Genomic DNA, 55924 nt, shown 5'->3' with positions numbered 1-55924 from the left:
CCCAGTTCGAACACACCCTGGTCGTCACGGACACGGGAGCGGACATCCTGACCCTGCCGTGACCCCGGCGGCCGTGGCCGTCAGCGTTCCAGCACCACCCGTCCCCCGACCTCCACCCACCCCTGCGGCTGGGGTGCCGTGAGGATCTGGGAGCCCTTGCCCTGGGTGATGTTGAGGGCGCGGCCGAGTTGGTCGGTGAGGAGGAGGGCGGCGGCGCCGGTGGCCTCGTCCTCGGTGATGCCGTCGTCGCGGCCGGGGAAGGCGCGGGCGCGGATGCGGCCGGCGGCCTCGTCCTCCCAGGCCCAGGCGTAGAGCCAGTCGCCGGGCGGGGGGACGGGGAGCGCGTCGACCTCGGCCGCCGTGCCGTACTGGCGCAGCGTGCGCGGTGGGGCCCACTCCGCGCGGGCCTCGATCCAGGTGAACTCGCCGTCCAGGCGGGTGCCGACCACCCCGGCGGGAGTGACCAGTTCGGGCACGTCGAGGAGCCAGGCCGTGCCGACGCAGGGGTGGCCGGCGAACGGCAGGCGCAGGGTGGGGGTGTAGATGTCGATGACGCCGCGCTCGGGGTCGTCCACGAACACGGTCTCGCTGAAGCCGAGTTTGGCGGCGAGTTCCTGCCGGTCGCCCCGCTCGGGGAGGTGGGAGCCCTCGCGGACGACGCCGAGTTCGTTGCCGTAGCCGCCGTCGGGGCCGCAGAAGACGCGGAGTACGTCGTAGTCAGTCACCCGGGAATTGAAACATCGCGGCCTTCGCGAGCGCGTCCCAGGCGGGGTCTCCGCCGGGGAGGGGCCACGAGGGCAGGTACGACGGCTCGTAGGCGACGTCGGCCACGGCGTTGCCGTAGGCCTCGTCCACCGCCGCGCGCTGCCGGTCGGTGGACGAGGTGGCGGGGCGGGCTGCGAGGCGTTCCATGAGGTGCCGGTGGCCCTCGGTCATGGTCTCGGCTTCCTCGCGCCATGCCTCGACGTCACTGAGGCGGGTGAGGACGAGGCAGGGCGGTGTGCCGCCCTCCGCGAGTGCGGCCACCGCGCGGTCATGCCCGTCGAGAATCAGCCAGCCGTCGAGGAAGGGCACCCACCACAGTAGTACCGGCGCGAGGGTGCCCTCGCGGGCGTGCTTGCGGTAGGCCTTCACCCGGGGGGCGCCGGGTGGGGAGAGCCGGCGCAGCGGCAGGACGCCGTGCCAGCCGCCGCCGCAGTACAGCTCCAGGCTGCCGCCGGGCCACCCGGTGACGAGGTCCTCGCTCCAGATGCCGGGCGCGAACCAGGTGCGCGTCGAGATCTGCCAGCGGCCGTCGTACAGGGGCGACTCCTCGGCCTCCTCCAGCCGGCGCGCGTAGGAGTGCGGCCGGTTACCAGCTGAGCGCATCTCCTGCGAGGTCAGGGGTGGGATGGGTGAGCGGTAGCCGTCGAGGCGGTGCAGAGCCAGGTCGTGGCAGCAGCCGTCGCCGGTGAGCCGGCCGAGCAGCACGGGGCGCGTTCCCTGCCGCAGCACTTTCAGCCGGCCCTCTCCGGCGATCTCGAAGCGCAGCTTCCCGGGACCGGGCCTGCCTCCGATCTCCAGGACCACTCGGCCCGCCCCCAACAGTTCCCTGCGCGCGTTCCCGTTCCCCATGCCGGCCACCCTCCCACCCCTTGGCGCCCCTTACCGGTTATGGGCGCTCTCTTCAAGCCGTCGACATCAAGCCGTGTCTGTGATCTTTCCGTGGAGCTGAATCCGCACCCCGGTGGGTAGCAGTGAGGTAAGCCTGGGTTAAGTTAGGGCAGCCTCACCACACCACCTCCGCAGGAGTCCGCATGCGAGCCGTCCGACTGACCGTCACCGCCGCCACCGCCGTGGCGGCCCTGACCGCCCTCTCGGCCTGCACCGCGAAGAGCGACGCCAAGGACGGCGAAGCCATCAAGGTCACGGCCGCCGACTCGACGTGCGGCACCTCCGCGAAGTCCGTGCCGGCCGGCCAGGTCACCCTGAAGATCCAGAACACGGGCTCGAAGGCGACCGAGGTCGAGATCCTCTTCCCGGACGACCGGATCGTCTCCGAGAAGGAGAACATCGGCCCCGGCACCAAGTACACGCTGACCGCCGAGGTGAAGGCGGGGTCGTACGAGATCGCCTGCCGGCCCGGCATGAAGGGCCACGGCGTCCGCCAGAAGCTCACCGTCACCGGCGGGCACGCCACCGCGGAGCGGGACCCCGCGCTGGACAAGGCCGTCGCCGCCTACCGTGAGTACGCGCAGGAGCAGGCCGACGCGACGATCCCGAAGGTGGAGACGTTCGCCAAGGCCGTCGAGGCCGGCGACCTGGACGCCGCCAAGAAGGCGTACGCCCCCTCCCGCGTCGGCTGGGAGCGCACCGAGCCGATCGCCGAGTCCTTCGGGGACATCGACCCCAAGACCGACACCCGCGCCGACGGCCTGGAGAAGGGCCAGAAGTGGACGGGCTGGCACGCGCTGGAGAAGGCGCTGTGGCAGGACAAGAAGATCGGTCCGGCGCAGAAGACGCTCGCGGCCCAGCTCGTCACCGACCTCAAGGACTGGCAGCAGCGGGTCGGCAAGGCCGAGATCACCCCCACCTCCATGGCCAACGGCGCCAAGGAGCTGCTGGACGAGGTCGCCACCGGCAAGGTCACCGGCGAGGAGGACCGCTACTCGCACACCGACCTGAGCGACTTCAAGGCCAACGTCGAGGGCGCGCAGAAGGCGTACGAGCTGCTGAAGCCCGTCGCGGCCAAGAACGACCCGGAGCTGACCAAGGAGCTGGACAAGCAGTTCAGCGCCCTGAACACCCAGCTGGACACCTACCGCACGGGCAAGTCCTCCGACGGCTTCGTCTCCTACGACAAGGTCACCGAAGCACAGCGCAAGCAGCTCTCCGACGCCGTGAACGCGCTCGCCGAGCCGCTGTCCAAGCTCGCCGCCGCGGTCGTGAAGTAAGCAAGGGGACAGGGCGATGACCGAGACGCAGGACACGCAGGAGACCGGTAACGGCGGTCCCTCGCGCCGCGCGCTGATCGGCTGGGGCGGTGCCGGGCTCGCGCTCGGTGCCGCCGTGGCCGGCGGCGCGGTGGCCGCGGCGGACGCGGGCGGCGACGCGGACCCGGCCGGCGACGGCATGGGCGCGGCGGTGGACTTCCACGGCATCCACCAGGCCGGCATCGCCACCGCGGTGCAGGACCGGCTGCACTTCGCCGCGTTCGACGTGAAGACCGACGACCGCGACGCGTTCGTGCGCATGCTGAAGGAGTGGACGGCCGCCGCCCACCGGATGACCGGTGGCAAGGCGGTCGGCGACGGCGCGTACGGCGGGCTGCCCGAGGCGCCGCCGGACGACACCGGTGAGGCGCTGGGCCTCAAGCCGTCCCGGCTGACGCTGACCATCGGTTTCGGGCCGTCGCTGTTCGAGAAGTTCGGGCTGCACGGCAAGCGGCCCGAGGCGCTCGTCGACCTGCCCCAGTTCGCCGGGGACAACCTGGACAAGTCCCGCAGCGGCGGGGATCTGTGCGTCCAGGCCTGCGCGGACGACCCGCAGGTCGCGGTGCACGCCATCCGGAACCTGGCCCGCATCGGCTTCGGCACGGTCGCCATCCGCTGGTCGCAGCTCGGCTTCGGCAAGACCTCCTCCACCACGCCGAACGCGCAGACCCCGCGCAACCTGCTGGGCTTCAAGGACGGCACCCGCAACATCGCGGGTACCGAGACCGACCGGCTGAAGAAGTACGTGTGGGTCGGCGACGGCGACGGACCGGCCTGGATGACCGGCGGGTCGTACCTGGTCGCCCGGCGGATCCGGATGAACATCGAGACCTGGGACCGCACCTCGCTCCAGGAGCAGGAGGACGTGTTCGGCCGGGACAAGCGCGAGGGCGCCCCCGTCGGCAAGGCACACGAGCACGACAAGCCGTTCCTGAAGGCGATGAAGCCCGACGCGCACGTCAGGCTCGCCCACCCCGACTCCAACCACGGCATCACGATCCTGCGCCGGGGCTACTCCTTCACCGACGGCACCGACGGCCTGGGCCGTCTCGACGCCGGCCTGTTCTTCCTGGCCTACCAGCGCGACCCCCGCGAGGGGTTCATCCCGCTCCAGCGCAAGCTGTCCGCGCACGACGCGCTCAACGAGTACATCCAGCACGTGGGTTCGGCGGTCTTCGCGATCCCGCCCGGCGTCCGGGACTCCGGCGACTGGTGGGGCCGCACGCTGTTCACCGAGGAGGCGTAGCCCGTGTTCTCCAACTACCTGATCGGCCTGCGCGAGGGCCTGGAGGCGTCCCTAGTCGTCTGCATCCTGATCGCCTATCTGGTCAAGACCGGCCGCCGGGACGCCCTGAAGCCGATCTGGCTGGGCATCGGCGCCGCCGTCCTCATCGCGATGGGCTTCGGCTGCGCGCTGGAGTTCGGCTCGCAGGAGATGACGTTCGAGGCGCAGGAGGCGCTCGGCGGCTCGCTGTCCATCGTCGCCGTCGGCCTGGTGACCTGGATGGTGTTCTGGATGCGGCGCACCGCCCGGCACCTGAAGTCCGAGCTGCACGGCAAGCTGGACGCGGCCCTCGCGCTCGGCACCGGCGCCCTCGTCGCCACCGCGTTCCTGGCCGTCGGCCGGGAGGGCCTGGAGACCGCGCTGTTCGTGTGGGCCTCGGTGCACGCGGCGAGCGACGGCACCCCGCGCCCGCTGATCGGCGTCGCGCTGGGCCTGGCCACGGCGGTGCTGCTCGGCTGGCTGTTCTACCGGGGCGCCCTGAAGATCAACCTGGCGAAGTTCTTCACCTGGACCGGCGGCATGCTGGTCGTGGTCGCGGCGGGCGTGCTGGCGTACGGCTTCCACGACCTCCAGGAGGCCAACTGGATCCCGGGCATCAACCACCTGGCGTTCGACATCAGCGACACGATCCCGCCGGACAGTTGGTACGGCACCCTCCTCAAGGGCGTCTTCAACTTCCAGCCGGACCCGACGGTCGTACAGCTGACGCTGTGGGCGGTGTACCTGGTGCCGACCCTGGGCGTCTTCCTCCTCACCCCGGAGTTCCGCGCCCGGCTGCGCGGCGGCCCGGGCAAGCAGGGCGCCCCCGTCGGGGACGGGGTCCCGGCGTCGGAGTGAGGGAACCGGCCACCCGGCCCTCTCCCCGTCCCGGTAGGGTTCGCCTCCGGGAAGGGGAAGGTGAAGGCACGTCATGAGCAGGGATCGCAGTCGACTTGGGCTTCGCGGGCGTCGGGGGCTTGGCGGGCGTCCGGGGCTTGGCAGGCGTGGCCGCGACGCACTCATAGCCGTCTCGCTGACCGCCGTGTCGCTGACGGCGAGCGGGTGCGTGGTGGTGCACGGGGAGCGCGAGGTGCTGCCGGCCGCCACCCGCGCGGAGGCGGCCAAGGCGCTCGCCGCCTTCACGGCCGCGTACAACAAGGCGGACAAGGCCTACGACACGTCCCTGGACGAGAACTACGTCACCGGGCCGCTCTCCGACATCGACTCCGCGCGACTGCGGGCCGGGCACGCCAACAGCCCGAGCGGCAACGCCTACCACACCCCGCTGAAGCTGACCGACGCCAGGTTCACGATCCCGAAGAAGGCCGGCTGGCCCCGCTGGTTCGTCGCCGACACCCGGAGCAACAAGGGCGGCAGCGCGCACTGGCTGCTGGTGTTCACCCGCGACGACCTCACCGATCCCTGGCAGGTGGCGTACCTGACGCTGGTCGCGCCCGACGCCATACCGAGGTTCAAGACGGACGCGGACGGCTGGGCGGAGGCGGTACCGGCCGGCTCGACCGGCCTCGCCGTGTCCCCCGGCAAGCTGAGCGAGTCCTACACCGGCTATCTGGAGAACGGCGGGAAGACGTTCGCGAACGGCGCGTTCACCAGCGTCGAGCGGGCGAACCGCGCCCGGGTGGCCCGCAAGCCGGGCCTGGTCACCCAGTTCATCGACAAGCCGCTGACGAACGGTGACTACGCCCCGCTGGCGCTGCGCACGGCGGACGGCGGCGCGCTGGTCTTCTTCACCACGCACCACTACCAGAAGCAGACGGCCGCCCCGGGCACCTCGGTCCCCACCCCGAACAAGAGCGTTCAGGCCCTCACCAAGGGCGAGATCAAACAGTCTCTGACGATGGAGTTCATCTCCAACGAAACAGCCCTGGACCCCGCCGGCACCGGCTCCATCTCCCTCCTGGGCCGAGTACAGGGCCTGACCGCAGCCCAGGGCGCCTGAAAACTCCTTGAGGGGAAGCGCCCCGTCAGGGGCGCGGGGCTGTGTTTGATTTGCGGCTACCGCCGCGTGGGCGCGACCAGCCACAACGCACCCGCAGCCGCGCACCGGCGTCAGAGGGCACCCTCAGTGGCCCATCGGCCAAGCCTGACCGGCAGGGTCAACGCACCGCGCACACGCGTCCGTCAGAACCTCCAGCAGACTCAGTGGATCCGGCAGCGCGAACTCCGGCCCCCTGACCCACCGCACGGCCCGCCCGTCGTCGCCGGGCAGCCGCGCGGGCGGCACCAGCACGTACGACCCACGACAGTGCCACCGCAGCCCCGGGTGCTCGTCCATCGTCTCGGGGTGGCAGTCCAGCTCGCAGGGCCACCACTCGTCCTCGTCCTCGGGGGTGCCCCGGGTGAGGGTGAAGAACAGCAGGCGGCCGTCGTCGCTCTCGGCGACCGGCCCGACCTCGACGCCGGCCTCCAGCAGCCGCTCCATCGCCTCCCGGCCGGCCTCCAGCGGTACGTCCAGGACGTCGTGCGTCATTCCGGTCGCGGTGATGAAGTTGGCCTGCGGCTGGTGCCGGGCCCAGCGTTCGATCTGGGAGCGGTCGGTGGTCGACTGGGTCTGCCAGGCGAACGACACCGGGTGCCGGGCGGGGGTGGGGCAGCCGACGCGGTCGCAGGAGCAGCCGTAGCCGGATCCGGGGTGCGCGGCGGGCGCGAGGGGCAGTCCCGCCGCGGCGGCGGCGAGCAGGAGGGCCTCACGGCCACCGTCGCCGACGGCCTCCTTGGGGCGGCGTCCGAACAGCCACTGGGAGAGTTTGCCCTGCCGACCGCTCCGACCGCCGAACGTCGCGCTCATCTATCCCCTCGCCTCGCTGGTGTGCCCACAGCATGCCCCATGGTCCCACCTTCGCGTGCTTCGGGGTGGCCGGACCGCAGATGTGGGAGGCCGTGGGGAGATGTGCCTCACATCGTGGCCTGGGCAGAGTGGTCCGCCGGGGGCGCGGTGCGGAGATCGCCTGCGGCACCGTCGTGGCTGGTCGCACCCACGCGGCAGAGCCGCATATGAGCACGGCCCCGCGCCGCTTCGGGGCGCGCCGCCCAGCTCAGTCGGCTGGGGGCCACGGATCTCCCCAAGCCGTGTCGCGGGCCGACCTGTACAGGTCGCCGTGGCGCTTGGTGACGGTGGTGCGGCTGAGCCGGCCGTCGGGCTCGCACAGGTCGAGGAGGACCTGGCCCTTGCGGATCTGCGGGCGCCGGACCACACGGGCGGGGGACGGGGTGGCGGGCAGGCGGGTGGCGGCGACGTAGCTGAACTTCTCGTCCTCGTACGGCAGTGAGCCGCCCTTGACCTGGCGGTGCAGGGAGGAGCGGCTGACGCGGGCGGAGAAGTGGCACCAGTCCGTGCCGGGGGCGATGGGGCAGGCGGCGCTGTGCGGGCAGGGCGCGGCGATCCGGAACCCGGCGCTGACCAGCCGGTCGCGGGCCTCGATCACGCGCGCGTACCCGGCGGGGGTGCCGGCCTCGACGATCACGACCGACTGCGCGGCGCCGGCGGCTGCGTCGACGAGGGCGGCGCGGTCGGTGTCGGCGAGTTCGTTGAGGACGTACGACACCGTGACCAGGTCGGTGCTGCCGAGGGTGAGCGCGGCTCCGATCCGGGCGCGCTGCCACTGGGTGCCGGCGAGGGCCGGGTTGGCGGCGGCGAGCTCCCGGCCGAGGGCGAGGGCGGGCTCCGCCCAGTCGAGCACGGTGACCGGCCGGACGCCGTCCCAGGTGGCGGTGACGGCCCAGGTCGCCGCGCCGGTGCCGCCGCCGACGTCCACGTGGCTGCCGGGCGTCCAGCCGGGCACGGCCTCGGCGAACGCCTCCAGCGCCGAGCGCACCGCCTCGAAGGTGGCCGGCATCCGGTAGGCGGCGTACGCGGCGACGTCGGCGCGGTCCCGCAGGATCGGGGCGTCGGTCGGGGTCGCGCCCCGGTAGTTGGCGATCAGCCGCTCCACCGCGCCCGCGGCCTGCCGGGGCGGCAGCCCGTCGAGCAGCGCGGACAGCGCCCTGCGCAGGGCATCGGCGGACGCTTCGGCCGACGGCACTTCGGCGGACGCTTCGGCCGACGGCACTTCGGCGGACGCTTCGGCCTGGGCAACGGGGTCGTTCACCCGGCGATTCTATGGCGGGCCCGGAGCGCCCAGGGACCGGCCGGAAGCGCGGGACCGCCCAGGAACGCTGGACCGCCCAGAGCCCCGGGCCGCCCAGAGCCCTGGGCCGGCAGGCGCCCCGGGCCGACAGGAGCGCAGGGCCGCCGGTGCGCGGGACCGCCCGAGGCCCCCCATGCCGCCGCGTGCGGTCACCGTGAAACCCACGGCCCGCGGTCGGCCGGGCTCATCCTTGGCCCGTCGGCCCCTCTCACCCCTACGGCAGCGGCCCCTCCGGCTCCCCCGTTGGCTCCCGGTCCCGGCCCGCGTCGCAAGCCGGGGAGGTGATGTGGACCGCGCGGGCCAGGTGGGTCGCGGTGGTGGACCGGGGTGTGCTGTCGGGTGGGCGGCGGCGGGGGTGGACGGTGTTGGCCAGGAGGACCAGGAAGGTGTCGGTGGCGCGGTCCAGGACCAGGGAGGTGCCGGTGAACCCGGTGTGGCCGGCCGCTCCCCGGCCCGCGAGTTCGCCCATGAACCAGGGCTGGTCGACGGCGAAGCCCAGGCCGGGCGGGGTCAGCAGGAGGTCCACGTAGTCGGGGCCGAGGATGCGCGCGGGGCCGTACGCGCCGCCGGCGAGCAGGGTGCGGCAGAACACGGCGAGGTCGCGGGCCGTGGAGAAGAGCCCGGCGTGGCCGGCGACCCCGCCGAGCGCCCAGGCGTTCTCGTCGTGCACCACGCCCCGCAGCATGCCCCGGTCCGCCTTGGCCCAGGGCCGTCGCTGGTCCTCGGTGGCGGCGGCCCCCGGGCAGGGGCCGAAGTGGGTCGCGGTCATGCCGAGCGGGCGGGTGATGCCGTCCCGGACGAGGACGTCCAGGGTCCGGCCGGTGATCCGCTCCAGCACGAGTTGCAGCAGGAGCATGTTCAGGTCGGAGTAGACGTAGGTGCCGGGTGGAGTGGTGGGTGCCTCGGCGCGCAGCAGGTCCAGGCGGGCGGTGTCGTCCGGGCAGTCGTACAGCGGGAGTTCGGGGCGCAGCCCGGAGGTGTGGGTGAGCAGTTGCCGTACGGTGACGCCGTGTTCCGCGGCGGCGGTGAACTCGGGCAGGTAGGCGCCGACTCGGGCGTCGATGCCTAGGGTGCCGCGTTCGATCTGCTGCACGGCGGCGACGGACGTGAACAGCTTGGTGAGCGAGGCCAGGTCGAAGGGTGTGCCGACGGTCATCGGGACGCGGGCGGCGGGCGGCAGTTCGACGCCGGTGTCGGTGTGCGGGTCGTAGGAGGCGTACCGCACGGCCCAGCCGGCGGCCTCGGCGACAGCGGTGACGGGGCCGCGCCCGGCGAGCACGACGGCGCCGGCCGCCCAGGGGCGGTCCCCCGTGGTGAGGCCGTGCACCTCGGCGACCAGGTGCCCGAGTCGGTCGGCGTCGAGTCCGGCCCGGTCCGGGCTGTCGACGCGCAGTCTCGGTGCGCTCAGTTCCGCTCTCCCTCCGGCGCGGCCGTCTCCCTCCAGGGACGGCACATTCCCACGAAGCAGGCCGTGGCCACCAGCGCACCCGCCAGTTGGACGATCGCCATCGGTACGGCGGTGTGCTCGCCCGCGACGCCGACGAGCGGGGAGGCGACCGCGCCGACGAGGAAGGAGGAGGTGCCGAGCAGCGCGGAGGCCGAGCCGGCGGCGTGCCGGGTGCGCAGCAGGGCGAGCGACTGGGCGTTGGGGAGGGTGATGCCCATCGCCGACATCAGGACGAACAGGGCGGCTGCGATCGGGGCCAGGCCGACGTGGCCGAGGGCGCCGGTGGACATCAGCAGCAGGGCGGTCGCGGCGAGCACGGTCACGGTGAGGCCGACGGCGAGCACCTTGTCCAGGCTGACCCGGCCGACCAGCACCTTGCCGTTGATCTGCCCGGCGACGACGAGCCCGACGGAGTTGAGTCCGAACAGCAGGCTGAAGGTCTGCGGGGAGGCGCCGTAGATCTCCTGGATGACGAACGGGGACGCCGATATGTAGGCGAACAGCGCGGCGAAGGCGAAGCCGCCGGCCAGCATGTAGCCGGTGAAGGGCAGGTCGGCGAGGAGGCCGCGCATGGCGCGCAGGGCGTCGCCGACTCCCCCGGCGTGCCGCTCGGCGGGCGGAACGGTCTCGGGCAGCCGCAGCCAGACGAGCGTGGCGAGGGCGGCGCCGACGACGGTGAGGACCACGAACACGCCCCGCCAGTCGGTCACCCGCAGGATCTGCCCGCCGATGAGCGGTGCCACGATCGGCGCGGCCCCTGAGATCAGCATCAGGGTGGAGAAGAAGCGGGCCATGGCGTCGCCGTCGTACAGGTCGCGTACGACGGCCCGCGCGATGACGATCCCGGCGGCGCCGGCGAGGCCCTGGGCCAGCCGGAAGACGACCAGGGTCTCCACGGTGGGCGCGAACGCGCACAGGGCGGTGGCGACGAGGTAGACGGCGAGGCCGGCGAGGAGGGGGCGGCGGCGCCCCCAGCGGTCGCTCATCGGGCCGACGACGAGCTGTCCGAGCGCCATGCCGAGCAGGCAGGCGGTGAGGGTGAGCTGGACGGTGGCGGCGGGCGCGTGCAGGGAGCGGGTGACTTCCGGCAGGGACGGGAGGTACATGTCCATCGCGAGCGGCGGCGTGGCGGTGAGGCCGCCGAGGACGAGGGTGACGAGCAGCCCGGTGCGGCGGGGGTCCGTGGTCGTAGGCGTGGGCATGACCTCGGCCGTGCCCTTGGCCGGGCCCGTGTCCGTGCCCTTCGTCGTGCCGCCCCCGTCCGCTGCCGCTGCCGCTGCCGGCGCGCGCTCGCGCATGTTTTCCCTCCCTGTTTCAACCAATCGGGACCTATGCTCTCAGCTCGTACAGGCTGGCGAGGCACACATGAGCGAGGGTGGGGCGGGGATGGCGGAAAAGAACGTACGGTGGGGCATCCTGGCGACCGGCGGCATCGCGGCCGCGTTCGCCGCGGACCTGGTCGATCTCCCGGACGCGGAGATCGTGGCGGTGGCCTCGCGGCGCCAGGAGTCGGCCCGTGCGTTCGCCGACCGGTTCGGGGCCCCGCGGGCGTACGGCGACTGGGAGTCCCTCGCCCGGGACGAGGACGTCGACGTCGTCTACGTCGCCACTCCGCACGCGGCGCACCGGGCGGCGGCCGGGCTGTGCCTGGAAGCGGGGCGGAACGTGCTGTGCGAGAAGGCGTTCACGCTGAACGCGCGCGAGGCGGCGGAGCTGGTGGCGCTGGCCCGGGAGCACGACCGCTTCCTGATGGAGGCCATGTGGATGTACTGCAATCCGCTGGTCCGGCGGCTGCGGGCGCTGGTGGACGACGGCGCGATCGGCGAGGTGCGCACGGTGCAGGCCGACTTCGGGCTGGCCGGTCCCTTCCCGCCGGCGCACCGGCTGCGGGACCCGGCGATGGGCGGCGGCGCGCTGCTGGACCTCGGCGTGTACCCGGTGTCGTTCGCGCACTTGCTGCTGGGCGAGCCGGACGGGGTGGCGGCGAGCGCGACGCTGTCCGAGGAGGGCGTCGACCTCCAGACGGGCGCCCTGCTCTCCTGGGACAGCGGCGCGCTGGCCTCGGTGCACTGCTCGATCACGGGCGGTACGGGGACGACCGCGTCGGTCACCGGCACGCTCGGCCGGATCGACGTCCCGGCCGGCTTCTTCCACCCGGAGCGGTTCGTCCTGCACCGCGACGGCCGTGCTCCGGAGGAGTTCACCGCGGACCCGGCCGACGGGCCCCGCACCAGCCTGCGCCACGAGGCCGTCGAGGTCATGCGGGCGCTGCGGGCGGGTGAGAAGGAGTCGGCTCTGGTGCCGCTTGAGGGCAGTCTCGCGGTGATGCGGACGCTGGACGCGGTCCGGGAGCGGATCGGGGTGCGCTATCCCGGGGAGGAGCGCGTGCCGGCCGTCGCCGGGTGACCGTATCCCGCCGCCGGAGGACCGAATCCACGCCCCGGCGATTGACCGTATGGCGGATACTTGATTCCGCATGGCGGACTTCCCACTTACCCTGCGGCCATGACTGAGGCCAAGACTGACAGGCAGACGAAGATCGCGGTGGTGACCGGTGCCGGTTCCGGCATCGGGCGGGCCGTCGCCGTGGAACTGCTGGGCGCCGGCTGGTCGGTGGCCCTGGCCGGCCGGCACACCGACACGCTGGAGGAGACGGCGGAACAGGCACCGGGTGGCCCGTGGCTCGCGGTGCGCACCGACGTGTCCCGGCCGGCGGACGTGGACGCGCTGTTCGCGGCGACCGTCGCCCGGTTCGGCCGGGTCGACCTGCTGTTCAACAACGCGGGCACCTTCGGGCCCGGCGGGGTCCCGGTCGAGGACCTGCCCTACGACGCCTGGCGGCACGTGGTGGACACCAACCTCAACGGGGCGTTCCTGTGCGCACAGGCGGCGTACCGGCAGATGAAGGGGCAGGAGCCGCGCGGCGGCCGGATCATCAACAACGGCTCCATCTCCGCGCACACGCCCCGCCCACACTCGGTGGCCTACACGGCGACCAAGCACGCGCTGACCGGCCTGACCAAGTCACTGTCGCTGGACGGGCGGCCGTACGACATCGCGGTCGGGCAGATCGACATCGGCAACGCGGCGACCGACATGACGGCCCGGATGCAGACGGGTGCGCTGCAGGCCAACGGGGAGGTCGCTCCGGAGCCCGTGATGGACGTGGCCGACGTGGCCCGCACGGTGCGGCACATGGCGGAGCTGCCGCTGGCGGCGAACGTGCAGTTCGCGACGGTGCTGGCGACGGCGATGCCGTACGTGGGGCGCGGCTGAGCCGGCCGCGGGTCCCGCCTCCCCCTTGCGAACCGATCAGCTTGGCACAAACGGAATTTGAACGTCCGTGCTATTGCGGCCGGTCGGGGAGGTATGGTCAACTTTCCTCCACAAGAGCTTCACAGTTGGAGCACTTGTCTCCGTGCCATACCGAGGGGGGAGTCGGCAGCCGTTCCACCGACCGGGGTTGGGGGTGTACCCGCGCCGGAACGCGGGTACACACCGGTGGGTGGAACGGCTGCCGCGGCCTTCAACGCCGGTGCTTGCCGCCGGACTCCGGTTCCTGACAGGAAGGCGTGCCGCCCGCCGCCGTCGAGCCCGCCGCGGTTGCCGTCGCCTTTGCCGCCGAGCGCCGTCGGCGCAGCGCCCAGGTTCCGGCGCCCAGCAGCACCACCGTGCCGGCGGCGCCCTCCAGCAGCCGCCAGGTGGACGGCCTGCCGTGCGCGGAGGCGCCAGGGGCGCCGGCCGCCGCCTGGGCCGCCTTCCGCGTGGGCGCCGGACTCGCGTTGGCACGCGCCCCGCCCTCACTGATCGGCTTCACCAGCGTGCCCACAGCCTGCGCCGAACTCCCCTTGCCGAAGCCCCAGTCGAGCAGTGCGGCGGTCTCCTCGTAGACGGCGTTCGTGCCTATCGCCGGGTGCATCACGGTGACGAGCAGGGTCCGCCCGTTCCGGGTGGCCGCGCCGGTGAACGTGTTGCCGGCGTGACTGGTGTAGCCGTTCTTCACGCCGATCAGGCCGTCGTACGTCTTCAGTCCCCACGCGCCGGTCAGCAGGCGGTCGGTGTTCTGGATCTGGAACGTCTTCTTGCCGCCCGCCGGGAAGTCCGCGGTCCGGGTGCCGCAGTAGCCGCGGAAGTCGGGGTCCTTCAGCCCGTGGCGGGCGAAGAGCGTGAGGTCGTACGCCGACGAGTACTGCCCCTTGTGGTCGAAGCCGTCCGGACTCATCACGTGGGTGTCCAGCGCCTGCAGGTCCTCCGCCTTGGCCTGCATCTCGGCGACCGTCCGCGCGACCCCGCCGTTCATGTGGGCGAGCACGTGCACGGCGTCGTTGCCGGAGCGCAGGAACACGCCCTGCCAGAGCTGCTCGACGGTGTAGGTGATGCCGGGCTTGATGCCGACGAGGCTGGAGCCGGCCGGGATGTCCGCCAGGTCGGCGTCGGTGACCTTGTGCCGGTCGGTGCGGTGGAACTTCTTCAGCACGGTGTCCGCGAACAGCATCTTCAGCGTGGACGCGGGCGCCAGGCGCCGGTGCGCGTTGAACGAGGCGAGCACCTCACCGCTCTCGCAGTCGGCGAGGAGCCAGGCGCGGGCGGTGAGCTTCCTGGGCAGTCCGGTGGCACCACGCAGCTGGACCCCGCCGCGGGCGAGCCGCTCGCCCCCGATGACGGTCGAGGCCGCGGCCGGGGCGGCCGCCGCGGGGGTGGTCTCGGACAGGGGAAGGGCGGCGGCCGTCAGCCCGAGGGCGGCACGCCGGCTGAGCCGGGAACAATCGCGCATCCCGGGACCGTACACCGCAGCCGACAGGGCCTTCCGAGGGGGAGCACCTCATTGGGCCAGGACTTTGCTGTCTTATGAAGAACCGATTTTCTCGGCGTCCGTCGCGTCGGCTCCGCCGTTACGCCTGCCCGGTCTCGAACCGCGAGATCCGGCCGTCCTCCTCCACGGTGAAGCTCCACCTGGTGCGCATCTCGCCCCAGGTGTCGTTGCTGTAGCGGGCGATGAGGGAGTGGCCGCCGTTGGACTCGTTGTCGACGTCCATGTGGCCGTGGGAGGAGAAGATCTCCTGGTCGATCCACTGGGCGAGGTCACGGTCGGAGCCGTCGTCGGCCATGGTGGCGTCGGGCGAGAGGAGGGACATGAAGCCCTCCCGGTCGTGCGCGTTGACGGCGGTGACGAAGGCACGGACGGAGGGGTCCGAGAGCTTGGCTGGCTGAATCGGCATGGCGCCAGGCTCACACCGCTCCCCCACCGCCGCCACTCTCACCACCCGAACGGCAGCGAGGGCGCGCCCGATGGTGTGAGGGGTGTGAGGGTGGAAACGCGGGAGGGGACAACTGGTCTCCCGACCGACTGGTCTCCCGACCACCACCACTCGTCTCTGCCGCTGGGGAGTCACCGTGACCGCGACCGCGACCAACCGACGTGACCTGGGCCTGCTGCTGCTCCGGCTGGGCACCGGCGGGGTGCTCGCCGCGCACGGCGCGCAGAAGCTGTTCGGCTGGTTCGGCGGGCACGGCCTGGAGGGCACGGGCCAGTTCATGGAGTCCGTCGGCTACGCGCCGGGCAAGGCGAGCGCGACGATGGCGGGGCTCGCGGAGGCGGGCGGCGGCACCCTGCTGGCGCTGGGCCTGGCGACCCCGGCGGCGGGCGCGGCTGCGGCCGGGGCGATGGCCGGGGCGTCTGCGGTCCACATGCCCAACGGCTTCTTCGCCGCCGAGGGCGGCTACGAGCACGCGGCCAGCCTCGGCCTCGCCGCGGCCGGCCTCGCCATCACCGGCCCCGGCCGCTACTCCCTCGACCACGCCCTCGGCCACGTCGTCGACCGGGGCTGGATGGTCCCGGCGGCGATGGGCGTGACGGCGGCGGCCACGGCCGTGGTGATCGGCATGCGGGCGCGGCGGGTCCACCACAAGGAGGAGCCGGAGCAGGAGCTCCTGTTCGAGGACTGATACGGCTACGCGGCCCGGGCCGCGTCGGCTCGCGTCCGTGCTCGGCGCGGCCGCCTCCTGTGTTCAGGCGGCGGCGAGGAAGACGTACGCCGTCATCGGAGCGGTGACCGGCCCCGGGCCCAGGCGGGCCGCCATCTCCTCGACGACAGTCGCCCGGACTGCCGGTCCTTCGCCGCACTCCTCGACGGCCGCGCGCAACGGCGTCCCGGTGAGGTATCCGGTGGCGACGTCGACCGTCGACGCGGCCCGGCCCTGAAGCGTCAGCTCCTGCTCCTCCTGGACAGTGAACCCGGCCGCCGCCAGATCGGCGGCCACGACAGCGGGACCGTCGTAGCCGTGCGGAACCGTCGGGAGGAACCGCGGCGGGTCGACCGGGAAAGCCCGCTCCAGCCCTGCCTGCAACGCGGCTTCGAAGGCGTGCGTCCTGAGCGGGCCCCAGGTGTTGAACAAGAACCGGCCGCCCGAGGTCAGCACCCGCCGGACCTCGGTGAAGGCCGCGCCGCGGTCCGGGAAGAACATCACGCCGAACTGACACACCACCAGGTCGAAGCTCTCGTCCGGGAACGGCAGCCGCTGTACATCGGCCTGCCGCCACATCGCGGCCGGGGCCCGGACCGACCCGAAGCAGACCATGGCCTCGTTCAGGTCGGTGGCCGTCACTTCGGCCGACGGTACCGCCGTGAGCAGGTCCGACGTCAACACACCCGTTCCCGCCGCCAGTTCGAGAATCCGCCGTGGACGGAGTGCCGCTGCCCGCCCGGTCAGGTCCTCGGCGAAGGGCCGGAAGACCACCGGCACGAGGTACTGCTCATAGGCCGCCGGCATCGACTCGGACCAACGCCGGCCGGCACTGATTCCTGTCACCCGCACGACGGTAGCGCCGCGCCCGGAAAGACCCCTGCCCCGCCGCGCCGCCATGCCCCTGGAGCCGATTCTGCCGGACAAGGCAAGCGAACGAACATCCACTGACGGGGCGGCACCAGGCCCGTTCGTGGCAGCCTGCACGTCATGACTGACCACGCACCCCACCCGGACCTCTGGACCTCCGTCGACGACCTCTGGACCCGCCTGGAGGCCACCCGCGCGCACGCCGGCCGGGAAGGCGTCCTGCTCCGCATCCTGAAACTCTCCGAGGAGATCGGCGAGGTGGCCGAGGCGGTCATCGGCGCGACCGGCCAGAACCCCCGCAAGGGCGTCACCCACTCCTGGGACGACGTCCAGTCCGAACTCTGCGACGTGGCGATCACCGCTCTGATCGCCCTCCGCACCCTGACCCCGGAGGCCCGAACGGTGTTCGAGGGTCACCTGGAGCGCGTCCGGCGGCGCTCACTCGGACCTCGGGACGGGGTTGCTCGCTGACGTCAGTGGGTGCCCGCGAACCTCTCGCTTTGACACTCCTCTCCGGCCGCCGGCTTGCATGGGTGACAAAACAGTCAGTGGTCGGCCTCGGACTCGGAGGCTGTGCTCCATCAGCCTCCCGCATGCCTGTTCCCGCTCCTTGTGCACAACGAGAACCGTCAACTGCCCGGAGCCTCGCCCCGCCCTCGCGGGATATGCGCAGCATCCGCACGGCGTGCCATACGGAGCGCCCGGTCCGCGACACCATCGCGTCCAAATTCGATCTCTCTCAACTTGCGCATGCACTAACGTGGTTGCCCGCTGCGCACCTTCCCGGAGGGTACGTCGGCGGTGTTCTAGGTGCCGGTCCTCGGTGCTGAGCGACGAATGGTCTCCACCGTGTCCTGCACGCGGTGTGACTGCGGATGCCCGGTAGGGCGATCCCTGCCATTCCCAGCTCACGCTCAGGAGTGGAAACCCGATGAACCCCGTTGAGTACAAGCCTGCACGTCGTGACCGGATGCGTCAGATTCTGGTCGACGTCACGGTGGGAGTCGTCATCAACCTGTTGGTGACGGCCCTGACCGCGGCAGCACGCCTGGTCTTCTGACCGGTGAGTGGCGGGCCCGGGAGAGCCCGCCACGCTTCGCACCGGCCCCCGCCTCAGAAGAGGTACAGCTCTCCGGGCGGAGCGTCCTTCTTCTGTCGCTTCCTGCGGCGGCGTCCTCGGGCAGGACGGGGCAGATGCGGTTGCCGCGCCTGCTCCGGCAGGTTCTCCCAGGTGGGTCGCAGACCGTGGATCGCGACATCACCGACGAGGCTCTTCAGGTACTCCCGGGTCTCCTCGTCGGTGGAGTAGAGCACGGTCGCCCGGCTCGCCCTGGTCATGAGCACGTGGTACGCGTGCCGGACTAGGCGGGCGAACTCGTCGTCACCCACGCTCTTCGGCTTCACTTTGGGGTCGAGGGACCCCGGAACGGCGACGCGTTTGACGCCCGCCTCCTTGTCGGCCCGCTCCTTGCCCCGACGGAAGACCCAACGGTCGCCCCGACGCACCATGTCCTCGCCCATGATCACGCCGCACCAGTCCCACTCCAGGCCCTGCGCGGTGTACACACAGCCGATCTGGCCGAGGCCGTTCTCGTGCACGGACCAGATCTTGGACGGCGGGACGGTCTTGTTCTCGCAGAAGGAATCACTGTCCGCGTTCCACGGCCGATGCCACTCACCGATCCGGACGTCGGGTTCGAGCCGCTTCTCCTTGCCCAGTGGTTTCGTCCAGGGCCAGCAGTATCCGGCGACCATGCGCGCGGAGGCTCCCGCCCCGGCCTCGGTACGGATGATCCGCTCGAGTTCCTCGGGGGTTTCCACGACCTCGACGTGCATCAGCCCGTCCGGGGTCCACAACTCCGGCTCCGTCCCCGACACCCCCAGCGCGCCCCGCACCCAGCGGATGTACGCGTCGCTGCCGCCACACCGGAACTGTTCCCGCAGGCTGTAGCGGACCAGCTGGGCGCCGTAGCGGCGTGCCGCGTCCTCCACGAGATCGACGGTGCCGACCTCCTGCGGGCGCACGGACTGGCCTTCGTCGAGGAAGAACACCGTCAGACGGGAGGCTTCGAGGAGTTCGTCCACCTGTGGTTTCGTACCCCAGTCCTCGGGCTTCCAGAAGCGGTTGGTGGAGCGCTCGCGCAGGCGGTGGGCCTCGTCGCAGATCAGGACGTCCAGGGGCGGGTCGGGCCGAGTGACGAAGTTGCTGAAGTAGGTGAACGTCTCCTTGAACTCCCGGTCGCCGTAGCCGACATGTTCCTGGAGGGCGCCGTTGAACGCCCTGCTGCCGCTCGCGTACTTGACCGTCCGGCCATCGGCCTCCAGCTCAGCCTTGAGCTGGAGGCCGATGGCGCTCTTACCCGTGCCGGCGCCGCCCGTGACCAGGTAGATCACCCGTCGCTCGTCGGGGAGGAGCGCAGGCTGCCGGGGATCGGGAAGCACCTTGGCAGCCGTGTCGAGGATCTGGTCCGCGACCTTCTTCTGGCGGCCGCGGAGGGTGAAGACCGTGTCCTCACCGCTGGAGCGGATCATGGCGTCGAGCAGCGGTGTGTTGCGCAGGCCCATGCTCCGTAACAGGATCTCGGCCGCCGAGTCGGCACCGTCGGCCGCGAAGCTGCTCCTCAGGTCCGACAGCAGCTGCGCGCGGCGATCGCTGGTGTATACGCGGGCGTAGGAACCGGTCGGTGCGTCCACCCCGACCAGCGGCAACACGGAGGCGTCGGTGGCGTTGTGCAGATAGGCGAAGCCGCCGCATTCGAAGTCCAGTCCGTGCAGCGGCCCTCTGGAACTCGTGAACGCGTCGTAGTATTCGCGAAGTTGCAGGGCGGGATGCTTCTTTTCCCCCATGCCGGGAACATGCACCAACTCCGCGGTGGCCCGCTCCACGCGGGTCACCGTCGACCACCGCTTCAGCTCGACGAGCTGGACGGACAGCCCGTTCTCCTCCGGATGATGGCCCACGAGGACGACGTCGATGAGACGCGGGGCCCCGGCGCGGTCCGTCTCGTCGAGCGTGGCCGCGCACTCGACGACCATTTCGACGTTCCCGCGGTCGGCCGCGACCAGATCCTCGGCGAGATGCACCAGACTCTCCGCCCAGGCGGAGCGCTCGCTCAACGAAGCGTCCGTGCTGAGGAAGTGCTTCCACCGCGCGGCGAGATGGGGCACCATGCGGCGTCTTGAGTTCAGGTTCAGCAGATCTCTCGCTGCCAGTTTCAGCAGGAGCATGGACACGAGGTGGTCCCCCAGGGCACGAGTGACTCGTGCGGGTGGGGGCATGTCCCGTGGGGAAGCCCGTCGGGCCGCAATGACGTCTGGGATCTTAGGGAGTGACGTCCCGGCCTGGCGCACAGGACGCGGCGGTCGGCTGGAAGCACGGAGATCATGGCCGGATCTCGCGGGCTCAGCGCCGCAGAAGGGGCTCCTCGTTCGTAGTGGGACGCGGCTCGGGTCGGCCGGGCACCAGTCGCCGGAGTCGTTCCCTGGTCTCGGGATCGGTCGAGTAGACGATCGTGCCGACCATGCCCCGAGTCAGCAGCACCTTGTACGTGTTCCGAATGAGACGGTCCACGTCGGTGTCCGATACCGACCTCTTGAAGACGGGGTCCTTCGACGCAGTGCGATCCGTGATCCATCGGTCACCCCGCCAGACCAGGTCCGGGCCGATGATGACGCCGGACCAGTCGTACTCGAACCCCTGCGCGGTGTAGACGCAGCCGATCTGGCCGAATCCCGCGGGGTCCGTCGCCCACAGCGCGGACGGGGGCGCCCCGGAGACCGACCGGTCCCCGCGCAGGTTCCACGGACGGGCCCATCCGCCGATGACGACGTCGGGTGGCAGCGGCTCTCCGGGCTTCGGCTCGGGCGACCACCGCCAGCAGTAGCCCGCGGACATCCGGGCACCGTATTTCTCCGCGCGGCGGGCGTCGAGGAACGCCTCCAGTTCCTCAGGGCTGTCGGCGACCAACAGTTGCATGCGGTCGTCGGGCTCCCACACGACCGGTCCTCCGGGCTCAAGTCCGAGGAGACGGACCACCCAGCGCAGGTAGGCGTCGCTGCCTCCGCAGCGGAACTGGCTGTCCAAGGGCACGACATGGCAGTCGATGCCCCGTCTGGCCGCGGCCTCACGGATTTCGCCCACGGTGCCCATCTCGCCGGGCCGCACCACCTGATGCTCGTCGAGGAAGAAGACCGGCACGTGGGCGACGTCGATGAGCTCGTCGATCTGGGCCTTGCCGGTCCGCAGCGCAGCGCGGGTGTAGCGGTTCGCCGAGGTCTCCCGGATGCGATGCGCCTCGTCGCAGATCAGTGCGCCCAGAGTGTTCTTCTCCGTGGTCATGAAGCTGTTGAAGTACTTGAAGAGATCCTGGACTTCTCGTTTCCGGGAGCCGGCCACCTTGCGCATCGTCTTGGTGAACGACTGTGAGCCGGTCGCATGGACCGTGGCCACGCCCCTGCGGTACAGCTCGCCGAGCAGTTGGAGCGCGATGACGCTCTTCCCGGTACCGGGGCCGCCGGTGACGATGACGACCTCCTTGTGGTCGGAGCGCTTCGCCCTCTCCACTGCATTGAGCACCATGCGGTAGGCCACCTGCTGCTGGTCGAGGAGGACGAACTGCTGCCGCTCCCGCACTTCCTGGGAGGCCACCGACATCAGTTGCTTCGACGGCACAGTGGCGCCCCCGAGCAGTTCGTCGGCCGCATGAGCACCGGGATGCTTGTCGCTCAGGCGCGACTGGAGGTAGTCCAGGAACGCACCGCGACGCTCACCGGTGAAGAGCAGCCCCCGAGCGTCGCGCTCGATCTCCCGCAGTCCCGCCACCCCGAACTCGGTGGCGTTGTGCAGGAAGGCGACTCCCTGGATGCGCTCTCCGTGTTCCGCCACCGCACCGTTGAAGCCGACCAGGTAGTCGCGGTACCGCCGCACCTGTTCGATCGGATTGAGCACGGGGTTCGCGTAGGCGTCGACATGGCACAGGGTGGGGTCTTCCTCGTGCGGCAGCGCCTGGCTCCACTGCTTCAGCTCCACCACGACGTACGACGGCCCTCCCGTGACCGGGTGCACTCCGGCGAGAACGGCGTCGGCACGCTTGCTGTTCAGCGGGAGCGCGTACTCCAGCATGACCTCCACGTCGCGCAATCCGGCGTCGTTGAGTGCGTCGGCCAGGACGGGGATACTGCGTTCCCAGGAACGCATCTCCGAGGCGCCGGGCCGGTAGCCGTGCATATGGACGAACTTGTCGGCGAGGTGCAGGAACAGCGAACCGTCGAGTGCCATGACGGCGACCGTTTTCGCGGACGCGCGGAACAGCAAGGCCTTCCCCCAGGCAGCACGAAGAGACTCGTGCGGGTGGGGGCATGTCCTTCGATACTCCAGCGGGGTGGAGCGGAAGCCCGTCGGGCCGCGTTGACGATGTGGTCGAGGGTACCTCGCGGAGCGCTTCGCGCCGCCCAGCGCGGCAGCCTCCGACGGCCGGAAAGGGCCTCCGACGCACGTCAGGGGCCGATAGCGGGCAAAGCCGCAGGTAGCGGCAGACGAGTCGGGCTGTACGCCGGGTTCTGTTCCCCGGGGTCCTCGCGGACGCCGGGGCGACGGCCATCCATCTAGGGCCGGTGTTGCCACCGGCCTCGTGCGGTCTACCCGCGGACTCGGGCGGGCAGCCCTCGAGCGTCCGCGCAGAAACACCGGGGTGTTTCCTTTTGACCTTGCTCCGGGTGGGGTTTACCTAGCTGCCCAGGTCGCCCTGGGCACTGGTGGTCTCTTACACCACCGTTTCACCCTTACCGAGGACCGAAGTCTCCGGCGGTCTGTTTTCTGTGGCACTGTCCCGCGGGTCACCCCGGGTGGCCGTTAGCCATCACCCTGCCCTGTGGAGCCCGGACGTTCCTCGGGGAGTCCCTCAAGGGGATTCCACGCGGCCGTCCGCCCGGCTCGTCTGCCGTGTGGACCATGGTACCGGGCGTCCGCGCCTGGTCGGTGCGGCGGCGGTCGCGAGGACCGAGCCGGCCAGGATGAGGGCGAACGCGGCCAGCACGGGGAGGGTGAGGCTCTCGTTCAGGAAGAGGGCGCCTGCCGCGACGGCGACCGCCGGGTTGACGTACGTGATCACCGTCGCCCGCGTCGGACCCGTCTCCTTGATCAGCTCCAGGAACGCCACGAACGCGACCGCCGTGCAGATCACGCCCAGGCCGGCCAGTGCGGCCAGGACCGAGGGAGAGGGGACGGACGCCGGGCGGGTGAGGGCCGCCGCGGGCGCGTAGACCAGGGCCGCCAGGGTCAGGCAGGCCGCGGTGAGGTGCAGGGACGGGACGTCCTTCAGGCTGCGCGCGGCTATGAGGGGGGCCGTCGCGTAGCCCACCACCGTCAGGAAGACCTCGAAGAGGGAGCGGGTGTCACCGCCCGTGAGGTGCGGGAGGGTGAGGACCGTGACGCCCGCGAGGCCCAGGGACAGGCCCGTGACACGGCGGGGGCCCAGGCGCTCCGTCTGGCCGAAGAAGCGGGCGACGAGGACTCCGACGATCGGTACGCCCGCGATCAGCAGGCCCGACGTCGAGCTGGACAGGTGCCGTTCCGCGTCGGTCAGGGTGAACCAGGGGACCATGATCTCCAGGCACGCGAAGGCCAGCAGGGGGCGCCAGTGGGTGCGGACCGTGGTGCCGAGGCCGCCCTGGCGGAGCGCGAAGGGGAGGAGCAGGGCCGCGCCCAGCGCGCAGCGCGTGAACACCACCACGGGCGGGGACACCGAGTCCACCGCCACCTTGATCATCAGGTAGGGGATCCCCCAGATCACTCCCATCAGGGAGAACAGGAACCAGCCGCGTGCAGTCATACGGCGAGTTTCGGACAGGTCAGCGGCGTGAGTCTTGAACGCTGTTGCGGTACGCCGCCGGCGTCACCCCGAGCACCCGGCGGAACCAGCGGGTCAGATGGGCCTGGTCCGCGAAGCCCACGAGGGGGGCGACCTCGGCGGGGCGCAGTCCGGCCGCCAGCAGCTCCCGCGCCCTGGCGACCCGGTGCTGGGCGAGCCAGGCGTACGGCGGTATGCCCATGGTCGTACGGAAGGCCCGCAGGAGTTGGTAGCGGGACAGGCCCAGGTCCGCCGCGAGGAGCGCGAGGGACGGGGGCGCCGTCAGTTCGTCCGCCAGGCGGTCGCGGACGGTGCGGGCTATCGCCCCGGCGCCGGGAATGAGGTCGGGCGCCGAACGGGCCGTGGAGTGGCGGCGGGCCAGGGCGGTCAGCAGCCAGGGCAGGCGGGACTCCGCCTCCAACGGGTCGGGGCAGGCGCTGAGTTCGGTGTGGGCGCGGCACAGGGCGGCGGTCAGCTCGGGGTCGTCGAGGAGGGGTTCGCGGAAGTGCGGGAGGCCGCCGAGGGTGCCGTCGGTCAGGAGGGACGGGTCGGCGTACAGGGCGCGGTAGGCGTAGCCGTCGGTGGCGTTCTGGGGGCCGCCGGTGTGCATCTCGCCGGGGTCGAGCACGACGATCGAGCCGGGTCCGGTGCGGATGTGGCCGCCCCGGTAGTCGATGATCTCGGAGCCGCCGACGCAGACGCCGATCGTGTACTCGTCGTGGGCGTGCGGGGCGTAGGTGTGGCGGCGGAAGTTCGCGGTGAGCAGGTCGAGCGGGGGGCCGCAGCGGCCCAGCCGGGCCCTCGTCCACAGCGCCTGTTCTGCCATGGGCACCCCCTTCTTCGTACGGCCCACCGAGTGAAGCCCGTAAGTCGCGTACGAGGTGCAACGCCTGGCGGGGGCACTTCCATGCCCGTGGGCTCGCACGGGTCGGCCGGCCTACCCCGTCATCCGCTCCAGTGCGTCGAACGCCGACCCCAGTCGCGCCCGGTGGTCCTCGGCCACCTCCTCCACCGGGTCCCCGGCGGACAGGCGGCGCAGGGAGGCGGTGACCACCGTGCGGTACGCGGCGACCGTGAGGGCGGCGAGGAGGGCGGGGTCGGTCGCCGGCAGGCCGGGGTCTGCGGCCGCCGCTTCGGTGAGGGCCGCGGCCAGGGCCGTCTCGACCTCGTCGAGGCCCTCGCGGCCGCGGGCCCGCAGCGCGGGTGACGCGGCGACGGTCCGCCAGAACGGCGGGAGCGTCTCCCCCACCCCGCCCAGCGGGTGCCGTTCGTCGAGGAGGCGGAGGGTGAGGCGGCGCAGGGCGGCGAGCGGGGGTTCGCCCTGCGCCCGGTCGCGTACGGCGCCGGCGAACAGGTCGGCGGCCTCGGGGATGCGGTCGAGGAACAGGTCTTCCTTGCGCGGGAAGTAGTTGAAGACGGTCATGGTGGAGACCCCGGCGGCCCTGGCCACCTCCGCCACGGTCACCTGGTCGAAGCCGTGCTCGCGGAACAGGAGCGTGGCGATGTCCGAGATCCGCTGCCGGGTCTGTCTCTTCTTGCGCTCGCGCAGGGACAGCGGCTCCTGGGGCGGGGACGCATCCATGGGGGGACGATAGCCCGGAAGTGTAGCCACTCAAAAGTTTTAGTGACTACATTGCTGACGTGACGGATTATGACGTGGTGGTGGCCGGTGCGGGGCCGGTGGGGCTCTTCCTCGCGTGCGAACTGCGGCTCGGCGGGGCGCGAGTGCTGGCCGTGGAGCGGCTCACCGAGGTGGACGAGACGATCAAGGCCGGCTCGGTCAACGTGCCGAGCGCGGTGTCGTTCTACCGGCGCGGACTGCTGCCGGAGCTGAACGCCGTGTGGGAGGCGGCGCTGGAGCACCTGCGCGCCTTCAAGGACCGCCAGGGAGAGAAGGGCCAACCCGCCCGCCTGCCGGCGAAGTTCCTCGGCCACTTCGCCGGGATCATGATGGGCGCCGACCTGTTCGACGGCTCCGACCCCGCCTGGGCCGACCTCGGCCCCGCCCGTGAGGCCGGCCTCGTCGTGCCGCAGGCCGAGCTGGAGCGGATCCTGGGCCGCCGGGCCGCCGCGCTGGGCGTCGAGGTGCGCCGGGGCGTGGAGGTGACCGGCTTCGAGGCGGACGACGACGGGGTGACCGTACGCACGAGCAGGGGCCCGGTGCGGGCCGGCTGGCTGGTCGGCTGCGACGGCGGCCGGAGCACGGTCCGCAAGCTCGCCGGGTTCGGCTTCCCCGGCACCGACCCGGAGATCACCGGCTACCAGGCGATCGTCGAGATGACCGGGGACGAGCGGCTCCTGCCGGGCTGGAACACCACGGACGTGGGGACGTATGTCCACGGTCCCTTCCCCGGCCGCATCCTCACCGTGGAGTTCGACGGGCCCCCGGCCGACCGGTCCGCGGCGGTCACCGCGGAGGAGTTGGAGGCGAGCCTGCGCCGGGTGACGGGGGTGCCCGAGGTGAGCGTCGAGAAGGTCGTCTCGGCGACGCGGTTCACGGACAACGCCCGCCAGGTCACCGAGTACCGCCGGGGCCGGGTGCTGCTCGCCGGGGACGCGGCCCATGTGCACTCGCCGTTCGGCGGGCAGGGGCTCAACCTCGGCATCGGCGACGCGATGAACCTCGGCTGGAAGCTCGCCGCCGTGGTGGCCGGGCGGGCACCGGAGACACTGCTCGACAGCTACACCGCCGAACGGCATCCCATCGGTGCCTGGGTGCTCGACTGGACCCGCGCGCAGATCGCGGTGATGCGGCCCGACCCGCACGCCCGCGCCCTGCGCCGGGTGATGACCGACCTGGCGCACACCACGGACGGCACCACCCACCTGGTCACGCGGATCTCGGGCATCTGGCAGCACTACGACCTCCCCGGCGGCCACCCGCTCACCGGCCGCAGCGCCCCCGACCTCGCCCTGGCCGACGGTACCCGGCTCGGCGACCACCTGCACACCGGCCGCGCCCTGCTGCTCGACCTCACCGACGACAGCGCCCTGCGCGCCCGCGCCGAGGCGTACGCCGACCGGCTGGACGTCCGCACCGTCGCCTGCCCGGAACGGCCCGGTCTCGCCGCCCTGTTCGTCCGCCCGGACGGCTTCGTGGCCTGGGCGGCGGACGCCACGGAGGGCCAGGGCGCCACGGAGGCGCCTGCGGAGTTGGGCGATGCCCTACGCCAGTGGCTGGGCGACCGGGACCCCGTCGGCGCCCCCTGACCCCCGACCACCACTGGCCGACACGAGAGGGGCCGGGTGTCGGCCGCCGCTCTGCGCCGCAGCCGCCTCACGCGGGTGCGAACAGGATCTTCGCCGTGCCCGGGTCCGCCCGGGTGAGGCGGACCCGCAGGCGCCCGCCGAGCGGCAGGTGCTCGCCCTCGATACGGCCGATGACCGCCGGTGAGTCCAGCTGGACGGTGCCGACGGTCGGCTGATGGTCGGAGAGTTCGACCACGCAGCCGTCGAAGACCTCCCCCACCCGGTCCTTGAGCAGGGCGGCCTCGACGATGTCGACGCAGTCCCGTTCGACCGTGCCCGCGCGCCGGGCGCCGTCGGCCATCTCGTGCGGCAGGGCGGGGAGCGCGGCGAGCACCCAGTCGGGCGGGGCCTGCCCGGCGACGGCGGCGAGGCAGATCTCGGAGGCGTAGCGGTCGACGAGACGGCGCAGCGGTGCCGTGCAGTGGGCGTAGGGGGCGGCGACGGCGGAGTGGGTGGTGATGCCGGGCAGGACGCCGTCCCGGAAGACGGTGTAGCCGGCGCCGCGCAGGAGGGTGGTGCACTCCTGGAGGAAGGCCGCGTGATTCGGGCGGTGCGGGTCGAGGCCGCGGATGAGGCCCGCGTACGACAGGTGGTGCGGCCAGTCGACGTGCAGGGCGACGGCGGTACGGCGCAGCCGGGCGACGGCGCCGTCCGGGGCGACCGGGAGGGTGCGCAGGACGCCGGTGCCGTGGGCCAGCATCAGGTCGGCGGCGGCCATGCCGGTGAGCAGGGAGAGCTGGGCGTTCCAGCCCTCGGCGGGCAGCGGGGCGCGGTAGGCGAGGCGGTAGGTGTGGTCCTGCTCGGTGATCTCCTGCTCGGGCACGTTCAGGGAGATGCCGCCGCGTTCGACCTCCAGCCGCTCGCGGGCCTCGCCGATCTCCTTGAGGAGGGCGAGCGGTTCCTCGGCCCGGCCGCTGTCGATCCGCTCCTGCACGGTCGCGTAGTCCAGCCGGGCGCGGCTGCGGACCAGGGCCCGGCGTACGTCGACGGCGCCGGTCCGGCCGTCCGCGTCCAGGTCGATCGTCCACAGCACCGCCGGGCGGACGCCGTCCGGGAGCAGGCTCGCGGCGCCCTCGCTGAGCACGGCGGGGTGCAGCGGGACGCGTTCGTCGGGGAAGTAGAGGGTGTTCACCCGGCGGTGCGTCTCGGCGTCGAGGGGGCCGTCGGCCGCGACGAAGGCGGCGACGTCGGCGATGGCGTACCGGACGCGGTAGCCGGTGCCGTGGCGGGAGAGGTGGGTGGCCTGGTCGAGGTCGGTGGAGCCGGACGGGTCGAGGGTGAAGAAGGGGAGGTCGGTGACGTCGTGGGAGTCGTGGGAGGTGAGGGCGGGTGCCTTCGCCGAGTGCTCGGCCTCGGCCTGCGCGTCGGCGGGGAAGGTCTCCGGGACACCGAGGTCGGCGCGGAGCGCGGTGAGGGCGGCCCTGAGGGGGGCCTCGGGGGCACCGGTCACGCGGATGGGGCGGCGGGGCATACACCCGAGCGTAGGTCGGGGGCGGGTGGCCGGCACCCCGTACCCTGGCGCTGAGCCGAAGAGAAGGAGTACCTGGTGCTGGTCCTGCTGCCGCCCTCGGAAGGCAAGGCGCCCTCCGGGAAGGGCGCCCCGCTGAAGCCCGAGTCGCTGTCCCTGCCGGGGCTTTCGGCCGCGCGGGAGGCCGTGCTCGACGAACTGGTCGAGCTGTGCGCCGGCGACGAGGAGAAGGCACGCGAGGTGCTGGGGCTGAGCGAGGGGCTGCGCGGCGAGGTCGCGAAGAACACCGGGCTCCGGACGGCCGGGGCGCGGCCCGCCGGGGAGATCTACACCGGTGTCCTGTACGACGCCCTCGGCCTGGCCTCGCTGGACGCGGCGGCGAAGCGGCGGGCGGCGGGCTCGCTGCTGGTCTTCTCGGGGCTGTGGGGGGCGGTGCGGGTCACGGACCGTATCCCCTCCTACCGCTGCTCGATGGGCGTGAAGCTGCCCGGGCTCGGCGCGCTGGCCGGGCACTGGCGGGCGCCGATGGCCGAGGTGCTGCCGGAGGCGGCGGGCGGCGGGCTGGTGCTGGACCTGCGGTCGGCCGCGTACGCGGCGGCGTGGAAGCCGAAGGGCGAGGTCGCCGGCCGGGCCGCGACCGTGCGGGTGCTGCACGCGCCGACGCGGAAGGTCGTCAGTCACTTCAACAAGGCGACGAAGGGCCGGATCGTACGGAGCCTGCTGTCGGCCGGGACCGCGCCGAAGAGGCCGGCGGAGCTGGTGGAGGCGCTGCGGGACCTGGGGTACGTGGTGGAGGCGGAGGCGCCGGGCAGAGCGGGGAAGCCGTGGGCGCTGGATGTGCTGGTGGACGAGATCCACTGAGGGCGCACCCGCCGGGAGTACATCGGCGGGGCATTGCAATATGTGCAACGTTCGTTGCGGGTGATGCAGCGGCTCGGCACGATGAGGGCATGACGCCCTCCCCTTCGGCTGCCTCCGTGCTGGATCTCGCGCCTGTCGTGCCCGTGGTGGTCGTGTCCGACGCCTCCCGGGCCGTACCGCTGGCACGGGCGCTGGTGGCCGGCGGGCTGCCCGCGATCGAGGTGACGCTGCGGACCCCGGCCGCGCCGGACGCGATCCGGGCGATCGCCGAGGAGGTACCGGACGCGGTGGTCGGCGCGGGGACGGTCCTCACCCCCGAGCAGGTGACGCGGTGCGTGGACGCCGGGGCGCGGTTCCTGGTCAGCCCGGGGTGGACGGACGCGCTGCTGGCGGCGATGCGGGGGGCCGGGGTGCCGTTCCTGCCGGGGGTGTCGACCGCTTCGGAGGTGGTCGCGCTGCTGGAGCGCGGGGTGCGCGAGATGAAGTTCTTCCCGGCGCAGGCGGCGGGCGGAACGGCGTATCTGACGTCACTGGCCGGACCGCTGCCGCAGGCCCGCTTCTGCCCGACGGGCGGGATCGGGCCTGCGACCGCACCCGACTACCTGGCGCTGCCCAACGTGGGGTGTGTGGGCGGGAGTTGGATGGTGCCGCCGGACGCCGTCGCCGCCGGGGACTGGGGGCGCGTGGAGGCACTGGCGCGGGCGTCCGCGGCGCTGCGCTCGCCTAGGCGCGCAGGTGGGACGTGTCGTTGAAGAGCCGTACGCTCGCGTTGCCGTCCGCGTAGTAGGCCACGGCCGAGAGGGAGGCCGCCGAGAGTTCCATGCGGAACAGGGACTTGAGTGGGGCACCCAGGGCGAGCTGGATGAGGGTCTTGACCGGGGTGACGTGCGTGACCAGGAGGACCGTGCGGCCGGCGTGGGCCGCGATCAGGCGGTCGCGGGCGGCGGCGATGCGGACGGCCGTCTCGGCGAAGCTCTCGCCGCCGCCGGTGGGGTGGGCCTCCGGGTCGGCGAGCCAGGCGGTGAGGTCGTCGGGGTGGCGGGTGTGGACCTCGCCGAAGGTGAGGCCCTCCCAGGCGCCGAAGTCCGTTTCCCTGAGGCCCTCGTCCGTCTCCACGTCCAGGCCGAGGCGGGCGGCGACGATGCGGGCGGTCTCCTGGGTGCGGGCGAGCGGGGAGGCGACGACGGCCTGGATCGTGCCACGGGCGGCGAGGGCGGTGGCGGAACGGTGGGCCTGGTCGCGGCCGGCGTCGGAGAGGGAGGGGTTGGTGCCGCCGCTGCCGGAGAAGCGTTTCTGGGGGGTGAGGGGGGTTTCGCCGTGGCGGAGGAGGACGAGGGTGGTGGGGGCGCCGAGGTCTGGGGCTTTGGACCAACCCCGGCTGGACTGGTTCGGGGCGGGGTTCTGCTGGGCCGGGGTGAGCTGGTGCCGGGTGGCCGGTGCGGGGTTCTGCTGGGCCGGGGTGGGCTGGTGCCGGGTGGTCGGTGCGGGGTTCTGCTGGGCCGGGGTGGGCTGGTGCGGGTCGGTCGGGGCGGGGTTCTGCTGGGCCGGGGTGGTCTGGTGCGGGTCGGTCGGGGGCGATGGGTGCTGCTCGCCGAGAGGTGCCGCTGCGCCCACCCGTGCCGCCCCAGCGGCACGATTGCCCGCAGCTGGCGGGGGTGGGGGGGCCTGCTCGGCGGCGGCACTGGCCGCGGCTGGCGGGGGCGGGGTGGGCGACCCGGCGGCACTGGCCGCGGCTGGCGGGGGCGGGGGCGGGGGAGCCTGCTCGGCGGCGGCACTGGCCGCAGCTGGCGGGGGTGGGGTGGGCGACCCGGCGGCGCTGCCCGCAGCTGGCGGGAGTGGAGGGGCCTGCTCGGCGGCACTGGCCGCAGCTGGCGGGGGTGGGGTGGGCGACTCGGCGGCACTGGCCGCAGCTGGCGGGAGTGGGGCGGAGGACCCGGCGGCACGGCTGCCCGCGGCTGCGGCGTCGTCGCTGCCGGCCGCGAGGCCCGCGTCCATCGCCTTGTTGGCCAGGCGGTCCGCGTGGGTGTTCTGGGCTCGGGGGATCCACTCGTAGGTGACGTGGGTCGGGGGGTGGGCGGCGCGGGCCTGGGTGGCCAGGGGCTTCATGTCGGGGTGTTTGATCTTCCAGCGGCCCGACATCTGCTCGACGACCAGCTTGGAGTCCATGCGGACGTGGACGCGGGCCGTGGGGTCCAGGGCGTGGGCGGTACTCAGACCCGCGAGGAGGCCGCGGTACTCGGCGACGTTGTTGGTGACGACGCCGAGGTACTCGGCGGCCTCCGCCAGGGTCTCCCCCGTCGCCGCGTCGATCACGACCGCGCCGTAGCCGGCGGGCCCGGGGTTGCCCCGTGACCCGCCGTCGGCCTCGACGATGAACTCCCGCACCGGCCCGGGCCCCCGGCTACAGACCCGACTCGGCCGTGCGCACCAGGATGCGGCGGCAGTTCTCGCAGCGGACCACGGTGTCGGGCGCGGCCGAGCGGATCTCGTTCAGCTCGGTGATCGCCAGCTCCTGGCGGCAGCCCTGGCAGGTGCGCTGGTACAGCTTGGCCGCGCCGATGCCGCCCTGCTGCTCGCGCAGTTTGTCGTACAGCTTGAGCAGATCCGCGGGCACGGAGCCCGCGATGACCTCGCGCTCCTTGGTGACCGACGCGGCCTCGGCGTCGAGTTCCTCGAACGCCGCGTCCCGGCGGCCGGTCGCGTCGTCGATCTTCGACTGTACGGAGCCGACCCGCTCGGTCAGCTCGGTGACCCGCTCCTGCGCGCCCTCGCGGCGCTCCATGACCTCCAGGACGACGTCCTCCAGGTCGCCCTGCCGCTTGGCGAGGGAGGCGATCTCGTGCTGGAGGTTGGACAGGTCCTTCGGAGAGGTGACGGCGCCGGAGTCCAGACGCTGCTGGTCGCGGGTGGCGCGCCGGCGCACCTGGTCCACGTCCTGCTCGGCCTTGGTCTGCTCGCGGGCGCAGTCGCTCTCCTCGGTCTGCGCGGCCACGAGCAGGTCGCGCAGCTGCGTGAGGTCCTTGGTCAGCGACTCGATCTCGACGTGCTCGGGCAGCGACTTCCGCTTGTGCGCGAGCTGCTGCAGGCGGACGTCGAGGGCCTGGACGTCGAGGAGTCGGATCTGGTCGGCGGGCGCGGCGTTCAGTTGGGGGCTCCTACTGGTTGTCGGTGGCGGTGGACGCCGCGTGGGCGGTCCAGGGGTCGGTGACCGTCTTGGAGACGTGGACCCTGAGGTCCCAGCCGTGGCGGTCGGAGATCTCGTCGAGCTGGCTCGCGGCCAGCTCGCACCAGGGCCACTCGGTGGCCCAGTGCGCCGCGTCGAGCAGCGCGAGGGGGCTGTGGGCCATCGCCTCGGAGGCGGGGTGGTGGCGCAGGTCGGCGGTGAGGAAGGCGTCCACGCCGGCCGCGCGGACGTGGTCGAAGAGGCTGTCGCCGGAGCCGCCGCTGACGGCGACCGTGCGGACGAGCGCCTCGGGGTCCCCGGCCACCCGGATGCCCTGGGCGGTGGTGGGCAGCCGCTCGGCGGCGCGGGCGGCCAGCTCGCGCACGGTGAGCGGGTGGTCCAGCTCGCAGACGCGGCCGAGGCCCCGGCAGCCGGCCGGGTCGGTGGGGTCCGGCACGAGCGGTCGTACGACGCGGAGGTCGAGCGCTCCGGCGAGGGCGTCCGAGACGCCGGGGTCGGCGGTGTCGGCGTTGGTGTGGGCGACGTGCAGCGCGATGTCGTTCTTGATCAGCGTGTGCACGACCCGGCCCTTGAAGGTGGACGCCGCCACGGTCGTCGTACCGCGCAGGTAGAGCGGGTGGTGGGTGACGAGCAGGTCGGCGCCGAGCTTCACCGCCTCGTCGACGATCTCCTGTACGGGGTCCACGGCGAAGAGGACGCGGGTGACCTCCTGGTCGGGGTCGCCCACGACGGTGCCGACCGCGTCCCAGGACTCGGCCCGCTCGGCGGGCCACAGGTTCTCCAGCGCGGCGATGACTTCAGACAGACGGGGCACGGGCCAAGGCTACCTGGCTGTCCTGCGGTGCCGAACCGCGTCCGGCGTACCGGTCCGGCTCAGCACACCGGCCCCCACACCCTCAGCTGAATCGCTTCTGCACCACCCGTATGTGTGAAGTGGGGACGGCCGGTCCCACGCCCGTGCGTACGAAAACTAGCTTCGTCGCCGGAGGTGACCGAACCATGACGGCCTGTGCGATCGAACCCCCGTCAGTGGCTCCCGACGACGGTGCGCCGGAGGCCGGGTGCGCCATCACGGCGGACGGCGCGTACGGCGCCCGCCTCGCCCGGGACGGCGACTCCTGGTTCCCGGAGCGCTGGACCCTGGACGGCCCGGAGCCGTACGCGGTGCCGCTACCCGGCAACCAGCCCGAGGAGCCCGGCACCGAGGTGCAGCCGATGGGCGACGGCCGGGTGCTCATCCACCGGCTGGTGGCGCAGCGGCACGCCTTCTTCCTGCTGTACCCGACCGGGCCCGGCACCGGCGAGCTGCCGCTGGGCGCGGTCAAGTGCCCGGAGCCCGGCACCCGGCTGACGCTGCTGCCCCCGGCCCCGGACGGCACGCGGGCCTACGCCCTCGCCGTGGGCCCGCGGACCACGGCGCTGTGGCTGGTGGCGGGCGGCGCCTTCGGGCCGGAGCGGCTGACCGAGGTGCCGGGGCACTGTTCGGGCGGGGTGTGGCTGGACCGCGCCGGGCGGATGCTCGCGCTGGACCGGGAGCTGGGCGGCCGGACCAAGACCGTGGTGCTGGACCTGGAGCGCGGCGGGGAACTCTCGCCCCTGCTCCAGATCGCGGCCGGCAGCGACGACCGGCTGCTGCTCGCCGATCCCGACAGCGGGCTGCTGCTCATCTCCTCGGACGCGCCGTCCCCGGGACGGGAACGGCTCGGCTGGGGGGTGCTCGGCAGCACGCTGCCGGTGCGCTTCCCGGAGAGCCTGCGCGTCCCGGACTGCGCGGTCACGCCGTTCGCGATCCAGCCGGGGCAGGTGCTGATGCCGGAGAGCTGTTCGGTGGCGCTGCGGATCGACGGGCCGTTCGGCAGCTGGGTCGGCGTGTGGCGGCCGGCCGGGGGGCGGGTGCGTCATCTTCCGGCACCCGACGGCTGGTTGACGGGGACGGGGCTGTGGACGCGGGAGGGGGTGCTGCGGTTGCCGTACGCCACGGAGGAGGTGCGGTGTGGTGTGGCGGAGGTGGAGGTGCCTCGCGGTGCGGCGGAGTTGACGGCGCCGACCACGGGGGCAGGTGACGTGGGGGCGGCATCCGGGAAGGCCGACGCGTCCGGCGCTTCCCCGGCACCGGCCCCCGACGTGTCCGAAAGGCCGGCGGACAGGGAATCGCCGGGGCCCGCCGCGAGGCGTCCCGTGCCGTTGCAGCAGGCGCCGTTGGGGGGACTTGTAACGAAGTAGCACCGGTCGGCGTGCCCGCCTGGATTCGGCCCAAGGTGTGCCGGTTACACTCGCCCGGCTGTAAGAGATCATGTTGACGGGGTGAATTCTTCCGATGAGCGACACCAGCACGACACAACCGCTGTCTGCCGGCTCTTCCGAGGTGGACGGCCACGGCCGGCACCGGGGCCCGGTCGCGGCCCAGGACGACGAGTCGAGCCCGCGCGGCCGGCACCGCAAGCCTGCGGACGACAGGGCCGAGGCGGCTGTCTGACGGTCGTACAGGTCATGCATGAGGGGGCGCCCGCCGGTCGGCGGACGCCCCCTCACCTGTGTCACCCCGGGGTCACTCCCGCTTGAGTGCGAGGACCTCGGCGGCGGCGAACGTCTCCCCCGGCGGCCTGTCCGCGTAGTGCGGGGTGAGCAGCGCGTCGAGTTCGTCGTAGCCGAACGTCTCCTGCTTGCTGTCGAACTTCGCCCGCACCCGAGGTCGTTCGACGATCGCGACCATGCCTCCGTGGACGACGAGCAGCTGGCCGTTGATCCGGGCGGCGGCCGGTGAGGCCAGGTAGCCGACGAGCGGGGCGACGTGTTCGGGGGCGAGCGGGTCCAGGCGGCCCTCGTCCGGTTCCTGGAAGCCCGCGAAGACGTCCTCGGTCATCCGGGTGCGGGCGCGCGGGCAGATCGCGTTGGCGGTGACGCCGTACTTGGCGAGGGCGAGCGCGGTGGAGGTGGTGAGGCCGACGATCCCGCCTTTCGCGGCCGCGTAGTTGGGCTGTCCGGCGGAGCCCGCGAGGAACGCCTCCGAGGAGGTGTTCACGATCCGGCCGTACACCGGCGCCCCGGTCGCCTTGGACCGCTCCCGCCAGTGCGCGGCCGCGAAGTGGGTGGTGTTGAAGTGGCCCTTGAGGTGGACGCGGATCACCGTGTCCCACTCGTCCTCGGTCATGGAGAAGATCATGCGGTCGCGCAGGATGCCCGCGTTGTTGACGAGGATGTCGAGCGTGCCGTACTCGCCGATCGCCAACCCGACGAGTTCCCTGGCCTGTTGGTGGTCGGCTATGTCACCGGTGTGGGCGACCGCCCGGCCGCCGGCCGCGCGGATCTCGGCGGCGACCTCCTCGGCGGGACCGGCGGAGGCGGCGCCGGAACCGTCCCGGCCGGGCTGTCCGTAGTCGTTGACGACGACGGACGCGCCGAGCCGGGCGAGTTCCAGCGCCTCGGCCCGGCCGAGGCCGCGCCCCGCGCCGGTGACGACGGCGGACAGCCCTTCGAGCGGCAGTGTCATGGCAGGTGTCTGTGTCGTGGCAGGCGCCCGTGTCATGGCAGGTTTCCGTGTCATGGCAGGTGTCCGTCCGTCGTCAGATCTCGATGCAGGTGCGCAGGGCCGTGCCGGTGCGCATCTGGTCCAGTGCCTCGTTGATCTCCGCCAGCGGGACCCGGTGGGTGATCAGGCCTTCCAGGTCGATGCGGCCGGCCCGCCACAGGGCGATCGTGCGCTCGTAGGAGCGCAGCACGTCGCCGCCGCCGTACATGGAGGGCAGGATGCGCTTCTCGTCGAAGAACAGCTCGAACATGTTGAGCTGGAGGTGGTCGTCCATGGCGCCGGCGCCGACGACGACGAGGGTGCCGCCGCGCCGGGTGTGCTCGTAGGCGGTGCGGGCAGTGGCGGAGCGGCCGACGACCTCGAAGACGTAGTCGAAGCCCTCGCCGCCGGTGACCTGCTGCTTGGCGTCGGCCAGTTCCTCGGGGGCGACGGCCTTCGTGGCGCCGAACCTCAGGGCGGACGCGCGCCGGGAGGCGACCGGGTCGACGGCGACGATCTCGGCGGCACCCCTGAGCCTGGCCCCCTGCACGGCGGAGATGCCGACGCCGCCGCAGCCGATCACCGCGACCGACGAACCGGCCTCCACATCTGCGGTGTTGAGGGCGGCGCCGAGTCCGGTGGTGACGCCGCAGCCGATGAGGGCGGCGATGTCGAAGGGCACGTCGTCGGGGATGGGCACGGCGCAGCCCGCGTCGACGACGACCTCCTCGGCGAAGGTGCCGGTGCCCGCGAAGCCGAACAGGTCGCCGCCGGAACGCTTGAAGTTCGGGGTGCCGGCGTTCATGAAGCCGGCCAGGCACAGCTCGGTCTGGCCGCGTTTGCAGGCGGGGCAGGCGCCGCAGGCGGGCAGCCAGCACAGGACGACCCGGTCGCCGGGCTTCACATGGCTGACGTTCTCGCCGACGTCGATGATCTCGCCGGCGCCCTCGTGGCCGGGTACGAACGGGGCGGGCTGGGGCAGCACGCCGTTCATCGCTGACAGGTCCGAGTGGCACAGTCCGGTGGCCCGGATCCGGACCCGGACCCTGCCGGGGCCGAAGCCGACGGCCTCGACGTCGTCGTGGACCTCCAGCTTGTCCTGGCCGATCTCGTGCAGTACGGCTGCGCGCATGGTGCGGCTCCCCTCACGGGCTTCTCAGGTACAGGCCTCTCGGGCGCGGGCCTCTCGGGCGCGGGCCTCTCAGGAGTGCTGAACGATGGTGTCGGCGAGGACCGGCGCGTCCTCCCGCTCGACGGCGCTCACGGTCACCTGGATCCGGCCGTCGCCCCGCCACATGCGGACGCGCAGGGTCTCTCCCGGGAACACGACCCCGGCGAACCGGGTGCTGTAGCTCCGCACGCGGGTCACGTCGCCGCCGAGGAGGGTGTCGACGACCGCCTTCAGGGTGATTCCGTAGGTGCACAGCCCGTGCAGGATGGGCTTGTCGAATCCGGCGAGCTTGGCGAACTCGGGGTCGGCGTGCAGGGGGTTGAGGTCGCCGGAGAGACGGTAGAGCAGGGCCTGGTCGGGGCGGACGGGCCGCTCGACGGTCCGGTCGGGCTCGCCGGTGGGCGGTTCGGGCCGGGCGGAGGGTCCGCGGTCGCCGCCCCAGCCGCCCTCGCCGCGTACGAAGATCTGCGCGTCGTTGGTCCACAGGGGACCCTCGGCGTCGGCGACCTCGGTGCGCATCACGAGGACGGCGGCCTTGCCCTTGTCGTACACGGCGGCGATGCGGCCGGTGGCGGTGGCGGTACCCGCGGCCGGCAGGGGCCGGTGGATCGTGAGGGTCTGACCGCCGTGCAGCACCTTGGCGAGGTCGACTTCCACGCCGGGCATGGACAGGCCGCTGATCACCCCGGGCGAGCCGGAGCCGGCGACGGTGGCGAAGCTCGGCAGCACGTGCAGCCGGGACTCCAGGGTGTAGCGCAGCTCGTCGGGGTCGGTGGCCGGGCTGTCCTTGTCCGGGTCGGTGCCGGCGCCGATGCCGAGGTGGTAGAGCTGGACGTCCTTGGCGGTCCAGCCGATCCCACCGGTATGGGGCTCGGCGGCGAGGGCGGCGGCTGCGTCGATGGGCATGGAACTCCTGACGGGTCTCAAGACCTCGGTGCGGACGTCCGCACCGTCGGCCGCACCGAGGTCGCGCATGGTCGGATCTAGAACGGGTTCCAGTCCGGCGCCCTCTGTATAGCCGAGGGCTCGGCAGTTGTGAAGGCTCCTGACGTTGTGTCAGATCAGTTGGTGGGGGCGGGCGGGCCGGGCGGCACCCGTGACATTTGTCCCGCCCGGCCGCGTACATCCGCCTCTGCCGCGCGCGGGCCGCGCACTCCTAGCCTCGTGGGAGTTCGTACGCTGTGCTCTCGCACCGGCGCGGTGCGGGACCATCTGACCGGGGGACATTCCGACATGACGTGGTGGCGACGAGTGAAGGGCCAGGTCACGGCCTGGCAGGAGGCGCGGGCGCGCTGGCGCGAGGACATGGAGCGGTTCCGGGCGGCGCAGCGGGCCGCCCGGAAGAACGGCGAGATCCCCGCGGTGGACCATCCGGGCCCGCCGCCCACCGGGTTCGCCCTGCTGCCGTGGCTGCTGATGGTCTCCGGAGCGGTGTCCGACGTGCTGCAGGGCAAGGCGGCCGAGCCGTTGCTCGGCGGCCTCGGCCTGCTCGCCTTCGGCGTCCTGTACGTCTACATCACCTTCCGCACCTTCGACCGGAGCAAGCGCGAGGCGGCGCCCACCCGCGTGGCGCTGCTGCTGATGGCCGTGCTGACCACGGGTCTCGGTCTCGGCTACGGCGGCAACTGGCTGATGCTGTTCCCGCTGCTCGGCCTCGCCACGGGCGCCACGCTGCGCGGCCCCTGGCTGGGCAAAGTGGGCTTCCTGCTGGCCGTGTACGCGGGCCTGATCTCCGCCTACCACGACGGCTCCGACGGGGTGAACATCGCGTACGCCACGTTCCTGTCCAGCATGGTGACGGCCGCGATCCTCGGTCTGTCCGAGGCCGTACGGGAGCTGCGCGCGGCCCGGGAGGAGCTGGCCCGGAACGCGGTGGAGGAGGAGCGGCTGCGGTTCTCCCGCGATCTGCACGACCTGCTCGGGCACACCCTGTCGGTGATCGTGGTGAAGTCGGAGGCGGCCCGGCGGCTGGCCCCGCGGAACATGGACGCCGCGCTGTCGCAGATCGGCGACATCGAGTCGGTCGGGCGACAGGCCCTCACCGAGATCCGCGAGGCCGTGACCGGCTACCGCGAGGGCAGTCTGGCCACCGAGCTGACCCGGGCCCGCTCGGCGCTGTCGGCGGCCAGTGTGGAACCGGTGGTGCGTCAGTCGGGGACGCCGCTGACCCCGCAGACGGAGGCGCTGCTCGGCTGGGTGGTGCGCGAGGCGGTCACCAACGTGGTCCGGCACAGCGACGCCGGACGCTGCGAGATCACGGTCGAGAGCAGCGCCGGGCTGGTCCGGCTCACCGTCACCGACGACGGCAGCGGTACGGCCGTCGCCCCGCCCCGGGAGTCCGGCGGCATCGGCGGGACCGGCCTGAAGGGGCTGACCGAGCGCCTCGCGGCGGCGGGCGGCTCCCTCCGGGCCGGGCCGTCGCCGCGCGGCGGCTTCACCGTGACCGCCGAACTCCCGGTGGAACCGGCGGAGCAGCCGGCGTCCGGATCATCCGCATCGGCCGGATCAGTGGGATCGGCGGGATCGGCCGGTTCGGCTACGGCGCCCAGGGTGAGCTGACGGACCACGTCACGTCGGCGGCCCAGGAGGCGGCGCTGTCCCAGGCGTTGGAGCCGCCGTCGCTCGCTATGTAGACGTTGTAGTCGTAGTGGCGCAGGTAGCGCGTCGGGTAGTTGTACGAGGCGAACGACGTGCCCGAGCCGTTCCTGCCGCTCTGCGGGCAGAACGTGGCGTCGGCCCTGAACTGGGCCGTGCCGTCCATGGGCTGCCGGGAGAGCTTGAAGTCGGAGTGGCGCAGGAAGTCGCCGGGGTAGTTCCGGGACTCGAAGGAGACACAGGAGCCGTCCGCGAGGCCGCGGCGGACGATCCAGGTGGCGTCGTTCCTGTCGAGGGCGGAACTGCCCGACGTCACCGGGGAGATGACGGCCGCGTCGTTCTGGTGCCGGACGTAGTCGCCGGTGCAGCAGGAGGTCGTCGCGCGCAGGGAGATCTCGGAGCCGGGGTTCAGGGTGCCGGTGGTGCCGGTCGGGCCGCCGTAGCCGGCGGAGACGATGTTCGCCTGGACGGCGTCGTCGGCGGCGTCCGTCGGGATGCCGGAGGTCATGACGCCCTCGAAGAAGGACCCGGTGGAGCCGTTGCTGTTGTCCCCGCCGGTGCCGAGGACGATGGCCCCCTCCTGGTGCATCGGCGCGTAGCCGCTCCGGGTCGGCTCACCTCCGGAATAGGTGGTGGTCAGTCCGCCCGACTGCGCATTTCCGTATTTCAGCGCGAAATGGTTCTGCCCGTTGTTCTTCAGGAGGGCTGTCACGAACGGGAGTGGTCCGGTGCCGGTGTTCGCGGTGTTCCTGCTGTAGCCGGCGTCGGACTGGAACAGCCCGTTCTCCAGGTCGGCCTGTACCCAGGGGCCCTTGCTGTAGCAGGGGGCGAACCAGCATTCGGTGCCGAAGTTGATGGCGTCCATGTGCCCGTTGCCGGTGTCCTTGTTGTTGGTCTCGGCGTTGCCGTAGTCGAAGCAGCAGCGGCCGTTGACGTGCGTGCCGGAGGTCACCATGTACATCCCCTCGGCCTGCCCGTTCACGGACACGCCCGAGGTGGAGTTGTCCCGGTAGCCCATGCCGGCGGAGATCTCCAGGCCGTAGACCCGGTGGCCGCCGACGGTCACCGGCAGCGCGTCGGCGGGCGCGGCGACGTCGGCCGCGCCGGCGCCGCCGGCGCCCTCGACGGTGAGGTCGTTGCGGCGGGGCGACTGGTCGTTTATCTCGGTGATGACGCAGGTCGTGCCGGAGCAGAAGGAGTCCTGCGCGGCCGCGTCGGCGTACCCGCCGGCCGTCAGCGGACCGATGTTCCTGGTGGCTCCGTCTGAGGCGCGCCGCACCTGGTAGAGGGGGCCGTCGTACGAGGAGTACAGCGCTCGCACGAGGCTGTGGGCGGCGGCGCACGGGGTGCCCGCGGCGCCGTAGACGTCACAGGGCAGTGAACCCGCGGCGGCCGCGGGCGGGGCGCCGGTGCCGAGGAGCAGCCCGGCGAGGGTGGCGCAGACGGCGAGGACGGAGAGCGCGGCGCTTCTCAGCGAGTGCGGGCGGAGCGTGAGCGGCGGGCGGGGGATTCCGGGGAACACGGGTCACCTCTGGTCTCTGATCTCTGGCCGAAATACCGGACAACGTTCGATCGAAATACCGAACTTCCTTCTTCGTCGAAATACCGAACGAATACCGGGAAATTCAGAGGCGATTGTTTTGGCATCCTGAGTCCGCGTCAAGACCCACGGAACGACAGGAACGAGCCGCTGGAATGGCTAGACTCGTGACGTGACCGACATCCGCGTGCTGCTCGCCGAGGACCAGGGCATGATGCGCGGCGCCCTGGCCCTGCTGCTCGGCATGGAGGACGACATAGAGGTGGTCGCCCAGGTCGAGCGGGGCGACGCGATCGTGGACGCCGTCCTGCTGCACCGCCCGGACGTCGCCCTGCTGGACATCGAACTCCCGGGCAGGAGCGGCCTGGACGCGGCGGAGGACCTGCGCACGCAGGCGCCCGACTGCCGGGTGCTGATCCTGACCACCTTCGGCCGGCCCGGCTATCTGCGCCGGGCCATGGAGGCGGGCGCCGCCGGCTTCCTCGTCAAGGACGGCCCGGTGGAGGAACTCGCCGCGTCGATCCGCCGCGTGCTCACCGGCGAGACCGTGGTGGACCCGGCACTGGCCGCCGCCGCCCTCAGCGCCGGACCGAATCCACTGACGGCCCGTGAACGCGAGGTGCTGGAGGCCTCGGTGGACGGCGCGACGGTCGCCGACATCGCCACCCGCCTGCACCTGTCCGAGTCCACCGTCCGCAACTACCTCTCCTCGGCCATCGGCAAAACAGCCACCCGCAACCGCACGGAAGCGGTCCGGGAGGCCCGTCAGCGGGGGTGGCTGTGAGGTCCCGGCCTCGGGCTCCTCACCGACTGCCAGGAAGATTGACCCTCCGGATCGTTGCTCACTTCGCCGGAGTCGACGACTTTCTCCGCGGAAGCCACGCCAGCATCAGGGCGGCCCCGGCCAGCAGCAGGACGGCGCTGGTGCGGAAGGCGAGGGCGTAGCCGTCGGTGAGGGACTCGGCGGGGCCGGTGTGGGCGTTGTGGCCGGTGCGGGCCGCGGCGATGGTGGACATGACCGCGAGGCCCAGGGAGCCGCCCATGGTGCGGGAGGTGTTGATGAGGCCGGAGACCAGTCCGGCCTCCTCGGGTGCCGCGCCGGACGTGGCCAGGGAGGCGAGCGGGGTCGCGGCCAGGCCGGCGCCGAGCATCATGAGGATGCCGGGGATCATGATGGCGGTGACGTAGGCGCCGTGCGCGCTCATCGTGGACTGCCAGGCGAAGCCGGCCGCCGCGAGCAGGGTGCCCGTCGTCGCCACGGTCCTCGCGCCCGCCACCCGCATCAGGCGCGGGGCCAGTTTGGAGCCGATGATGACGGACAGCGAGCTGGGCACCAGGGCGAACCCGGCCTCCAGCGGTGTGTAGCCGAGGACGTTCTGCGCGTAGAGGGTCATGAAGTACCACATGCAGAACATGGCCGAGCCGGACACCAGCATCGCCGCGTTCGCCGAGGCCACCGACCTGATCCGCAGCAGGCCCAGCGGCATCAGCGGGGCCGCGGTGCGCGCCTCGACCAGCAGGAACAGGCCGAGCAGAGCTAGCCCGGTGAGCAGTGGTGTCAGGGTCGATGCGGCGGTCCAGCCCTCGGCCTCGGTCTGCACGATGCCGTAGGCAAGGGTGGCGAGTCCCGCCGTCGCCAGCAGCGCGCCCGGGAAATCGAGCCGGCGTCCGCCCCCGGCGCGGCTCTCCGTGAGCCAGAGCACGGAGCCGGCCAGCACCACCGCGCCGACCGGCACGTTGATCAGCAGCACCCACCGCCAGGACAGCACGTCCACCAGCACTCCGCCGACCAGTCCCCCGGCGGCCCCGCCGCCCGCGCCGACCGCGGTCCACGTGGCGACGGCCCGCGCGCGGGCCGGGCCCTCCGGTACCGCCGCGGTCAGCAGTGTCAGCGTCGAGGGCGCCAGCACCGCAGCGCCGAGGCCCTGCACGGCCCGCGCCAGCAGCAGCTGCCAGCCCTCCTGGGCCAGGCCGCCGCCCAGCGAGGCCAGCGTGAACAGGGCGAGGCCGACGAGGAACATGCGCTTGCGGCCGTACAGGTCGCCGGCCCGGCCGCCGAGGAGCATGAACCCGGCGAAGGCGATGGCGTACGCGTTCACCACCCATTGCAGGCCGGACGCGCTCAGCCCCAGGTCGGTCCGCATCGACGGCAGGGCGACGTTGACGACGGACACGTCGAGGACGACCAGGAACTGCCCGGCGCAGGCCAGGGCCACCACCAGCCAGGTGGGGGGTGTCGTGCGACGGGATATGAGGGGTGAGGCGGGCGAGGTGTCGGCGGCTTCGAGCATGAGTGTCATGCTCTCAAGCCGGTTACGGTCCTTGCATCGGCATTTCGCCGGACGCGGTCCTGGGTCCGGGGTCGTACGACCCCGGACGCCCGGGGGTACGGCAGGGCCGGGTCAGCCTCCGTCCCGTACCGCCCGCAGCAGGGTCACCACCGCCGCGCCGCCCAGGCCGATGTTGTGGGCGAGGCCGACGCGGGCGCCCGGTACCTGCCGTTCCGCCGCGTCCCCGCGCAGCTGCCAGACCAGTTCGGCGGTCTGGGCCAGGCCCGTCGCGCCCAGCGGGTGCCCCTTGGAGATCAGCCCGCCGGAGGGATTCACCACCCACCGGCCGCCGTACGTCGTCGCGCCCGACTCGACGAGCTTGCCGGACTCCCCCGGCGCACACATGCCGAGCGCCTCGTACGTCAGCAGCTCGTTGACGGAGAAGCAGTCGTGCAGTTCGACGACATCCACGTCCTCGATGCCGAGCCCCGCCCTCTCGTACGCCTGCCGCGCCGCCTCCCGGGACATCGGCTGCCCTACGACGTCGACGCACGAGCCGGAGGCGAAGGACTCCTCGGTGTCCGTGGCCATGGCCTGCCCGGCGACCTCGACGAGCCCGGTCAGGGCGCGCCGTTCGGCGAACCGCTCCGACACCACCACGGCGGCCGCCGCTCCGTCCGAGGTCGGCGAGCACTGGAGCTTCGTCAGCGGCCGGTGCACCGTGCGGGCGGCGAGGATGCCGTCGACGTCGTACACGTCCCGGAACTGGGCGTACGGGTTGTGCGCGGAGTGCCGGTGGTTCTTGGCGGCGACGGCGGCGAGCTGGGCGTCGGTGGTGCCGTACCGCTCCATGTGCTCGCGGGCGGCGGCGCCGAAGATCTGGGCGGTGGGCGGGCTCGCCTCGAAGCCGTGCCGGGCGGCCATGACGCCGTAGTGCCGGGCGACGGGCGACGTCGAACTCCAGTCATCAGCGGCTCCGCCGCGGGCTCCGCCGTCGGCGCCTCCGCCCAGCGAGCCCTTCTTCATCTTCTCGAAGCCGAGGGCGAGCACGCAGTCGGCGGCGCCGCCCTCGACGAGCTGCCGGGCCAGCATGAGCGCGGTGGCGCCGGTGGCGCAGTTGTTGTTGACGTTGTAGACGGGGACCCCGGTCAGTCCGAGTTCGTAGGCGGCGCGCTGGCCGGCGGTGGAGGGCTGGAAGCAGTAGCCGACGGGAACCTGTTCCACCTCGGTGTAGGAGATCCCGGCGTCCGCGAGCGCCCTGCCGCCCGCTTCCCGCACCATGTCCCAGTACTGCCACTGGCGGGTCTCGGGCTTCTCGAACCTGGTCATCCCGACACCGGCGACGTAAGCCTTCATGGCGCGCAGAGTAGAACGCGTTCCACCAAACTACCAGCCCCTGACGAAAGGTCAGAAACCCATGAGCCGGTCAAGAATCCGTTAGAGGCCCGAAGCAACGGAATAGTTGCCTGTGCATACGAGGTTTACCCAGCACTTAACGACGCGGGAGGCCTCACACCATGACGGACACGACGACCGAACAGCCCACCCGGGCGGTGAACGGGGCCGTGGTCCCCGTGCTCGCCTTCGCGGGCATCGTGGTCGCGGTGATGCAGACGCTGCTCGTGCCGGTCATCAAGGACCTGCCGCAGCTGCTCGACGCCAGCCCCAGCAACGCCAGCTGGGTCCTGACCTCCACCCTGCTGTCGGGGGCCGTCGCCACCCCGATCATGGGCCGGCTCGGCGACCTGTACGGCAAGCGCCGGATGCTGATAGCCAGCCTCGCCGTGATGGTCGTGGGCGCCGTGATCAGCGCACTCACCAGCGACCTGCTCACCATGATCGTGGGCCGCACCCTCCAGGGCTTCGCGATGGGCGCCATCCCGCTCGGCATCAGCCTGATGCGGGACATGCTGCCGCGCGAGAAGCTCGGCTCGGCGATGGCCCTGATGAGCTCCTCCATCGGCGTCGGCGGCGGCCTCGCCCTGCCCGCCGCGGCCCTCGTCGCCCAGCACGCCGACTGGCACGCCCTGTACTACGGCGCCGCCGGTCTCGGCGTCGTCTCCATCGCCCTCACCCTCCTCGTCGTACCGGAGTCCCCGATGCGCGCCGAGGGCACCTTCGACGTGCTCGGGGCGCTCGGGCTGTCCACCGGCCTCGTCCTCTTCCTGCTGCCGATCAGCAAGGGCAGCGACTGGGGCTGGACCTCCGCCACCACGCTCGGCCTGTTCGCCGCGTCCGCGGTCGTCCTCGTCCTGTGGGGCGTGCTGGAGCTGCGCCTGAAGGCCCCGCTGATCGACCTGCGCACCACCGCGCGCCCCGCCGTGCTCTTCACCAACCTCGCCTCGATCATGGTCGGCGTCGCGTTCTTCGTCGTCTCGCTGGTCCTGCCCCAGCTGCTCCAGCTGCCGACGGCCACCGGGTACGGCCTCGGGCAGTCCATGGTCGTCTCCGGGCTGCTCGTCGCGCCCCTCGGCCTGACGATGATGTTCACCGCGCCGGTCTACGCCCGGCTGTCCGCCAAGTACGGCCCCAAGATCACCCTGATCCTCGGCCTGATCATCATCGCGATCGGCTACGGCGCCGGGCTCGGCCTGATGAGCGCGGCCTGGCAGAGCCTCGTCATCTCGATGATCCTCGGCGCCGGTATCGGCCTCGCCTACTCCTCGCTTCCCGCGCTGATCATCGGTGCGGTGCCGGCGTCGGAGACCGGTGCGGCCAACGGCCTCAACACGCTGATGCGGTCCATCGGTACGTCCGTCTCCAGCGCCGTCGTCGGGATGGTGCTGGCCAACACGGGCCAGAACGTGGGCGGGATCGAGATCCCGACGATGCACGGGTTCCGGGTGTCGTTCCTCATCGCGACCGCCGCGGTGGCGGTGGGGCTGCTGCTCGCCCTGTTCCTGCCGAAGTCCTCGCGGCCCGGTCAGCAGCACACGCAGTTGCGGGCCAGCAGCGAGGAGGAGGCCGGTATCGAGCGCGCCGAGGCGGCGCTGCGGGGGTTCCGGGGACGGGTCCTGGACGCCGGGGGTGCGCCGGTCGCGCGGGCCAAGGTGACGTTGATCGACCGGCGGGGGCGGCAGGCGGGGTCCGCAGTCTCCGGCGCCGACGGGAGTTACTCCGTGGCCGTGCCGGAGGAAGGCGCGTACGTGCTGGCCGCGAAGGCCTCCGGCCATGGGCCGCTCGCCTCTGCTGCCGTTCACTCCGGTGAGGAGAGGGCGGTTGATCTTGACCTTTCCCTGCCGGGGGAGGCTGTGAGCGCCTGAGGGGGTGCGGCGTGGGGTTGTGTGGCGGGTGCGGGCGCGTTGTTGCTTGTCGCGCAGTTCCCCGCTCCCCTCAGGGGCGCCCTGGGGCGCCGTCGCCGACCAAGGCGCCGTGGTTTGTCGCGCCCACGCGGCGGAGCCGCATATCGGCACAGCCCCACGCCCCTTAAGGGGCGCTTCACCTCCCCATGTCGATAAGTGACCCGCCGGTAGGGCAGCATGGGGGCTGATCGTCGTGTGAATGGAAGGCGTCCTATGTCCACCGTGCCCAAGCCCGAGATCGTGGCCGCTTTCGAGGCGGCCAAGGGGTTCATGCCCGTGGACGAGGGGCTGGCGCTGTACGCGGCCGCGGTGGAGGCGGGGCGGCCGGGGCTGCCGCTGCTGGAGGTGGGGACGTACTGCGGACGGTCCACCGTGCTGCTCGCCGACGCCGCCCGCCAGGCCGGGACCAGTGTGCTGACCGTCGACCACCACCGGGGCAGCGAGGAGCAGCAGCCCGGGTGGGACTACCACGACCCGGAGACCGTCGACCCCGAGGTCGGCCTGATGGACACGCTGCCCACCTTCCGGCGCACGCTGTTCAGGGCGGGTCTCGAGGAGCATGTGATCGCGCTTGTCGGGCGGTCCCCGCGGATCGCCGCGATCTGGAATTCCCCGCTCGGCCTGGTCTTCGTCGACGGCGGGCACACCGACGAGCACGCGACCGCCGACTACGAGGGCTGGGCGCCGCACGTCGCCGAGGGCGGGCTCCTCGCCGTCCACGACGTCTTCCCGCACCCCGAGGACGAGTTCACCGGCCAGGCGCCGTACCGGATCTACCTGCGCGCCCTGGAATCGGGCGCCTTCACCGAGGTCTCGGCCACCGGTTCGCTCCGCGTGCTGCGGCGAACCGGCACGGGGATCTGAGCGGCCCGGTTAGAGTCGCTGGCGTGTCGTACGTAGGTCCTGACTTCGATCCCCCGCGGCCGCGCCGGACGCGCCGTGCCCCGCTGACCGTGGCGCTGGCCGCGCTGGTGCCCGGCGCGCTGCTGGGTTGGGTGGTGTACGACGCCGTGGGCGGGGGTGGCTCGGGACAGGCCGGCCCGGTCGCGTCGTCCGCTTCCTCCGCACCCTCCCGTTCCGCGTCGTCCTCTCCGTCGGCCGCCGGGTCCGCCTCCGCCTCCTCCGACGACGGCAAGCAGCCGGGACCGGGGGCGACGAAGAGCGACGGCGTGCCCGCGGGGTCCGGATCGCTCAAGGGCAAGGTCGTCGTCATCGATCCGGGGCACAACCCCGGCAACTTCCGGCACACGTCCGAGATCAACCGCCAGGTGAACATCGGCACGAACTCGAAGGAATGCGACACCACCGGCACGTCCACCAACGCCGGTTACGCGGAGGCCCGGTTCACCCTCGACGTCGCCCACCGGCTGCGCGCGATCCTTCAGAAGGAGGGCGCCACGGTGAAGCTGACCCACGACGACGGCAGCCCCGCCTGGGGTCCCTGCGTCAACGAGCGGGCCCGGATCGGCAACACCGCGCGCGCCGACGCCGCCATCTCCATCCACGCCGACGGCTCGGCGCCCGGCAACCGCGGCTTCCACGTCATCATGCCCGGCTCGGTGCACGCCGGTGCCGCGGACACCCGGGCCATCGTCGGCCCCTCCCGCGAACTCGGTGAGCGCATCGCCGGGGACTTCGTCCGCGTAACGGGCGAACCGCCCTCCAACTACCTCGGCGGCGGTACCGGTCTTGTCACGCGCACGGACCTGGGCGGTCTCAATCTGTCAACAGTTCCCAAGGTGTTCATCGAGTGCGGCAACATGCGGGATAGCAAGGACGCGGCACTGTTGACCAGCGGCGCCTGGCGGCAGAAGGCGGCGCAAGGGATCTCTGAGGGAATCGTGAGTTTCCTGCGCGAGTCGTGACCGAGGGGCGGAACCGGCCGGACAGCCGGATCACGCTGACGATAGTGTCTACCGACGACGAGACGACCTACGAAGGACCTGAAGTGAATATCCGCTCCCTCACTAGAGGCGACGGCGTGGTGATCGGGGCAGCGGTATTGCTGTTCATCGCGTCGTTCTTCGACAACTATTCATACGACGGCCCCGGCAGCAGCGACATCAGCATGCCGAACCTCTGGGAGAGCGGACCGGTCCTGCTCAGCGTCGTCCTGGCAGGGATCATCGGCGCCGCGCTCCTCATCGTGAGCCGCTCCCAGCCGCAGCCCCGCAAGGTGGCCGGCCTGGACCTCGCGCAGTTCGGCTCCGCCTTCATGCTGTTCGCCGCACTGAGCGCCCTCGGCAATGTCATCGACCCCTCCGGCGGCGGCAACAACTTCGGCGGCACGAGCAGCGACGGTCCGGACGCCGGTACCGGCCTGATCCTCGCCCTCATCGCGACGATCCTCATGGCCGCCGCCGCACTCGGCACGCCGCTGGCGCCCGCCCTCCAGGGCCCCCTGGTCCCCGCCGCCAAGCCCGGCGCCCCGCAGCCGTACGGCGCCCAGCCGGCCGGTGGTTACGGCTACCCGGGTGCCCAGCCGCAGCAGCCGTACGGCGCCCAGCCGCAGGCGGGTCAGCCCTTCGGGCAGCAGCCGGCGCCCGCGCAGCAGGCCGCCGCTCCCGCGCCGGCGCCGCAGGCGGCCTCCGGTGACGGGGACTTCTCGCCGTTCTGGTTCGCCGTGCCGGTGACCCGGCCGCTGTTCGGGGAGGACGGTTCGCCGACCCCGATCGCCGAACTGGCCCCGGGTACCTGGTACCTGGCCGTCGAGCAGCGCGGCGCCCAGCTGATCGCGCAGACCCAGGACGGCCGTCGCGGCGTCCTCCAGGACACCTCCGGCATCCAGCGCGGCTGATCCGGACGCCCGTCGCACGCGGCCCCTCGCCCTTCCGGGCGGGGGGCCGTTGTCGTACAGTCGCCTGCGCGGCAACGGAACTGACGATACGTCAGGAGATGGTGGCATGCGGCTCGGTCTGGCACTCGGGTACTGGGGGCGCGGCCCCGATCCGGAGCACGTGGCGCTGGCCCGGGAGGCGGAGCGGCTCGGGTACGACTCGGTGTGGACGGCGGAGTCGTGGGGGTCGGACGTCTTCACACCGCTGACCTGGATCGCCGCGCAGACCTCAAGGATCAAGCTGGGTACGGCGGTCGCGCAGATGGCGGCCCGGTCGCCGACGGCCACGGCGATGCACGCGCTCACCCTGGACCACCTCTCCGGCGGCCGCGTGCTGCTGGGGCTCGGGCTGTCGGGTCCGCAGGTGGTGGAGGGCTGGTACGGCCGGCCGTTCCCGGCGTCGCCGCTGACCGCGACCCGGGAGTACGTGGACGTCGTACGGCAGGTGCTGCGGCGCGAGGGGCCGGTGGAGTGCGGCGGGCGGTTCCATCCGCTGCCGTACCGGGGCGCGGACGGCACCGGACTGGGCCGGCCGCTGAAGCCGATCACCCACCCGCTGCGACCCGAACTGCCCGTCCTGCTGGGCGCGGAGGGGCCGAAGAACGTGGCGCAGACCGCCCGGATCGCCGACGGCTGGCTGCCGCTGTACTGGGCGCCGAGCCGGCCCGAGGTGTACGGCGACGTGGTGCGGGCGTTGCCCGAGGGGTTCCTGGTGGCTCCGCTGGCCCGGGTGAAGGTGTGTGCCGACGTGGCCGAGGGGCTGCTGCCCGTGAAGGCCATGCTCGGCTTCTACATCGGCGGAATGGGACACGCGGCCCGGAACTTCCACGCCGACCTGATGGCACGCATGGGGTACGCGGAAGAGGCCCGGCGGATACAGGAGTTGTTCCTCGCGGGGCGCCGGGAGGAGGCGGTGCTGGCCGTGCCGGACGCCTTCGCCGACCAGATCTCCCTGGTCGGTCCGCGTGAACGCATCGCCGAGCGGCTGGAGTTGTGGCGCAAGGGGCCGGTGACGGACCTGCTCGCCCTGTCACCGGACCCGCACACGCTCAGGGTACTGGCGGAACTGAACTCCTAGGAGCGGGCCACCGAACTCCTAGGAACCGCCCTGGAGTTCGCTCGCCGAGGGCACCTTTTCCTTCACTTCGGCGCCCGCGCTCTTGCCCGCTTCCTTGACCTTGTTGATGACGTCGTCGAAGGACTTCGCGGCGTCACCGTCGCCCTTGCGGAGCTTGGAGGGGAGGTCCTTCAGGGAGGCGATGGCGGCGTTGAGAGGCGCGAGCGCCTTCGAGAGCGTCGGATCGCCCTGGGCGTTCTTCACCGCGGCCTTGAGCCGGTTGTAGGTGAAGGCACCGGCGAGACCGGCCTTGACCAAGGCGAGCGTGCGGCCGTGGGCGCCCTTCTTGAACTTGCCGGCCTTCCAGGGCTTCACGATCCACTGGTAGGTCGCACCGGCGGCGAGGCCCGCGTTCAGCACGAACCGGGTCTTGGCGAACTTCTGCTTTTCGGCGGAGGTGCTCGGGCTGGGGGTGTCGGCGGCGACCGCGGCGGCCTGCTTCGTGCTGCTCTTCGCGCTGCTTCCACAGGCCGTGGTGCCGGCGAGAAGGGCACAGCAGAGGGTGAGCGCCACGGCGAGGCGCCGTATCGGTACGGGCACGGGGTCCTCCGGTATGTCTCCCCGAGCGGGCAGTTCCTCCGGAAGCCTCACCCGCGGTGCGCGTGTGCGCCAGCCGGGGGAACCCGTTCGAGTTTCCGGAGGGTTGTTTCACGGAGGGTTTACGGGCAAGGCGTCAAAGTATGTCCCCTCGATATCGCAACGGCACCAATCAGGCCGGGACGGTCGTAGCGATCGCCGCCGACATCGTGGCTGTCATCCTGGGTCTGTGGATCCTGATGGACCTGTTCGACGCGAACCCCGCCAACAGCTTGGTGCAGGGTGTGCACAGCGCGGCGAACTGGCTCGCGGGCTGGTCCCACGACCTGTTCACCTTCGACGCGACGTGGGCTCGCGTGGTCGCCGGGTACGGGCTGGCCGCGGTGGTGTATCTGTTCGTGGGCCACGCCATCGCCAATCGGCTGCACCGGCACTGAGCGCTGCCGCGCGGGGGGCGCTGGGGTTGTGGCGGGGCCGACGGTGCGCTGTGGCCTGTCGCGCAGTTCCCCGCGCCCCTCACGGGGCGCCCTCAGCAGCAGTCGGGGTCCAGCCCCACGGGCAGGCTCTCCCCGCCGAACACCGCGCACGTGGCCTCGTGGCCGCCGAGTGCGGCGACCGCCAGGAGCAGTGAACCCGCGGTCCATGTGGTGAGTTCGCGGGGCCATATGGCGTCGTCGTCGAAGACGTAACCCGTCCAGTACAGGCCGGTCTCCGGGTCGCGCAGGTGCTGGATGGACTGAAGGATCTCCAGGGCCCGGTCGGACTCCCCCATCGCCCAGAGCGCCAGGGCGAGTTCGCTGGACTCACCGCCGGTCACCCAGGGGTTGGGCACCACGCAGCGCACGCCGAGGCCGGGGACGACGAAGCGGTCCCAGTCGGCCTCTATGCGGGCCTTGGCCTCCGTGCCGCTGAGGGCGCCGCCGAGGACCGGGTAGTACCAGTCCATCGAGTAGCGGCCCTTGTCGAGGAACCGCTCCGGGTGCCGGCGGATCGCGTGCCGCAGCGCACCGGCCGCCAACTCCCAGTCGGGCTGCGGCTCTTCGCGCTGCTCGGCGATGGCGAGCGCGCAGCGCAGCGCGTGGTGGACGGAGGAGCTGCCCGTCAGCAGCGCGTCGGCGGCGGGCGTGCCGTCGTCGTCGCGCCGCCAGCCGATCTGGCCGCCGGGCTGCTGGAGCCGCAGCACCCACTCCACGGCCGCGTAGACGGACGGCCACATGCGGTCCAGGAACGTGTCGTCGCCGGTGGACAGGTAGTGGTGCCAGACGCCTACGGCGATGTAGGCGACGAAGTTCGACTCGCGGGCGGCGTCGGTGACTTCGTCGTGGGCGCCGTCGGCGTAGGCCGCGTGCCAGGAGCCGTCCTCGTTCTGGTGCCGGGCCAGCCAGGCGTAGGCGTGCTCGGCGGCCTCGTGTTCGCCGGCCGCGTCCAGGGCCATCGCGGCCTCGGTGTGGTCCCACGGGTCGAGGTGGTGGCCGCGGAACCAGGGGATCGCGCCGTCCTCCCGCTGCACGGCGAGGATGCCGCGCACGGTGGCGGCGGCCTCGTCGGCGGTGAGGACCCCGGGCAGGACGAGGTGTTCTGTCCGGGGAGTGGTCACCGGGCGGCCGCCTCGGTCTCCGCGAGGCGCGGCAGGGTCGGCAGGTGCGGCTTGGTCGCGTACGCCACGAAGCTCTTGCCGATCAGCGGGTTCAGCGCCTGTTCGGCGACCCGGGTGGCCAGCGGTTTCTTCATGATGTCCCAGACGAGCAGCTTGTGGTACGCCTTCACCGGCAGCGCCTTGTCGTTGTCGACGCCGAAGGCGCACTTGAGCCACCAGTACGGCGCGTGCAGGGCGTGCGCGTGGTGGGTGCCGTAGGGCTTGAGGCCGGCCTCGCGGATCTTGGCGAGGAGTTCGTCGGCCTTGTAGATGCGGATGTGGCCGCCCTCGACCTCGTGGTAGGCGTCGGACAGCGCCCAGCAGACCTTCTCGGGGCCGTAGCGCGGCACGGTGACGGCGATGCGTCCGCCGGGCTTGAGAACGCGGACCATCTCGGCGAGGACGCCCTTGTCGTCGGGGATGTGCTCCATCACCTCGGAGATGATGACGACGTCGAAGGACTCGTCGGGGAAGGGGAGGTTGAGGGCGTCGCCCTCCATGGCGGTGGCGGTGGCTCCCGCGGGGGCCTCGCCGGCCTCCTTCATCGCCGCGAACCACTTGGCGACCTCGCGGATCTCCTCCCCGTTCTGGTCCAGGGCCACGACCTGCGCGCCGCGCCGGTAGCACTCGAAGGCGTGCCGGCCGGCACCGCATCCGAGGTCCAGGACGCGGTCGCCCGGGGCGAGCGGGAACCGGGAGAAGTCGACGGTCAGCACGTGGCCCTGCTTTCGGAGGAGACGCCTGCAACACTTGCCGGGGCCGCGGAGCGGCCGGGATTCTGGGGCGTGGGGCGGCCGGGGCCGGGCGCCGGCCGATCGGGGTCCGGGACCGGCTGGTGCGGGCCGGGCGCGGAGCGGCGGGTGCCCGCGGCACGGGCGATGGCCTCGCGGTAGTGGGCCACGGTGCCCTCGGCGGCGCGCGCCCAGGTGAACCGGGCGAGCACCCGCTCGCGGCCGGCCTGTCCGAGGCGGGTCCGCAGCGCGGGGTCGGCCAGCAGCCGGCCGAGTCCGGCGGCCAGCGCGCCCGGGTCGCCGGGCGGGACCGCGAGGCACGTCTCGCCGTCCGGGCCGGCCACCTCTGGGATCGCGCCGCCGGTCGTGGCCACCAGCGGGGTTCCCGTGGCCATGGCCTCGGCGGCCGGCAACGAGAACCCCTCGTACAGGGACGGCACGCAGGCGATCTCGGCGGAGCGGATCAGGTCGACCAGTTCGGCGTCCGAGATGCCCTTGACGAAATCGACGGCGTCCTCGAGGCCGTACCGCTCCATGGCCTGGGCGACCGGGCCCTTGGTGGGCCGCTTGCCGACGACGACCAGGTGGGCGTCCGGGTGTTCGGTGCGCACCTTCGCCAGGGCCTCGACGAGGAAGACGAGGCCCTTGAGCGGTACGTCGGCGCTGGAGGTGGTGACGATCCGGCCCGGCACGACGGGCACCGCCGGATCGGGCGAGAAAAGGGTGGTGTCGGCGCCGATGTGGACGACGTGCACGCGGTCGTCACGGACACCGAGGTGGTCGGCGATCTCCTGGCGGGAGGAGCCGGAGACCGTCAGTACGGAGGGCAGCCGGCGGGCGACGCGCTTCTGCATGCGGGTGAACGCGTACCAGCGGCGCACCGAGTAGCGGCGCCGCCGGTTCTCGGCCGCGTCCAGCTCCAGCTGCCGGTCCACGGTGATGGGGTGGTGGATCGTGGTGACCAGCGGGGCGCCGAGGTCGCCGAGGAGGCCGTAGCCGAGGGTCTGGTTGTCGTGCACGACGTCGAACTCGCCGCGGCGGGCGCGCAGATGGCGGCGGGCGCGCAGGGAGAACGTCAGCGGTTCGGGGAAGCCGCCGGTCCACATCGTGCCGACTTCGAGGGCGTCGATCCAGTCCCGGTACTCGTCCCGCTGGGGGGTGCGGAAGGGGTCGGGCTGGCGGTAGAGGTCGAGGCTCGGCAGCTCGGTCAGGGTGAGACCGTCGAGGCCCTCGTCCAGGATCGGGTAGGGCTGGGAGCCGATGACCTCGACACGGTGGCCGAGGCGGGCCAGTTCGCGCGAGAGGTGCCGGACGTAGACGCCCTGGCCGCCGCAGAACGGGTTCCCTTTATAGGTGAGGAGCGCGATGTGGAGCGGTCGCCCGCCGTCGGCGGCGAGGTCCTGACGGAGCCCCGCCTGACTGGCCTCAGCGGTCACTCTGTGGCCCCCTTCTCGCTGCATGGTCCCGCGAGACTATGACGGGACGCTAATGTAGAACAAGTTACAGACTTGATCGTTCAAGAGGCTCTGAATCTACCGGCAGGTAGGGGTGCCGTGAGCAGTGGATCAGGTGATTCGCGCCACGGCGCGGGCCCCTGCCATCCTGGATGATCACATGCCCCGATGATGCCCTCACCGACTGTCACGACTGTCACGGAACGGGACCCATGCCTGCGGAAGCCAGTACCTCTCGGCCTGTCTCCCCGCCGCTCACCGAGCGGCAGGAGGCCCGCCGCCGCCGGATCCTGCACGCGAGCGCACAGCTGGCCAGCCGAGGCGGTTTCGACGCGGTGCAGATGCGCGAGGTCGCCGAGTCCTCGCAGGTCGCGCTCGGCACGCTGTACCGGTACTTCCCGTCCAAGGTGCACCTGCTGGTGGCGACCATGCAGGACCAGCTGGAGCACATGCACGGCACGCTGCGGAAGAAGCCGCCGGCGGGCGAGTCGGCGGCCGAGCGGGTCGCGGAGACGCTGATGCGGGCGTTCCGCGCGCTGCAGCGCGAGCCGCATCTGGCGGACGCGATGGTGCGTGCGCTGACCTTCGCCGACCGGAGTGTGTCGCCCGAGGTGGACATGGTGTCCCGGCAGACCACGGCGATCATCCTGGACGCGATGGGGCTGGCGGGGGCGCCGAGCGCCGAGCAGCTGTCCGCGGTGCGGGTGATCGAGCACACGTGGCATTCGGCGCTGATCACGTGGCTGTCGGGGCGGGCTTCGATAGCGCAGGTGAAGATCGATATCGAGACGGTGTGCAGGTTGATCGATCTCACCGAGCGGGCGGGGGGCTGAGTTCTTCGGCTGCGGGCCGGTGGGGGCTGGTCGCGCAGTTCCCCGCGCCCCTTCGGGGGCTAACCGCGTCCGGCGTCTTTATATCGGGCAAACGCGGTTCTGTCGGGCTTCTCAGTCGG

51 protein-coding genes, 1 other RNA gene and 1 pseudogene (1 of these 53 cut by a window edge) are annotated in these 55924 nt (G+C 72.2%); 24 read left to right on the top strand and 29 right to left on the bottom strand.

What is annotated here, in order from left to right; all coding sequences use genetic code 11:
• Positions 1-62: the end of a type I methionyl aminopeptidase gene (map, locus tag ABZ854_RS14250; protein ID WP_361209336.1), read on the top strand. It extends 796 nt beyond the left edge of the window; the window shows 62 of its 858 coding nt (coding positions 797-858); its start codon lies off the left edge, out of view; the stop codon is at positions 60-62.
• An 18-nt stretch (positions 63-80) separates the two neighbouring features.
• Here map and ABZ854_RS14245 read toward each other — a convergent pair whose 3' ends face one another.
• Positions 81-725 carry a PhzF family phenazine biosynthesis protein gene (locus ABZ854_RS14245; RefSeq protein ID WP_361209333.1) on the bottom strand — a complete coding sequence of 215 codons (645 nt, stop codon included), beginning with the start codon at positions 723-725 and terminating at the stop codon, positions 81-83.
• A complete protein-coding gene (locus ABZ854_RS14240; protein ID WP_361209330.1) occupies positions 718-1614 on the bottom strand; it encodes a hypothetical protein in 897 nt (298 codons plus the stop codon). The genes ABZ854_RS14245 and ABZ854_RS14240 overlap by 8 nt, the downstream gene beginning before the upstream one ends.
• Positions 1615-1796: 182 nt before the next feature.
• Here ABZ854_RS14240 and efeO point away from each other — a divergent pair, with 182 nt between their 5' ends.
• From efeO to ABZ854_RS14220, 4 genes are all read left to right on the top strand, one after another.
• Positions 1797-2933 (top strand): iron uptake system protein EfeO, encoded by a 1137-nt coding sequence (gene efeO, locus ABZ854_RS14235; protein ID WP_361209327.1) that lies wholly within the window; start codon positions 1797-1799, stop codon positions 2931-2933.
• Positions 2934-2949: 16 nt separating this feature from the next.
• Positions 2950-4218, top strand: a complete 1269-nt coding sequence (gene efeB / locus ABZ854_RS14230) for an iron uptake transporter deferrochelatase/peroxidase subunit (RefSeq protein ID WP_361209324.1) — start codon at positions 2950-2952, stop codon at positions 4216-4218.
• A gap of 3 nt (positions 4219-4221) precedes the next feature.
• Positions 4222-5094, top strand: a complete 873-nt coding sequence (gene efeU / locus ABZ854_RS14225; protein ID WP_361209321.1) for an iron uptake transporter permease EfeU — start codon at positions 4222-4224, stop codon at positions 5092-5094.
• Positions 5095-5167: 73 nt separating this feature from the next.
• Positions 5168-6196, top strand: a complete 1029-nt coding sequence (locus ABZ854_RS14220) for a hypothetical protein (protein ID WP_361209318.1) — start codon at positions 5168-5170, stop codon at positions 6194-6196.
• 123 nt (positions 6197-6319) lie between these two features.
• On the opposite strand, the gene ABZ854_RS14215 is transcribed toward ABZ854_RS14220, so the two are convergent.
• The 4 genes from ABZ854_RS14215 to ABZ854_RS14200 all read right to left on the bottom strand — a co-directional run bounded on the left by ABZ854_RS14215 (position 6320) and on the right by ABZ854_RS14200 (position 11033).
• Positions 6320-7045 (bottom strand): bifunctional DNA primase/polymerase, encoded by a 726-nt coding sequence (locus tag ABZ854_RS14215; protein ID WP_361209315.1) that lies wholly within the window; start codon positions 7043-7045, stop codon positions 6320-6322.
• Positions 7046-7292: 247 nt separating this feature from the next.
• Positions 7293-8279 (bottom strand): small ribosomal subunit Rsm22 family protein, encoded by a 987-nt coding sequence (locus ABZ854_RS14210; RefSeq protein ID WP_361209617.1) that lies wholly within the window; start codon positions 8277-8279, stop codon positions 7293-7295.
• A 319-nt stretch (positions 8280-8598) separates the two neighbouring features.
• Positions 8599-9837, bottom strand: a complete 1239-nt coding sequence (locus tag ABZ854_RS14205; RefSeq protein ID WP_361209312.1) for a serine hydrolase domain-containing protein — start codon at positions 9835-9837, stop codon at positions 8599-8601.
• On the bottom strand, positions 9789-11033 hold the full coding sequence (locus ABZ854_RS14200) for a multidrug effflux MFS transporter (protein ID WP_361209615.1): 1245 nt from the start codon (positions 11031-11033) through the stop codon (positions 9789-9791). Before ABZ854_RS14200 ends, ABZ854_RS14205 begins: the two co-directional genes overlap by 49 nt.
• A gap of 184 nt (positions 11034-11217) precedes the next feature.
• Here ABZ854_RS14200 and ABZ854_RS14195 point away from each other — a divergent pair, with 184 nt between their 5' ends.
• Positions 11218-12237, top strand: coding sequence for a Gfo/Idh/MocA family oxidoreductase (locus ABZ854_RS14195; RefSeq protein ID WP_361209308.1), 1020 nt, complete (start codon positions 11218-11220; stop codon positions 12235-12237).
• A gap of 99 nt (positions 12238-12336) precedes the next feature.
• Entirely contained in the window at positions 12337-13107 is a 771-nt protein-coding gene (locus tag ABZ854_RS14190) for an SDR family oxidoreductase (RefSeq protein WP_361209305.1), read from the top strand.
• 250 nt (positions 13108-13357) lie between these two features.
• Here ABZ854_RS14190 and ABZ854_RS14185 read toward each other — a convergent pair whose 3' ends face one another.
• The gene (locus ABZ854_RS14185; protein ID WP_361209302.1) at positions 13358-14605 is read right to left on the bottom strand and encodes a D-alanyl-D-alanine carboxypeptidase; all 1248 of its coding nucleotides are present in this window, start codon (positions 14603-14605) and stop codon (positions 13358-13360) included.
• A 118-nt stretch (positions 14606-14723) separates the two neighbouring features.
• A complete protein-coding gene (locus tag ABZ854_RS14180; RefSeq protein WP_361209299.1) occupies positions 14724-15050 on the bottom strand; it encodes a nuclear transport factor 2 family protein in 327 nt (108 codons plus the stop codon).
• Between the two features lie 175 nt (positions 15051-15225).
• On the opposite strand from ABZ854_RS14180, the gene ABZ854_RS14175 reads away from it, so the two are divergent.
• Positions 15226-15777, top strand: coding sequence for a DoxX family membrane protein (locus tag ABZ854_RS14175; protein ID WP_361209296.1), 552 nt, complete (start codon positions 15226-15228; stop codon positions 15775-15777).
• Positions 15778-15840: 63 nt separating this feature from the next.
• Here the strand turns inward: ABZ854_RS14175 and ABZ854_RS14170 are convergent, their stop codons facing one another.
• Positions 15841-16602 (bottom strand): class I SAM-dependent methyltransferase, encoded by a 762-nt coding sequence (locus tag ABZ854_RS14170; RefSeq protein ID WP_361209612.1) that lies wholly within the window; start codon positions 16600-16602, stop codon positions 15841-15843.
• A gap of 183 nt (positions 16603-16785) precedes the next feature.
• On the opposite strand from ABZ854_RS14170, the gene ABZ854_RS14165 reads away from it, so the two are divergent.
• Together ABZ854_RS14165 and ABZ854_RS14160 are read left to right on the top strand one after the other, a co-directional pair.
• Positions 16786-17136 carry a MazG-like family protein gene (locus tag ABZ854_RS14165; protein ID WP_361209293.1) on the top strand — a complete coding sequence of 117 codons (351 nt, stop codon included), beginning with the start codon at positions 16786-16788 and terminating at the stop codon, positions 17134-17136.
• A 460-nt stretch (positions 17137-17596) separates the two neighbouring features.
• Positions 17597-17725, top strand: a complete 129-nt coding sequence (locus ABZ854_RS14160) for a DUF6408 family protein (protein ID WP_361209290.1) — start codon at positions 17597-17599, stop codon at positions 17723-17725.
• A gap of 53 nt (positions 17726-17778) precedes the next feature.
• Here the strand turns inward: ABZ854_RS14160 and ABZ854_RS14155 are convergent, their stop codons facing one another.
• The 6 genes and pseudogenes from ABZ854_RS14155 to ABZ854_RS14130 all read right to left on the bottom strand — a co-directional run bounded on the left by ABZ854_RS14155 (position 17779) and on the right by ABZ854_RS14130 (position 25095).
• Positions 17779-19893: a DUF2075 domain-containing protein gene (locus tag ABZ854_RS14155; RefSeq protein WP_361209609.1), complete on the bottom strand. Its 2115-nt coding sequence runs from the start codon at positions 19891-19893 to the stop codon at positions 17779-17781.
• Positions 19894-20068: 175 nt separating this feature from the next.
• On the bottom strand, positions 20069-21979 hold the full coding sequence (locus ABZ854_RS14150; protein ID WP_361209287.1) for a DUF2075 domain-containing protein: 1911 nt from the start codon (positions 21977-21979) through the stop codon (positions 20069-20071).
• Positions 21980-22197: 218 nt separating this feature from the next.
• Positions 22198-22600: RNase P RNA component class A (gene rnpB, locus ABZ854_RS14145), an RNA gene on the bottom strand.
• Positions 22601-22715: 115 nt separating this feature from the next.
• A pseudogene (locus ABZ854_RS14140) lies at positions 22716-23432 on the bottom strand (DMT family transporter); the annotation flags it as partial.
• Between the two features lie 82 nt (positions 23433-23514).
• Positions 23515-24339: an AraC family transcriptional regulator gene (locus ABZ854_RS14135; protein ID WP_361209284.1), complete on the bottom strand. Its 825-nt coding sequence runs from the start codon at positions 24337-24339 to the stop codon at positions 23515-23517.
• 111 nt (positions 24340-24450) lie between these two features.
• Positions 24451-25095 (bottom strand): TetR/AcrR family transcriptional regulator, encoded by a 645-nt coding sequence (locus tag ABZ854_RS14130; protein WP_361209281.1) that lies wholly within the window; start codon positions 25093-25095, stop codon positions 24451-24453.
• Positions 25096-25154: 59 nt separating this feature from the next.
• On the opposite strand from ABZ854_RS14130, the gene ABZ854_RS14125 reads away from it, so the two are divergent.
• Positions 25155-26723: an FAD-dependent oxidoreductase gene (locus ABZ854_RS14125; protein WP_361209278.1), complete on the top strand. Its 1569-nt coding sequence runs from the start codon at positions 25155-25157 to the stop codon at positions 26721-26723.
• A gap of 67 nt (positions 26724-26790) precedes the next feature.
• On the opposite strand, the gene ABZ854_RS14120 is transcribed toward ABZ854_RS14125, so the two are convergent.
• Positions 26791-28233, bottom strand: a complete 1443-nt coding sequence (locus tag ABZ854_RS14120) for an RNB domain-containing ribonuclease (protein ID WP_361209275.1) — start codon at positions 28231-28233, stop codon at positions 26791-26793.
• Positions 28234-28308: 75 nt separating this feature from the next.
• On the opposite strand from ABZ854_RS14120, the gene yaaA reads away from it, so the two are divergent.
• Both yaaA and eda read left to right on the top strand, forming a co-directional pair.
• A complete protein-coding gene (gene yaaA / locus ABZ854_RS14115) occupies positions 28309-29091 on the top strand; it encodes a peroxide stress protein YaaA (RefSeq protein ID WP_361209272.1) in 783 nt (260 codons plus the stop codon).
• Between the two features lie 89 nt (positions 29092-29180).
• Positions 29181-29843: a bifunctional 4-hydroxy-2-oxoglutarate aldolase/2-dehydro-3-deoxy-phosphogluconate aldolase gene (eda, locus tag ABZ854_RS14110; protein ID WP_361209269.1), complete on the top strand. Its 663-nt coding sequence runs from the start codon at positions 29181-29183 to the stop codon at positions 29841-29843.
• On the opposite strand, the gene ABZ854_RS14105 is transcribed toward eda, so the two are convergent.
• Genes ABZ854_RS14105 through ABZ854_RS14095 form a run of 3 tightly spaced genes read right to left on the bottom strand, consistent with a single transcriptional unit; the run spans position 29815 to position 33089 of the window.
• On the bottom strand, positions 29815-31476 hold the full coding sequence (locus tag ABZ854_RS14105; protein ID WP_361209266.1) for a bifunctional RNase H/acid phosphatase: 1662 nt from the start codon (positions 31474-31476) through the stop codon (positions 29815-29817). The two genes, eda and ABZ854_RS14105, sit on opposite strands and share 29 nt — an antisense overlap.
• A 16-nt stretch (positions 31477-31492) precedes the next feature.
• Positions 31493-32236, bottom strand: a complete 744-nt coding sequence (locus tag ABZ854_RS14100; RefSeq protein WP_361209606.1) for a C4-type zinc ribbon domain-containing protein — start codon at positions 32234-32236, stop codon at positions 31493-31495.
• Between the two features lie 10 nt (positions 32237-32246).
• Positions 32247-33089 (bottom strand): Nif3-like dinuclear metal center hexameric protein, encoded by an 843-nt coding sequence (locus ABZ854_RS14095; RefSeq protein WP_361209263.1) that lies wholly within the window; start codon positions 33087-33089, stop codon positions 32247-32249.
• A 185-nt stretch (positions 33090-33274) separates the two neighbouring features.
• Here ABZ854_RS14095 and ABZ854_RS14090 point away from each other — a divergent pair, with 185 nt between their 5' ends.
• Positions 33275-34498 carry a hypothetical protein gene (locus ABZ854_RS14090; protein WP_361209260.1) on the top strand — a complete coding sequence of 408 codons (1224 nt, stop codon included), beginning with the start codon at positions 33275-33277 and terminating at the stop codon, positions 34496-34498.
• 94 nt (positions 34499-34592) lie between these two features.
• Positions 34593-34751, top strand: coding sequence for a hypothetical protein (locus ABZ854_RS14085; protein WP_361209257.1), 159 nt, complete (start codon positions 34593-34595; stop codon positions 34749-34751).
• 72 nt (positions 34752-34823) lie between these two features.
• Here ABZ854_RS14085 and ABZ854_RS14080 read toward each other — a convergent pair whose 3' ends face one another.
• The 3 genes from ABZ854_RS14080 to ABZ854_RS14070 all read right to left on the bottom strand — a co-directional run bounded on the left by ABZ854_RS14080 (position 34824) and on the right by ABZ854_RS14070 (position 37860).
• Entirely contained in the window at positions 34824-35765 is a 942-nt protein-coding gene (locus ABZ854_RS14080) for a 3-oxoacyl-ACP reductase (RefSeq protein ID WP_361209254.1), read from the bottom strand.
• Positions 35766-35838: 73 nt separating this feature from the next.
• Complete coding sequence (locus ABZ854_RS14075) at positions 35839-36915, bottom strand: Zn-dependent alcohol dehydrogenase (protein ID WP_361209251.1); 1077 nt, start codon at positions 36913-36915, stop codon at positions 35839-35841.
• Positions 36916-36984: 69 nt separating this feature from the next.
• On the bottom strand, positions 36985-37860 hold the full coding sequence (locus tag ABZ854_RS14070) for a MaoC/PaaZ C-terminal domain-containing protein (protein WP_361209248.1): 876 nt from the start codon (positions 37858-37860) through the stop codon (positions 36985-36987).
• A gap of 327 nt (positions 37861-38187) precedes the next feature.
• On the opposite strand from ABZ854_RS14070, the gene ABZ854_RS14065 reads away from it, so the two are divergent.
• Entirely contained in the window at positions 38188-39513 is a 1326-nt protein-coding gene (locus ABZ854_RS14065; protein WP_361209245.1) for a sensor histidine kinase, read from the top strand.
• On the opposite strand, the gene ABZ854_RS14060 is transcribed toward ABZ854_RS14065, so the two are convergent.
• Entirely contained in the window at positions 39491-41023 is a 1533-nt protein-coding gene (locus ABZ854_RS14060; protein ID WP_361209603.1) for an alpha-L-arabinofuranosidase B, read from the bottom strand. The genes ABZ854_RS14065 and ABZ854_RS14060 overlap by 23 nt on opposite strands.
• Before the next feature lie 238 nt (positions 41024-41261).
• Here ABZ854_RS14060 and ABZ854_RS14055 point away from each other — a divergent pair, with 238 nt between their 5' ends.
• Complete coding sequence (locus ABZ854_RS14055; RefSeq protein WP_361209242.1) at positions 41262-41873, top strand: response regulator transcription factor; 612 nt, start codon at positions 41262-41264, stop codon at positions 41871-41873.
• Between the two features lie 58 nt (positions 41874-41931).
• Here the strand turns inward: ABZ854_RS14055 and ABZ854_RS14050 are convergent, their stop codons facing one another.
• Positions 41932-43380: an MFS transporter gene (locus ABZ854_RS14050; protein ID WP_361209239.1), complete on the bottom strand. Its 1449-nt coding sequence runs from the start codon at positions 43378-43380 to the stop codon at positions 41932-41934.
• Positions 43381-43491: 111 nt separating this feature from the next.
• Complete coding sequence (locus tag ABZ854_RS14045) at positions 43492-44715, bottom strand: lipid-transfer protein (protein WP_361209236.1); 1224 nt, start codon at positions 44713-44715, stop codon at positions 43492-43494.
• A gap of 161 nt (positions 44716-44876) precedes the next feature.
• Here ABZ854_RS14045 and ABZ854_RS14040 point away from each other — a divergent pair, with 161 nt between their 5' ends.
• The 5 genes from ABZ854_RS14040 (at position 44877) to ABZ854_RS14020 (ending at position 50575) form a co-directional block, all read left to right on the top strand.
• Positions 44877-46622 (top strand): MFS transporter, encoded by a 1746-nt coding sequence (locus ABZ854_RS14040; protein WP_361209233.1) that lies wholly within the window; start codon positions 44877-44879, stop codon positions 46620-46622.
• A 252-nt stretch (positions 46623-46874) separates the two neighbouring features.
• Positions 46875-47525 carry a class I SAM-dependent methyltransferase gene (locus tag ABZ854_RS14035; RefSeq protein WP_361209230.1) on the top strand — a complete coding sequence of 217 codons (651 nt, stop codon included), beginning with the start codon at positions 46875-46877 and terminating at the stop codon, positions 47523-47525.
• Positions 47526-47548: 23 nt separating this feature from the next.
• Entirely contained in the window at positions 47549-48526 is a 978-nt protein-coding gene (locus tag ABZ854_RS14030) for an N-acetylmuramoyl-L-alanine amidase (protein ID WP_361209227.1), read from the top strand.
• An 83-nt stretch (positions 48527-48609) separates the two neighbouring features.
• Positions 48610-49458 (top strand): hypothetical protein, encoded by an 849-nt coding sequence (locus ABZ854_RS14025; RefSeq protein WP_361209224.1) that lies wholly within the window; start codon positions 48610-48612, stop codon positions 49456-49458.
• Between the two features lie 106 nt (positions 49459-49564).
• On the top strand, positions 49565-50575 hold the full coding sequence (locus ABZ854_RS14020; RefSeq protein WP_361209221.1) for an LLM class F420-dependent oxidoreductase: 1011 nt from the start codon (positions 49565-49567) through the stop codon (positions 50573-50575).
• Between the two features lie 18 nt (positions 50576-50593).
• Here ABZ854_RS14020 and ABZ854_RS14015 read toward each other — a convergent pair whose 3' ends face one another.
• Positions 50594-51154: a hypothetical protein gene (locus tag ABZ854_RS14015; RefSeq protein ID WP_361209218.1), complete on the bottom strand. Its 561-nt coding sequence runs from the start codon at positions 51152-51154 to the stop codon at positions 50594-50596.
• A 140-nt stretch (positions 51155-51294) separates the two neighbouring features.
• On the opposite strand from ABZ854_RS14015, the gene ABZ854_RS14010 reads away from it, so the two are divergent.
• Positions 51295-51588, top strand: a complete 294-nt coding sequence (locus ABZ854_RS14010) for a hypothetical protein (RefSeq protein WP_361209216.1) — start codon at positions 51295-51297, stop codon at positions 51586-51588.
• A gap of 92 nt (positions 51589-51680) precedes the next feature.
• Here ABZ854_RS14010 and ABZ854_RS14005 read toward each other — a convergent pair whose 3' ends face one another.
• The 3 genes from ABZ854_RS14005 to ABZ854_RS13995 are packed head-to-tail and all read right to left on the bottom strand — an operon-like array spanning position 51681 to position 54954.
• Complete coding sequence (locus ABZ854_RS14005; protein WP_361209213.1) at positions 51681-52748, bottom strand: prenyltransferase; 1068 nt, start codon at positions 52746-52748, stop codon at positions 51681-51683.
• Complete coding sequence (locus tag ABZ854_RS14000; protein ID WP_361209211.1) at positions 52745-53503, bottom strand: class I SAM-dependent methyltransferase; 759 nt, start codon at positions 53501-53503, stop codon at positions 52745-52747. The genes ABZ854_RS14005 and ABZ854_RS14000 overlap by 4 nt, the downstream gene beginning before the upstream one ends.
• The gene (locus tag ABZ854_RS13995; protein WP_361209208.1) at positions 53497-54954 is read right to left on the bottom strand and encodes a glycosyltransferase family 4 protein; all 1458 of its coding nucleotides are present in this window, start codon (positions 54952-54954) and stop codon (positions 53497-53499) included. Before ABZ854_RS13995 ends, ABZ854_RS14000 begins: the two co-directional genes overlap by 7 nt.
• 230 nt (positions 54955-55184) lie before the next feature.
• Between ABZ854_RS13995 and ABZ854_RS13990 the strand changes: the two genes are divergently transcribed.
• Positions 55185-55805, top strand: coding sequence for a TetR family transcriptional regulator (locus ABZ854_RS13990; RefSeq protein ID WP_361209205.1), 621 nt, complete (start codon positions 55185-55187; stop codon positions 55803-55805).
• Positions 55806-55924 lie beyond the last annotated feature (119 nt).

It is taken from the genome of Streptomyces sp. NPDC047028 (assembly GCF_040644095.1).
Lineage (GTDB): Bacteria > Actinomycetota > Actinomycetes > Streptomycetales > Streptomycetaceae > Streptomyces.
Note: the sequence above shows the minus strand (reverse complement) of the source record. Positions and strands in the feature narration are given on the sequence as shown.

What these genes read in the sequence shown, in the direction of transcription:
- ABZ854_RS14240 (WP_361209330.1), bottom strand. Translation starts at nt 1,614, where the DNA reads ATGGGGAACGGGAACGCGCGCAGGGAACTGTTGGGGGCGGGCCGAGTG.
- efeO (WP_361209327.1), top strand. Translation starts at nt 1,797, where the DNA reads ATGCGAGCCGTCCGACTGACCGTCACCGCCGCCACCGCCGTGGCGGCC.
- efeB (WP_361209324.1), top strand. Translation starts at nt 2,950, where the DNA reads ATGACCGAGACGCAGGACACGCAGGAGACCGGTAACGGCGGTCCCTCG.
- ABZ854_RS14220 (WP_361209318.1), top strand. Translation starts at nt 5,168, where the DNA reads ATGAGCAGGGATCGCAGTCGACTTGGGCTTCGCGGGCGTCGGGGGCTT.
- ABZ854_RS14215 (WP_361209315.1), bottom strand. Translation starts at nt 7,045, where the DNA reads ATGAGCGCGACGTTCGGCGGTCGGAGCGGTCGGCAGGGCAAACTCTCC.
- ABZ854_RS14200 (WP_361209615.1), bottom strand. Translation starts at nt 11,033, where the DNA reads ATGCCCACGCCTACGACCACGGACCCCCGCCGCACCGGGCTGCTCGTC.
- ABZ854_RS14195 (WP_361209308.1), top strand. Translation starts at nt 11,218, where the DNA reads ATGGCGGAAAAGAACGTACGGTGGGGCATCCTGGCGACCGGCGGCATC.
- ABZ854_RS14190 (WP_361209305.1), top strand. Translation starts at nt 12,337, where the DNA reads ATGACTGAGGCCAAGACTGACAGGCAGACGAAGATCGCGGTGGTGACC.
- ABZ854_RS14185 (WP_361209302.1), bottom strand. Translation starts at nt 14,605, where the DNA reads ATGCGCGATTGTTCCCGGCTCAGCCGGCGTGCCGCCCTCGGGCTGACG.
- ABZ854_RS14180 (WP_361209299.1), bottom strand. Translation starts at nt 15,050, where the DNA reads ATGCCGATTCAGCCAGCCAAGCTCTCGGACCCCTCCGTCCGTGCCTTC.
- ABZ854_RS14170 (WP_361209612.1), bottom strand. Translation starts at nt 16,602, where the DNA reads ATGCCGGCGGCCTATGAGCAGTACCTCGTGCCGGTGGTCTTCCGGCCC.
- ABZ854_RS14165 (WP_361209293.1), top strand. Translation starts at nt 16,786, where the DNA reads ATGACTGACCACGCACCCCACCCGGACCTCTGGACCTCCGTCGACGAC.
- ABZ854_RS14160 (WP_361209290.1), top strand. Translation starts at nt 17,597, where the DNA reads ATGAACCCCGTTGAGTACAAGCCTGCACGTCGTGACCGGATGCGTCAG.
- ABZ854_RS14155 (WP_361209609.1), bottom strand. Translation starts at nt 19,893, where the DNA reads ATGCTCCTGCTGAAACTGGCAGCGAGAGATCTGCTGAACCTGAACTCA.
- ABZ854_RS14135 (WP_361209284.1), bottom strand. Translation starts at nt 24,339, where the DNA reads ATGGCAGAACAGGCGCTGTGGACGAGGGCCCGGCTGGGCCGCTGCGGC.
- ABZ854_RS14130 (WP_361209281.1), bottom strand. Translation starts at nt 25,095, where the DNA reads ATGGATGCGTCCCCGCCCCAGGAGCCGCTGTCCCTGCGCGAGCGCAAG.
- ABZ854_RS14120 (WP_361209275.1), bottom strand. Translation starts at nt 28,233, where the DNA reads ATGCCCCGCCGCCCCATCCGCGTGACCGGTGCCCCCGAGGCCCCCCTC.
- eda (WP_361209269.1), top strand. Translation starts at nt 29,181, where the DNA reads ATGACGCCCTCCCCTTCGGCTGCCTCCGTGCTGGATCTCGCGCCTGTC.
- ABZ854_RS14090 (WP_361209260.1), top strand. Translation starts at nt 33,275, where the DNA reads ATGACGGCCTGTGCGATCGAACCCCCGTCAGTGGCTCCCGACGACGGT.
- ABZ854_RS14085 (WP_361209257.1), top strand. Translation starts at nt 34,593, where the DNA reads ATGAGCGACACCAGCACGACACAACCGCTGTCTGCCGGCTCTTCCGAG.
- ABZ854_RS14080 (WP_361209254.1), bottom strand. Translation starts at nt 35,765, where the DNA reads ATGACACTGCCGCTCGAAGGGCTGTCCGCCGTCGTCACCGGCGCGGGG.
- ABZ854_RS14075 (WP_361209251.1), bottom strand. Translation starts at nt 36,915, where the DNA reads ATGCGCGCAGCCGTACTGCACGAGATCGGCCAGGACAAGCTGGAGGTC.
- ABZ854_RS14070 (WP_361209248.1), bottom strand. Translation starts at nt 37,860, where the DNA reads ATGCCCATCGACGCAGCCGCCGCCCTCGCCGCCGAGCCCCATACCGGT.
- ABZ854_RS14065 (WP_361209245.1), top strand. Translation starts at nt 38,188, where the DNA reads ATGACGTGGTGGCGACGAGTGAAGGGCCAGGTCACGGCCTGGCAGGAG.
- ABZ854_RS14050 (WP_361209239.1), bottom strand. Translation starts at nt 43,380, where the DNA reads ATGCTCGAAGCCGCCGACACCTCGCCCGCCTCACCCCTCATATCCCGT.
- ABZ854_RS14045 (WP_361209236.1), bottom strand. Translation starts at nt 44,715, where the DNA reads ATGAAGGCTTACGTCGCCGGTGTCGGGATGACCAGGTTCGAGAAGCCC.
- ABZ854_RS14040 (WP_361209233.1), top strand. Translation starts at nt 44,877, where the DNA reads ATGACGGACACGACGACCGAACAGCCCACCCGGGCGGTGAACGGGGCC.
- ABZ854_RS14035 (WP_361209230.1), top strand. Translation starts at nt 46,875, where the DNA reads ATGTCCACCGTGCCCAAGCCCGAGATCGTGGCCGCTTTCGAGGCGGCC.
- ABZ854_RS14020 (WP_361209221.1), top strand. Translation starts at nt 49,565, where the DNA reads ATGCGGCTCGGTCTGGCACTCGGGTACTGGGGGCGCGGCCCCGATCCG.
- ABZ854_RS14010 (WP_361209216.1), top strand. Translation starts at nt 51,295, where the DNA reads ATGTCCCCTCGATATCGCAACGGCACCAATCAGGCCGGGACGGTCGTA.
- ABZ854_RS13990 (WP_361209205.1), top strand. Translation starts at nt 55,185, where the DNA reads ATGCCTGCGGAAGCCAGTACCTCTCGGCCTGTCTCCCCGCCGCTCACC.